Source organism: Rothia sp. P7181 (assembly GCF_048513015.1).
GTDB lineage: Bacteria > Actinomycetota > Actinomycetes > Actinomycetales > Micrococcaceae > Rothia.
Genome location: NZ_JBLXXZ010000010.1, coordinates 1 through 57,671 on the forward strand (window position 1 = coordinate 1; position 57,671 = coordinate 57,671).

The 57,671-nt window shown below is 47.3% G+C and carries 52 protein-coding genes, 3 tRNA genes and 1 other RNA gene (1 of these 56 running past the window's edge); 17 read left to right on the forward strand and 39 right to left on the reverse strand.

Annotated features, from left to right (window positions below):
• Positions 1-40: 40 nt before the first annotated feature.
• Together ettA and ACN08Z_RS06000 are read right to left on the reverse strand one after the other, a co-directional pair.
• Entirely contained in the window at positions 41-1,720 is a 1,680-nt protein-coding gene (gene ettA / locus ACN08Z_RS05995) for an energy-dependent translational throttle protein EttA (protein ID WP_419103659.1), read from the reverse strand.
• Positions 1,721-1,895: 175 nt separating this feature from the next.
• Positions 1,896-2,204 carry an antibiotic biosynthesis monooxygenase family protein gene (locus tag ACN08Z_RS06000; protein WP_419103660.1) on the reverse strand — a complete coding sequence of 103 codons (309 nt, stop codon included), beginning with the start codon at positions 2,202-2,204 and terminating at the stop codon, positions 1,896-1,898.
• Between the two features lie 148 nt (positions 2,205-2,352).
• On the opposite strand from ACN08Z_RS06000, the gene ACN08Z_RS06005 reads away from it, so the two are divergent.
• A tRNA-Arg gene (locus ACN08Z_RS06005) sits at positions 2,353-2,425 on the forward strand.
• A gap of 59 nt (positions 2,426-2,484) precedes the next feature.
• Here the strand turns inward: ACN08Z_RS06005 and mptB are convergent.
• Positions 2,485-4,050 (reverse strand): polyprenol phosphomannose-dependent alpha 1,6 mannosyltransferase MptB, encoded by a 1,566-nt coding sequence (gene mptB / locus ACN08Z_RS06010; RefSeq protein ID WP_419103661.1) that lies wholly within the window; start codon positions 4,048-4,050, stop codon positions 2,485-2,487.
• Positions 4,051-4,201: 151 nt separating this feature from the next.
• Between mptB and orn the strand changes: the two genes are divergently transcribed.
• From orn to def, 3 genes are all read left to right on the forward strand, one after another.
• Positions 4,202-4,813 carry an oligoribonuclease gene (gene orn, locus ACN08Z_RS06015; protein ID WP_419103662.1) on the forward strand — a complete coding sequence of 204 codons (612 nt, stop codon included), beginning with the start codon at positions 4,202-4,204 and terminating at the stop codon, positions 4,811-4,813.
• Between the two features lie 112 nt (positions 4,814-4,925).
• Positions 4,926-4,998 (forward strand) — tRNA-His (locus ACN08Z_RS06020).
• Positions 4,999-5,089: 91 nt separating this feature from the next.
• Complete coding sequence (gene def, locus ACN08Z_RS06025) at positions 5,090-5,662, forward strand: peptide deformylase (RefSeq protein WP_419103663.1); 573 nt, start codon at positions 5,090-5,092, stop codon at positions 5,660-5,662.
• A 43-nt stretch (positions 5,663-5,705) separates the two neighbouring features.
• Here the strand turns inward: def and rnpB are convergent.
• An RNA gene (gene rnpB, locus ACN08Z_RS06030) (RNase P RNA component class A) lies at positions 5,706-6,064 on the reverse strand.
• Positions 6,065-6,094: 30 nt separating this feature from the next.
• Here rnpB and ACN08Z_RS06035 point away from each other — a divergent pair.
• Together ACN08Z_RS06035 and ACN08Z_RS06040 are read left to right on the forward strand one after the other, a co-directional pair.
• The gene (locus ACN08Z_RS06035) at positions 6,095-6,859 is read left to right on the forward strand and encodes a YaaA family protein (RefSeq protein WP_419103664.1); all 765 of its coding nucleotides are present in this window, start codon (positions 6,095-6,097) and stop codon (positions 6,857-6,859) included.
• Between the two features lie 142 nt (positions 6,860-7,001).
• Positions 7,002-9,827, forward strand: coding sequence for an HtaA domain-containing protein (locus ACN08Z_RS06040; RefSeq protein ID WP_419103665.1), 2,826 nt, complete (start codon positions 7,002-7,004; stop codon positions 9,825-9,827).
• 98 nt (positions 9,828-9,925) lie between these two features.
• Here ACN08Z_RS06040 and ACN08Z_RS06045 read toward each other — a convergent pair whose 3' ends face one another.
• Positions 9,926-10,822 carry a Nif3-like dinuclear metal center hexameric protein gene (locus ACN08Z_RS06045; RefSeq protein WP_419103666.1) on the reverse strand — a complete coding sequence of 299 codons (897 nt, stop codon included), beginning with the start codon at positions 10,820-10,822 and terminating at the stop codon, positions 9,926-9,928.
• Between the two features lie 119 nt (positions 10,823-10,941).
• Here ACN08Z_RS06045 and msrA point away from each other — a divergent pair, with 119 nt between their 5' ends.
• The 3 genes from msrA (at position 10,942) to epsC (ending at position 13,261) form a co-directional block, all read left to right on the forward strand.
• Positions 10,942-11,469, forward strand: a complete 528-nt coding sequence (gene msrA / locus ACN08Z_RS06050) for a peptide-methionine (S)-S-oxide reductase MsrA (protein WP_419103667.1) — start codon at positions 10,942-10,944, stop codon at positions 11,467-11,469.
• A gap of 100 nt (positions 11,470-11,569) precedes the next feature.
• Entirely contained in the window at positions 11,570-12,505 is a 936-nt protein-coding gene (gene cysK / locus ACN08Z_RS06055) for a cysteine synthase A (RefSeq protein WP_419103668.1), read from the forward strand.
• A 171-nt stretch (positions 12,506-12,676) separates the two neighbouring features.
• A complete protein-coding gene (gene epsC, locus ACN08Z_RS06060; RefSeq protein ID WP_419103669.1) occupies positions 12,677-13,261 on the forward strand; it encodes a serine O-acetyltransferase EpsC in 585 nt (194 codons plus the stop codon).
• Positions 13,262-13,377: 116 nt separating this feature from the next.
• Here the strand turns inward: epsC and gndA are convergent, their stop codons facing one another.
• From gndA to ACN08Z_RS06075, 3 genes are all read right to left on the reverse strand, one after another.
• Positions 13,378-14,859 carry an NADP-dependent phosphogluconate dehydrogenase gene (gene gndA / locus ACN08Z_RS06065; protein WP_419103670.1) on the reverse strand — a complete coding sequence of 494 codons (1,482 nt, stop codon included), beginning with the start codon at positions 14,857-14,859 and terminating at the stop codon, positions 13,378-13,380.
• A 352-nt stretch (positions 14,860-15,211) separates the two neighbouring features.
• Positions 15,212-15,284: transfer RNA gene (locus ACN08Z_RS06070), tRNA-Val, on the reverse strand.
• 206 nt (positions 15,285-15,490) lie between these two features.
• Complete coding sequence (locus tag ACN08Z_RS06075) at positions 15,491-15,913, reverse strand: DUF3052 domain-containing protein (protein ID WP_419103671.1); 423 nt, start codon at positions 15,911-15,913, stop codon at positions 15,491-15,493.
• Between the two features lie 365 nt (positions 15,914-16,278).
• On the opposite strand from ACN08Z_RS06075, the gene aceE reads away from it, so the two are divergent.
• From aceE to fabF, 5 genes are all read left to right on the forward strand, one after another.
• Positions 16,279-19,011 (forward strand): pyruvate dehydrogenase (acetyl-transferring), homodimeric type, encoded by a 2,733-nt coding sequence (aceE, locus tag ACN08Z_RS06080; protein ID WP_419103672.1) that lies wholly within the window; start codon positions 16,279-16,281, stop codon positions 19,009-19,011.
• A 333-nt stretch (positions 19,012-19,344) separates the two neighbouring features.
• Entirely contained in the window at positions 19,345-20,262 is a 918-nt protein-coding gene (locus ACN08Z_RS06085; RefSeq protein ID WP_419103673.1) for an ACP S-malonyltransferase, read from the forward strand.
• Positions 20,263-20,286: 24 nt separating this feature from the next.
• On the forward strand, positions 20,287-21,312 hold the full coding sequence (locus tag ACN08Z_RS06090) for a beta-ketoacyl-ACP synthase III (RefSeq protein ID WP_419103674.1): 1,026 nt from the start codon (positions 20,287-20,289) through the stop codon (positions 21,310-21,312).
• A 111-nt stretch (positions 21,313-21,423) separates the two neighbouring features.
• On the forward strand, positions 21,424-21,666 hold the full coding sequence (locus tag ACN08Z_RS06095; RefSeq protein ID WP_419101377.1) for an acyl carrier protein: 243 nt from the start codon (positions 21,424-21,426) through the stop codon (positions 21,664-21,666).
• Positions 21,667-21,763: 97 nt separating this feature from the next.
• A complete protein-coding gene (gene fabF / locus ACN08Z_RS06100) occupies positions 21,764-23,035 on the forward strand; it encodes a beta-ketoacyl-ACP synthase II (RefSeq protein WP_419103675.1) in 1,272 nt (423 codons plus the stop codon).
• A gap of 105 nt (positions 23,036-23,140) precedes the next feature.
• Here fabF and ACN08Z_RS06105 read toward each other — a convergent pair whose 3' ends face one another.
• The 24 genes from ACN08Z_RS06105 to smc form a co-directional block, all read right to left on the reverse strand.
• Positions 23,141-23,644: a DUF3145 family protein gene (locus tag ACN08Z_RS06105; RefSeq protein ID WP_419103676.1), complete on the reverse strand. Its 504-nt coding sequence runs from the start codon at positions 23,642-23,644 to the stop codon at positions 23,141-23,143.
• Positions 23,645-23,699: 55 nt separating this feature from the next.
• The gene (locus tag ACN08Z_RS06110) at positions 23,700-24,689 is read right to left on the reverse strand and encodes a tyrosine recombinase XerC (protein WP_419103677.1); all 990 of its coding nucleotides are present in this window, start codon (positions 24,687-24,689) and stop codon (positions 23,700-23,702) included.
• 39 nt (positions 24,690-24,728) lie between these two features.
• Positions 24,729-25,934, reverse strand: coding sequence for a DNA-processing protein DprA (gene dprA / locus ACN08Z_RS06115; protein ID WP_419103678.1), 1,206 nt, complete (start codon positions 25,932-25,934; stop codon positions 24,729-24,731).
• 23 nt (positions 25,935-25,957) lie between these two features.
• The gene (locus ACN08Z_RS06120) at positions 25,958-27,505 is read right to left on the reverse strand and encodes a YifB family Mg chelatase-like AAA ATPase (protein ID WP_419103679.1); all 1,548 of its coding nucleotides are present in this window, start codon (positions 27,503-27,505) and stop codon (positions 25,958-25,960) included.
• Complete coding sequence (locus ACN08Z_RS06125; RefSeq protein ID WP_419103680.1) at positions 27,505-27,888, reverse strand: YraN family protein; 384 nt, start codon at positions 27,886-27,888, stop codon at positions 27,505-27,507. Before ACN08Z_RS06125 ends, ACN08Z_RS06120 begins: the two co-directional genes overlap by 1 nt.
• A gap of 184 nt (positions 27,889-28,072) precedes the next feature.
• Complete coding sequence (locus ACN08Z_RS06130) at positions 28,073-28,402, reverse strand: DUF2469 family protein (RefSeq protein ID WP_419103681.1); 330 nt, start codon at positions 28,400-28,402, stop codon at positions 28,073-28,075.
• Entirely contained in the window at positions 28,399-29,199 is an 801-nt protein-coding gene (locus ACN08Z_RS06135) for a ribonuclease HII (protein WP_419103682.1), read from the reverse strand. The genes ACN08Z_RS06130 and ACN08Z_RS06135 overlap by 4 nt, the downstream gene beginning before the upstream one ends.
• Positions 29,196-29,963 carry a signal peptidase I gene (lepB, locus tag ACN08Z_RS06140; protein WP_419103683.1) on the reverse strand — a complete coding sequence of 256 codons (768 nt, stop codon included), beginning with the start codon at positions 29,961-29,963 and terminating at the stop codon, positions 29,196-29,198. The genes ACN08Z_RS06135 and lepB (ACN08Z_RS06140) overlap by 4 nt, the downstream gene beginning before the upstream one ends.
• Before the next feature lie 113 nt (positions 29,964-30,076).
• Positions 30,077-30,742 carry a signal peptidase I gene (gene lepB, locus ACN08Z_RS06145; protein ID WP_419103684.1) on the reverse strand — a complete coding sequence of 222 codons (666 nt, stop codon included), beginning with the start codon at positions 30,740-30,742 and terminating at the stop codon, positions 30,077-30,079.
• 10 nt (positions 30,743-30,752) lie between these two features.
• Positions 30,753-31,106: a 50S ribosomal protein L19 gene (gene rplS, locus ACN08Z_RS06150; protein ID WP_419103685.1), complete on the reverse strand. Its 354-nt coding sequence runs from the start codon at positions 31,104-31,106 to the stop codon at positions 30,753-30,755.
• A gap of 258 nt (positions 31,107-31,364) precedes the next feature.
• Entirely contained in the window at positions 31,365-32,123 is a 759-nt protein-coding gene (gene trmD / locus ACN08Z_RS06155; protein ID WP_419103686.1) for a tRNA (guanosine(37)-N1)-methyltransferase TrmD, read from the reverse strand.
• A 1-nt stretch (position 32,124) separates the two neighbouring features.
• Positions 32,125-32,706, reverse strand: a complete 582-nt coding sequence (rimM, locus tag ACN08Z_RS06160; RefSeq protein ID WP_419103687.1) for a ribosome maturation factor RimM — start codon at positions 32,704-32,706, stop codon at positions 32,125-32,127.
• Positions 32,707-32,868: 162 nt separating this feature from the next.
• The gene (locus ACN08Z_RS06165; protein WP_419103688.1) at positions 32,869-33,111 is read right to left on the reverse strand and encodes an RNA-binding protein; all 243 of its coding nucleotides are present in this window, start codon (positions 33,109-33,111) and stop codon (positions 32,869-32,871) included.
• A gap of 2 nt (positions 33,112-33,113) precedes the next feature.
• Positions 33,114-33,530 carry a 30S ribosomal protein S16 gene (rpsP, locus tag ACN08Z_RS06170; RefSeq protein ID WP_419103689.1) on the reverse strand — a complete coding sequence of 139 codons (417 nt, stop codon included), beginning with the start codon at positions 33,528-33,530 and terminating at the stop codon, positions 33,114-33,116.
• A 208-nt stretch (positions 33,531-33,738) separates the two neighbouring features.
• Positions 33,739-34,923: an ABC transporter permease gene (locus tag ACN08Z_RS06175; RefSeq protein WP_419103690.1), complete on the reverse strand. Its 1,185-nt coding sequence runs from the start codon at positions 34,921-34,923 to the stop codon at positions 33,739-33,741.
• A complete protein-coding gene (locus tag ACN08Z_RS06180) occupies positions 34,920-35,789 on the reverse strand; it encodes an ABC transporter ATP-binding protein (RefSeq protein WP_419103691.1) in 870 nt (289 codons plus the stop codon). Before ACN08Z_RS06180 ends, ACN08Z_RS06175 begins: the two co-directional genes overlap by 4 nt.
• A 194-nt stretch (positions 35,790-35,983) precedes the next feature.
• Entirely contained in the window at positions 35,984-36,700 is a 717-nt protein-coding gene (locus ACN08Z_RS06185) for a response regulator (protein WP_419103692.1), read from the reverse strand.
• Positions 36,697-38,055: a sensor histidine kinase gene (locus ACN08Z_RS06190; RefSeq protein ID WP_419103693.1), complete on the reverse strand. Its 1,359-nt coding sequence runs from the start codon at positions 38,053-38,055 to the stop codon at positions 36,697-36,699. The genes ACN08Z_RS06185 and ACN08Z_RS06190 overlap by 4 nt, the downstream gene beginning before the upstream one ends.
• Entirely contained in the window at positions 38,055-39,920 is a 1,866-nt protein-coding gene (locus ACN08Z_RS06195) for a hypothetical protein (protein ID WP_419103694.1), read from the reverse strand. Before ACN08Z_RS06195 ends, ACN08Z_RS06190 begins: the two co-directional genes overlap by 1 nt.
• 70 nt (positions 39,921-39,990) lie before the next feature.
• Positions 39,991-40,479, reverse strand: coding sequence for an NUDIX domain-containing protein (locus tag ACN08Z_RS06200; RefSeq protein ID WP_419103722.1), 489 nt, complete (start codon positions 40,477-40,479; stop codon positions 39,991-39,993).
• Positions 40,480-40,782: 303 nt separating this feature from the next.
• Positions 40,783-42,369 carry a signal recognition particle protein gene (gene ffh, locus ACN08Z_RS06205; RefSeq protein WP_419103695.1) on the reverse strand — a complete coding sequence of 529 codons (1,587 nt, stop codon included), beginning with the start codon at positions 42,367-42,369 and terminating at the stop codon, positions 40,783-40,785.
• 200 nt (positions 42,370-42,569) lie between these two features.
• Positions 42,570-43,670 (reverse strand): signal recognition particle-docking protein FtsY, encoded by a 1,101-nt coding sequence (gene ftsY, locus ACN08Z_RS06210; RefSeq protein ID WP_419103696.1) that lies wholly within the window; start codon positions 43,668-43,670, stop codon positions 42,570-42,572.
• A 104-nt stretch (positions 43,671-43,774) separates the two neighbouring features.
• A complete protein-coding gene (locus ACN08Z_RS06215; protein WP_419103697.1) occupies positions 43,775-45,139 on the reverse strand; it encodes an MFS transporter in 1,365 nt (454 codons plus the stop codon).
• A gap of 72 nt (positions 45,140-45,211) precedes the next feature.
• Positions 45,212-48,664, reverse strand: coding sequence for a chromosome segregation protein SMC (gene smc, locus ACN08Z_RS06220; protein ID WP_419103698.1), 3,453 nt, complete (start codon positions 48,662-48,664; stop codon positions 45,212-45,214).
• 250 nt (positions 48,665-48,914) lie between these two features.
• Here smc and ACN08Z_RS06225 point away from each other — a divergent pair, with 250 nt between their 5' ends.
• The 3 genes from ACN08Z_RS06225 to ACN08Z_RS06235 all read left to right on the forward strand — a co-directional run bounded on the left by ACN08Z_RS06225 (position 48,915) and on the right by ACN08Z_RS06235 (position 53,814).
• Positions 48,915-49,946, forward strand: coding sequence for a 3-oxoacyl-ACP synthase III (locus tag ACN08Z_RS06225; protein ID WP_419103699.1), 1,032 nt, complete (start codon positions 48,915-48,917; stop codon positions 49,944-49,946).
• A gap of 119 nt (positions 49,947-50,065) precedes the next feature.
• A complete protein-coding gene (locus ACN08Z_RS06230; protein WP_419103700.1) occupies positions 50,066-52,750 on the forward strand; it encodes an alpha/beta fold hydrolase in 2,685 nt (894 codons plus the stop codon).
• Positions 52,744-53,814: an NAD-dependent epimerase/dehydratase family protein gene (locus tag ACN08Z_RS06235; protein WP_419103701.1), complete on the forward strand. Its 1,071-nt coding sequence runs from the start codon at positions 52,744-52,746 to the stop codon at positions 53,812-53,814. The genes ACN08Z_RS06230 and ACN08Z_RS06235 overlap by 7 nt, the downstream gene beginning before the upstream one ends.
• A 37-nt stretch (positions 53,815-53,851) precedes the next feature.
• On the opposite strand, the gene mutM is transcribed toward ACN08Z_RS06235, so the two are convergent.
• The 7 genes from mutM to ACN08Z_RS06270 all read right to left on the reverse strand — a co-directional run.
• Positions 53,852-54,832 (reverse strand): bifunctional DNA-formamidopyrimidine glycosylase/DNA-(apurinic or apyrimidinic site) lyase, encoded by a 981-nt coding sequence (mutM, locus tag ACN08Z_RS06240; protein ID WP_419103702.1) that lies wholly within the window; start codon positions 54,830-54,832, stop codon positions 53,852-53,854.
• 4 nt (positions 54,833-54,836) lie between these two features.
• Positions 54,837-55,523, reverse strand: coding sequence for a ribonuclease III (rnc, locus tag ACN08Z_RS06245; protein ID WP_419103703.1), 687 nt, complete (start codon positions 55,521-55,523; stop codon positions 54,837-54,839).
• Between the two features lie 7 nt (positions 55,524-55,530).
• Positions 55,531-55,734 carry a 50S ribosomal protein L32 gene (rpmF, locus tag ACN08Z_RS06250; protein WP_419101406.1) on the reverse strand — a complete coding sequence of 68 codons (204 nt, stop codon included), beginning with the start codon at positions 55,732-55,734 and terminating at the stop codon, positions 55,531-55,533.
• A 37-nt stretch (positions 55,735-55,771) separates the two neighbouring features.
• A complete protein-coding gene (locus tag ACN08Z_RS06255) occupies positions 55,772-56,251 on the reverse strand; it encodes a YceD family protein (protein ID WP_419103704.1) in 480 nt (159 codons plus the stop codon).
• A 183-nt stretch (positions 56,252-56,434) separates the two neighbouring features.
• The gene (coaD, locus tag ACN08Z_RS06260; RefSeq protein ID WP_419103705.1) at positions 56,435-56,920 is read right to left on the reverse strand and encodes a pantetheine-phosphate adenylyltransferase; all 486 of its coding nucleotides are present in this window, start codon (positions 56,918-56,920) and stop codon (positions 56,435-56,437) included.
• Positions 56,921-56,971: 51 nt separating this feature from the next.
• Complete coding sequence (gene rsmD, locus ACN08Z_RS06265; protein ID WP_419103706.1) at positions 56,972-57,541, reverse strand: 16S rRNA (guanine(966)-N(2))-methyltransferase RsmD; 570 nt, start codon at positions 57,539-57,541, stop codon at positions 56,972-56,974.
• A gap of 65 nt (positions 57,542-57,606) precedes the next feature.
• On the reverse strand, positions 57,607-57,671 hold the end of the coding sequence (locus ACN08Z_RS06270) for an ATP-dependent DNA helicase RecG (RefSeq protein ID WP_419103707.1). Its footprint extends 2,383 nt past the window's final position; the window shows 65 of its 2,448 coding nt (coding positions 2,384-2,448); its start codon lies beyond the right edge, outside the window; it ends in the stop codon at positions 57,607-57,609.

Sequence of the window (57,671 nt, forward strand, 5' to 3'; positions counted from 1 at the left end):
CGCTCAGGTTCTATCGCTCATCTCCGAGCAGATGATGAACTTATCGAGTCAGTTTACGGTGAATGACACGGTGCGGTTTTGCCGCTTCAGGGCCGAGACGTTCAACTTTATTAGCTTCATACGACTCGAAGTTACCTTCGTACCAATACCAGTTATCTGGGTTTTCGTCGGTGCCTTCCCAAGCAAGGATATGGGTTGCTACTCGGTCGAGGAACCAACGGTCGTGGGATACGACAACGGCACAGCCGGGGAATTCAAGCAACGCATTTTCAAGGGATGCAAGAGTTTCTACGTCGAGGTCGTTTGTTGGTTCGTCCAAGAGCAGAAGGTTTCCGCCTTGTTTAAGGGTTAGTGCCAAGTTGAGTCGGTTACGCTCACCGCCAGATAGCACTCCGGCTTTCTTTTGTTGGTCTGGGCCTTTAAAACCGAAAGCGGAGACGTAGGCGCGAGAAGGCATCTCTACTTGACCTACTTGAATGTAGTCGAGTCCGTCAGAGACAACTTCCCAGAGTGTTTTTTCAGGGTCGATATTTGCACGGTTCTGGTCGACGTATGAGATTTTGACGGTTTCACCAATTTTAAGTTCTCCACCGTCTAGTTCTTCAAGTCCAACGATAGTTTTGAAGAGTGTTGATTTACCCACACCGTTAGGTCCGATAACACCAACGATGCCGTTACGTGGCAAGCTGAAGGACAGTCCATTAATCAAAGAACGTCCATCAAACCCTTTTTGAAGGTTTTCAGCTTCAATGACGACGTTACCAAGACGTGGTCCTGGAGGAATCTGAATCTCTTCGAAATCAAGTTTACGGGTCTTTTCAGCTTCAGCTGCCATCTCCTCGTATCGTGCAAGACGAGCTTTAGACTTTGCTTGACGTCCTTTGGTGTTAGAACGAACCCAGTCGAGTTCATCGTTGAGGCGCTTCGCTAATTTTGCGTCTTTTTTACCCTGAACTTCTAGGCGGGCGCGTTTCTTCTCGAGGTAGGTGGAGTAGTTTCCCTCATACGGGTAGAGGTTTCCACGGTCAACTTCAGCAATCCATTCTGCAACATGGTCGAGGAAGTAGCGGTCGTGTGTTACAGCGATAACGGCACCTTCGTAGGATTGTAGGTGTTGTTCGAGCCAAAGCACAGATTCTGCGTCGAGGTGGTTCGTGGGCTCATCGAGGAGGAGAAGATCGGGTTTTTCTAGTAGCAATTTGCACAATGCGACACGACGACGTTCACCACCGGAGAGTTTTGTTACGGGTGAGTCTGCTGGTGGGCATCGGAGAGCGTCCATCGCTTGTTCAAGTTGGGAGTCGAGATCCCATGCATTTGCCGCGTCGATTGCTTCTTGCAGTTTGCCCATTTCTTCCATGAGCGCATCGAAATCTGCATCGGGGTTTGCCATTTCTTCTGAAATGGCGTTGTATCGGTCAAGTTTTTCTTTAATCTCGCCGACGCCCTCTTCAACGTTACCAAGAACGGTTTTTTCTTCGTTCAGAGGTGGCTCCTGTAGAAGGATTCCTACAGTGTATTCGGGAGATAGGCGGGCTTCACCATTAGATGGTGTGTCCAGCCCTGCCATGATTTTGAGGATGGTTGATTTTCCAGCGCCGTTAGGTCCAACCATACCGATTTTAGCGCCGGGGAAAAATGACATAGAGACGTCATTGAGGATGACTTTGTCGCCCACTGTTTTGCGGGCTTTGCTCATCGTATAAATAAATTCTGCCATGGTCTCTAGGCTACCGTATTCGGGTTTTTCTTGCTGTTCTTTAGTGTCAGTGTGTGGAATGTTGTTGGATTGTTTTATTCCACAACCTTATGATTGGGCGTCAGGTGATGAGTTATTATACGGGACTGCCCCAGATAGAGTGCGTTCTATCTGGGGCAGTTTTAGTGATGTTATTTTAGTAGCCCGATTCTTCAATTTCGGGCAGGTCAACTACTTCAAAGCTCAGTGTTCCTTCAGCTCGTGAGACCGTGGTATTCGGATCTCGTGGAGAACGTTTTGCTGCCCACGCTTGGAAGCTTTCTTCATCGGCCCAGCGAGTAATGACGAAGTAATGTTCTTGACCTTCACCGGTCGGGCGCAACAACTCAAAACCTTCAAAACCGGGCTCTTGGTCTACTGAGTGTTTACGTTGCGCAAACCGTTTTTCGAGTTCAGCAAAGTTTCCGTCTTTAACAGCGAGTTTGTTAATTTTTAGGATGGTCATAAGAGCTCTCTTTCTTCGTTGTTGAGCTACTTCCAGTATATGCTTGGTGACAGATATTACCTACAGGTTTTTTGACTTAAAGGCACTTTCTTTTTGCTCCCTTATGAATCTGGATGTATCATACAGAAAGGTCGTTTTTGACCTTATCGCCTCAGTAGCTCAGTGGATAGAGCAGGAGCCTTCTAATCTCTTGGTCGGGGGTTCGACTCCCTCCTGGGGCACATATAAGAGGCCTTGCAATACTTAGTATTGCAAGGCCTCTTTGTATTATCACACTGTTTTAGGTCACCAGTTGATAAGAGACAGGTTGACATCTCTTTCTCAGAACTCGACGTGTTGCAGGATCAACGAAGACTAAGTAACAGGCGTATCCGAAGGAAACGATAACGGCAAGGAGCCTTCCCATATTTGTGTCAAAATCTTTGAGGTAGGGTGATACATCTAATTGGTCGCTGACGGCATAAATCATAAAAAATAGCGTGGTAATGAAGTAGAAGTCCAATTGCCAATTAGTTTTGATGCCAGTAATGGCGAAAAAGGGTATGACCCACAGCAAGTACCATGATTGAATCATAGGCGAGAAGACTACAACGAGCCCCAACGATATTCCTGCTCGTCGCACAACGTTATTGCTCGCTCCTCGAAACATCACGATAACGGCGCTTCCCATACCGATGTATTTGCTGATACTGCCGATAAGATCTTTGACAAAATCTGCAGCTTCTGAAGAGGAGAAAAAGGCAACAATAGATGAAACAACTACCATGAGGAATCCCATCGGTGAATACCAAATGTATTGACCTCCAGTAGTTGAGAGTGCGCCAATCCAACCAAAGCCAAAGCCGCTCAGTAGCCCCATGACGGTAAGTTCTGCAAGGGAGATAGCACCAACGTAGAACCATGTGGTGAAGATTCTTATCCACGAGGCATCTTTACCAGCCCACAGCAACCCGATAAATGGTAGGAGCACGAGAGCAATAGGTTTAATGGCAATAGCTAAGGTCACTAGTGTTGCCCCAATAATACCGCCACAATAGTTGCGATCTTTTGTGGCGTAGTAGAACCCTGCTAAAGCGATACCTGTCATCAGGGCATCATTATGCGCAGCAGTCACAAACTGGGCAATAAATAATGGGTTTGCAACCACGAGCCATAACGCTCGAGTGGAGTTGAATCCCTGTAAAAACGCAGTTTTAGGCACATAGTAGGCGATTAATCCGACCCCAAAAACCGCGATGAGTCTGAAAAGAATGATACCTAAATCAATATTTGAGCCAGCAATTCTGACAACAAGTTCTTCAATCCATAAGAAGAGCGTTCCATAAGGTGGTGGTGATTGCGCCCAGAGAGGGTCTGCCCCATATTGGAAGAAGTTATTGATAGTTGAGACACCGTTCTCATAGGGGTTCAGTCCAGCAAGCATGACTCGCCCTTGTGCAAAGTACGAAAAAACGTCTCGACTAAAAAGTGGGAAGGCGAATAGTTGTGGTGTTGTCCAGCAGATAATGGCGCTCCATGTCCATCGATTGGTGTTACTACCCCAGCCTCTAAGCTTTTGAGAAAGTCTGAGCCATTCTCTGCACATCATCATTCCACCAATTGCTAACAGCAAGATGCAGGCAACGATGCCTGCAACGTTATATCGCAAGGCAATAATCAGTGGTTCTCGGTTCAGAGGTGAGGCATCACTAATCCACCCAACACCAAACGAGCCTATTGTCATGAGTATGGAACCGATGGTTCCCATGATGATAGTACGCAATGGGTTTCCATAAACATAGAGTTTTTGGAGGTTGTTCCGATGTTGAGTAGGAGTAAGAGAAGGTTTTTCTGCTGTTTGATTCATAAGGTTCCTGATGCAAGGTGCCGATTATTGACGTTAATTTTACCTGTTATTTGCGGTGGGCAGTATGGGCTAGGAGTGGCGTCAGCTAATTCTTGAGAAGTTTTTAGCTAAGGTTTTCTTTTTCTGTGTCCTTGAGAGTAAATTAGAGTTTGTGTCTATTTCTAATGAACGAATTGTATGGATTGATTGTGAGATGACAGGACTGTCGTTGCAGCAGGATGCTCTCATTGAGGTAGCTGTTATTGTTACTGATGCTGAGCTAAATGTTCTTGACGATGGATTAGACGTTCTCATTAAGCCTGAGCCAGAAGCACTTGAGCAAATGAATGATTTTGTGCGGAATATGCACGAAAATTCTGGTCTTCTTGAGGAGTTAGATTCTGGAATTTCTTTGAGCGAAGCTCAGAGTCAGGTGCTTGAATATATTAAAAGATTTGTTCCGGTTGCGGGAAAAGCGCAGCTAGGTGGCAACTCTGTGGGAACAGATAAGGCTTTTTTGGTTCGAGATATGCCAGAGGTAATCGAGCATCTTCATTATCGAGTGATTGATGTGTCTACGATTAAGGAGCTTGCTCGTAGGTGGTTCCCTGCTGCTGCTTATGGTGCCCCGCAGAAGACGGGTAATCATCGCGCCTTAGGTGATATCAGGGATTCTATTAATGAGTTGAAGTATTATCGTCAGGCGGTTTTTGTTCCAGCCCCTGGCCCCGATGCGATGGCAGTTGCCAAGATTGCTCAAGAGTTTTCCTCAGAAAAACCGTAACAGTGTCAAGCATCACATGGTTTCAGTTTTGGTTTTATCGCATTAGTCGGTAAGCTATTACCTGTTGCTAAAACAAAGCACTTTATGGAGTACTTTGTATCAGTAATATATGGTGGTCGTAGCTCAGTTGGCAGAGCGCCTGGTTGTGGTCCAGGAGGTCGCGGGTTCGATCCCCGTCGATCACCCAAAGGAAGGGTCGTTATGGCATTAGCCATAACGACCCTTTTAGTATATATCGCTAATTATTTCTCGAGGATTCCATTTTAAGGAGCTTCTATGACAGTCCTTCCCATCGTTATTCACGGAAACCCTGTCCTGCACCGGAGAGCAGAACCTGTCACGGCTTTTGATGACACTCTCGCCGAACTCATTGAGAACATGTATGAGACGCAGGAGCTATCTCATGGTGTAGGGCTCGCTGCCCCCCAGGTTGGAGTAGGATTAAGACTCTTTACCTATAAATTTGATAATAATGATGGAGTCCCTCCCCTAGGCGTTGTCATCAACCCCGTACTCACTCTTGGAAAAATTTCTTCTGCAGACCCCGACCCTGACGAGGAAGAAGAAGGTTGTCTATCTTTTCCAGGGTACGGTTTCCCACTTAAAAGAGCAGATTGGGTAGGTGTTCGAGGATTAGACGCGCAAGGTCAACCTCTTGAGTTTGAAGCAACTGGATGGTTTGCTCGAGTGATGCAACACGAAACAGACCATTTAGATGGAAAGCTATACGTTAATCGCCTCAATAAAAAATGGACAGCCAGAGCTAAAAAAGTTATTAAACGTGAGGGATGGACTGTCGAGGGGAACTCATGGCTACCAGGAGTAGACCCAGACCCCTTTGGGCATTAAAAGCGCAAACCCTTTGCCTCAGTGAACAACTTGCACAAAGGGGCGAACGGGACACTCGATAAGCCGGGTTTTGTACTTGACATATTGCATGTTCAGTGGCAATTATCCATCTAGACCTAGAATTGCTCCTAGGCTCAAGCAGCTTACCCGAGCACTTCAGCGCACTACTTACTACGTACTCTATTTAGCCTTGCTCCGAATGGGGTTTACCAAGCTGTTATAGTCACCTATAACACTGGTGGTCTCTTACACCACCTTTTCACCCTGACCTAGAATCTAGGCGGTCTATTTTCTGTGGCACTTTCCTGCAAGTTACCTTGAGTCGACGTTATCGACCATTCTGTGCTGTGGAGCCCGGACTTTCCTCGTGATGATTCACCACGCAATTGCCTGAGCATCCCGTTCGTGTTTCGATTCTACTACACTTAGAGCATGCTTATTTTATTTCCACCCTCTGAAGGCAAAACAGCTCAAAGCACACATCAAACTGTCGACTTAGCAGATTTGAGTTTTCCTGAGCTTACTCAGTCACGGGAGGAGTTGATGCATCAGCTCCAGATTGTCAGCGCTGCTGAAGATGCTTTGACTCAGTTAAAGGTGGGAGCTTCTTTAGCCAAAGAGGTCGAGCGTAATACCAGATTATTCCAAGAACCTGCAGCACAAGCCTCTGATGTTTATAGTGGTGTGTTATTCGAGGCCTTTGATTTTGCTTCTCTAGATCAGCAGGCGCAAGAGCGTGCAATTAATTCTGTTGTCATTATTTCGGCGCTTTGGGGCGCTGTTCGACTTTCTGACGTTATTCCTGCATACCGGTTATCTATGGGGGTGAAACTTGGTGAGGTTGGAGACCTTGCAAAGTATTGGAGAGGTGAGCTCTCGCCAGTTTTAGACCGCCATTATTCAGGCGAGTTAGTTATTGATTGTCGTTCTGCTGCATATGCGAAGGCTTACCCAGCACCGTTAGAGCGAACCCTCAGCGTCCGTGTTGAGAAGGTCCTCGAGAATGACGAACGCAAGGTAGTGTCTCATATGGCGAAACATTATCGAGGAGAGTTGGGGCGTTATCTTGTTCAAAAAGGTTTGACTGATATCAATGTCCCAGACGAGCTGATGAATGAATTGTCTAGGGACTGGGAAGTTGAGTTTTGCCCTGCCACAACAAAATCTGCAGGTATTCTGACTCTTGTGATTCGCTAGTTTTCATGGGGGGGTACAACACATCGAAAGAACATATCTGTTTTTACCAGACAATTTTAGTTCGAAACTATAGAATCTCCCCTTTAGTTAAGTGTAAGATAAGGCTGTCCTTATCCGACACATTTCTAAAGGTAGGCCCATTTTGCCTCACTCATTCTCATTCAAAAACTTTCAGCGTCGAGCTTGTGCGCTGAGCCTCGCAGGTGCTCTTCTTATCCCCGCAGCTGCAACAGCTTTCGCACAAGAAAACGCCCCTGCAACGGCCATCGTTGCTAGTGATACGCAAGCACAGCAAGCTGGTGCAATGCATTGGGGTATCCGACCCTCGTTCATTTCTTATGTGGGTGGTCATCACAGCATCAGCGACGATGTTACAGAAGAAAACGGTATCTATAATTTCCCTTTCAACACTGTTGAAGAAAAAGATGGCGTAACAACTATTACAGGAAGCGGCCAAGTACGTTTTGCTTCACACTGTTCTGACGCTAACGACGTAGATACCTGCGAACTAGACCTTTCCCTAGCTGAACCCCAGATTGTTCTCAACCCCGAAGGAACTTCTACTCTCAGCTTCGTCGTTCGAACCCGCAACTATCAATCAAAGCAGATTGAGGGTCCCACTCGCATTGTGATGGCAAACCTCAAACTTGACGGGGCATCTCAGTCTGAGGTTGACGGAGTTGTCACATGGGATAACATTGCAACAGAACTAACAGCAGAAGGTGCTCACGCATTCTCAAACTTCTACAATGCTGGCACTGCTTTGGCTCCCCTCAATTTCTCTTACAAAGGGAAGAGTGTTGAAGTTGCTGCGTCAGATTATTCTATTGGCAAGAGCTGGAACACCGGACTAGACTATAGCGATGTTCACCGCGCCTCACGTATTGGCAAGTACGTGGTTCACGGATATGCAGAGTATTGGGGTAGCTCTACTCCTAAGTTCACGGTGCTTAATCCAGAAACAATGGAACCTGTCTCTACACTAGAAGTTCCAACAACAAAGTCTCTTCCTTTTGCAACAGACGCTGAACGTGGCATTTTCTACGTTGTTAACGCTGAAACTCATGCGGTAGATAAGTACGTTGTTAACGATGCCGGCACCCTCGTCAATGAAGGTGTTGTCGATGGTTTAGTCGCTCCCGAAGATGAACGTGTTGCTGCCCTAGGGTATAACCCATTCAATGATTCTCTTGCGCTACTTACTGTTGATGATGCAGGTAGTGGAACTGTCCAGTTTGTAGATGCTTCTGGCGCTGTTTCCTCACATAAGCTACCTGACCCTTACGAGGTTTCTCCTGCGCTTAAAGGCGTGAAGGCATACTCTGTCAAAGACTATTACGGTGATAAGTGGACCAATAATTCACGTATCCTCGAGCCTCTAGCCGACGGTTCTTTTGTCTTTTCACCTTCAACAAATATCTATGAAGAGACAGGTAACGAATACATTCTTCGCGGGCATGTCTTGCAGTTCTCTAACGAGACAGTTCCTGTTCGAGAAGTAGCTGAAGCTCAACCTGCAGAAGGTTTGGGAACAAGCATGCGTAATATCCGCACCTCTGATGATGGAAAAACTATTTTCCGTTGGAATGGTTTCTGGGGAAGTTCTTCTCGCTGGCAGGTACTTGGTTACGAAAACGGTCAGTTCTCTGTCATTAAGCCTCTAGAAGCACCTCCTGCAGAGATTTCTTCTATCGCTTCAGTCTTCTCCGATGGTGAACGCGTTGTCGTTCTTGATGGTACTCATAGCAAAGTTATTTGGTTTGACGATAACTTTGAGCCAGTTGAAGAGCTAAGCGTTCCCCATATGGAGCGAACAGCCCAAGATAATCCATTGACTGTAGTCATGGAAAATGGCGACATCATCATGCCAACAGTTGTTCGCAATAGCAACTATGATGATGAGCAATTCTTGACTCGTCTTGTTAAGAACCAGGAAGCAGTAACTCCTGCTGAGCCATCTGAACCTGCTGAGCCATCTGAACCTGCTGAGCCTTCAGAACCTGCTGAGCCTTCAGAACCTGCTGAGCCATCTGAACCTGCTGAGCCAGCTGAACCTGCTGAGCCTTCAGAACCAGCTGAGCCATCTGAACCAGCTGAGCCTTCAGAACCAGCTGAGCCTTCAGAACCAGCAGAGCCATCTGAACCTGCAGAGCCATCTGAACCTGCAGAGCCATCTGAACCTGCAGAGCCTTCAGAACCTGCAGAGCCTTCAGAACCAGCTGAGCCTTCAGAACCAGCTGAGCCATCTGAACCTGCTGAGCCATCTGAATCTGCAGAGCCAGCTGAACCTGCTGAGCCTTCAGAACCTGCAGAGCCTTCAGAACCTGCAGAGCCTTCAGAACCTGCAGAGCCTTCAGAACCTGCAGAGCCTTCAGAACCAGCTGAGCCTTCAGAACCAGCTGAGCCTTCAGAACCAGCTGAGCCTTCAGAACCAGCTGAGCCATCAGAACCAGCTGAGCCATCAGAACCAGCTGAGCCATCTGAACCTGCAGAGCCTTCAGAACCAGCTGAGCCATCTGAACCAGCTGAGCCATCTGAACCAGCTGAGCCTTCAGAACCTGCTGAGCCATCTGAACCAGCTGAGCCTTCAGAACCTGCTGAGCCTTCAGAACCTGCTGAGCCTTCAGAACCAGCTGAGCCTTCAGAACCAGCTGAGCCATCTGAACCTGCAGAGCCATCTGAACCTGCAGAGCCTTCAGAACCTGCTGAGCCATCTGAACCTGCAGAGCCTTCAGAACCAGCTGAACCAGCTGAACCAGCTGAACCAGCTGAACCAGCTGAACCAGCTGAACCAGCTGAACCAGCTGAGCCAGCTCAACCTGTACAAACTCATGAAACAGTCCAGCAGTCTCACAAGAAACTTGCTTACACTGGTTCACATGTAACAGGTCTTGCTCTATCAGCCCTCTTTATGACTGCAGCAGGCGGAGTGCTCATTGCTCGCTCACGTCGTCAAACTCGCTCATAAAATCTAAGCGTTAAGGCATAAAAGTAAAGAGCCCTTGTTGTGATGAACATAAATGTTCATCACAACAAGGGCTCTTAAGTATCCGTTATACAGTTCTTCTAAAATGTACTTGCAGAACCAGCAACGTCACCGGTTGAAACCACAAAATCCCACGGATCAGTATTTAGCTCAGAAACATAGAAAGAGATACTATACCCCTGATTAGCTAATCTCTGCTGAAGGAGTTCTCCAGCGCCTTTCAACCAAAGACTCTCACTAGCGTAGTGAGAACAATCAATAAGGTACGGTGTGCCCCCTGATAAAGATGCACCCTCACGGAATTCTGATGCTGGATGATGCCTCAAATCAGCAGTAATGTACACATCAGCCTCATGTTTGAGAACCTCACCTAACAGAGAATCCCCAGCACCAGTACACAACGCAATTTTTTGTACTTGTGCCGTCTTCGGCCCAGCTACACGTAAACCACCTGCCGTTGCAGGAAGAAAATGAGCAATACGACAGGACAGTTCCTCTAAAGTAACAGGTTCTGATAACTCTCCCACACGGCCAATCCCCACTGAATGTTCGTGTCCATCAATATTGATATTTTGAGAGTCGCTCAGTACTTTTGCCTCGTTGATTCCTAGCAATTTCATAAAAACGTCATTCGTTCCCAGCGGAGAAGAATCAACATTTGTATGTGCTCCCAATAAAGCACATTGACCCTCGATAAGAGTCTGTAAGACTTCTCCTTTATACGTATCATCCGCTATAAAATGCACAGGTCGTAACAGCAAAGGATGATGAGTGATCAACACATCTGCTTTACGCTGTACAGCTTCTTGAGCCACAGCAACAGTAGCATCTACAGCAAGCCCAATAGAACGAACCGGTTGTTTCAACCTTCCCGTAATGAGGCCGCTAGCATCCCAACTTTCAGATAGTTGAGGAGGAAAAATCTCATGAAAAGTACGAACCACATGTTCTAGCGAAGGTATTTTTTGCTCTGTCATATCTTCATCGTCTCATGAGTTCCTCTGATGCCGAAATAACGTCCCTAAGAAACCTCAGAATCATATTTCTGTCTCCGGCGCTACACTAGAGTGTAAGCATTCGATTTAAGGTGGTAACTTTGCAAACTCTCGTTCTTGGTGGCGGTTGTTTCTGGTGTTTAGAAGCAGTTTTAAGAAATTTCCGAGGAATTACCGATTGCGTTGTTGGATACACAGGCGGAGAATTGCCTTCTCCCACATATCCTCAAGTATGTGACGGGAATACTGGGCATATTGAAGTAGTCAAAGTACATTTTGACCCTCAGATAATTCCAGCAGATATTATCCTTGATATTTTCATGGCTTCTCATAACCCAACCAGTTGGGATCAGCAAGGAGCAGATGTTGGTTCACAATACCGTTCTGCGCTATTTTATTCGACAGATGAAGAATATCAGCTAATAAGTCAGGCTATCCAACGGGCACAAGGCTTCTGGGATTTACCTATCGTCACAGTTGTTGAACCCTTAGGAGTCTTTTGGGAGGCAGAAGACTACCATCAAAATTATTATGCGAAGAACCCAGAACAAGGGTATTGCTCAGCCGTTATTAATCCAAAAGTATCTAAAGCTCGACAAGCATTTTCCTTATATCTCAAAGACCAATAATAACGTTACGATATGTTTCATAGTTGATATAAATCTATGAGTCACCCCGTAAAGTGATACATACGTGATAGAACTTCTCAAGAAAATCAGAAGAGGACCTATGTCGAAGATATACCAGAACGTTACAGAAATTATTGGTGGCACTCCCCTCATCAAACTTAACCGTCTTGATGCAGATTTACCAGGCAATGTTGCTGTCAAACTCGAATTCTATAACCCTGCAAATTCTGTAAAAGACCGTATCGGCAAAGCAATTATTGATGCTGCAGAAAAATCTGGGCAACTGCAACCTGGCGGTACCATTGTTGAAGGTACTTCTGGTAATACAGGTATTGCTCTGGCAATGGTTGGTGCAGCTCGCGGGTACAAGGTTATCCTCACCATGCCAGAGACCATGTCTAATGAACGCCGCGTTATGCTTCGTGCCTATGGTGCAGAAATTATTTTGACACCTGGTGCTGACGGTATGCGTGGAGCGGTGGAAAAAGCTCAAGAAATTGTTGAACAAACAGAGAACGCAATTCTTGCTTCGCAGTTCTCAAATAGCGCTAATCCTGAAATTCATTACAATACAACCGGCCCTGAAATTTGGGAAGACACCGCAGGAAAAGTCGATATCTTTGTTGCTGGAGTTGGAACAGGAGGAACTGTCTCTGGTACAGGAAAGTTTCTGAAAGAGAAGAACCCCAATATTCAGGTTGTAGCTGTTGAACCAGAAGATTCTGCACTCTTATCCGGTGGTACTGCTGGACCTCATAAGATTCAAGGTCTTGGAGCGAACTTTGTTCCTGATACTCTAAACCGCGATATTTATGACCGAGTTGTTCCGGTAAGCACTCACAATGCAGTTTCTACATCACGAGCGCTTGGAACACAAGAAGGCATTCTTGGTGGTATCTCTGCTGGTGCAGCTGTCTGGGCGGCGTTAGAAGAGGCGAAAAAATCTGAAAACCAAGATAAGCTTATTGTTGCTGTAGTTCCAGACTTTGGTGAACGCTATATCTCCACCATCTTATATGAGGACATCCGTAGCTAATATAAAGCTCCTCTAAAATAGCCTATCTGCAGGGAATCATATGTTTGGCGGTTCCCTCAGGTAGGCTATTTTTGTGGAATATCCTAAAAATATTAGTCTTGGGGAATAACCTGTTATAGTACAACAGTTGTACTGAACGTACATATTTCATCATTTCCAGGAAGACGTTCATTGAGCTTTATCAAACGGCTACAAGAAGATATACAAACAGTGCGCACACATGACCCTGCAGCACGCAATACCTTAGACATTATCCTTAACTATTCAGGGATGCACGCAGTGTGGTTTTATCGTATTGCTCATCGTCTCTGGCAAAAAGAACATACTAAGTTAGTAGCTCGTACACTTTCCCAGTTTGCACGGTTTCTTACCGGTGTTGAGATACACCCTGGTGCTACTATTGGGCGTCGTTTCTTCATTGATCACGGCATGGGCATTGTTATTGGAGAAACAACTGAAATTGGTGACGACGTGATGCTTTATCACCAAGTAACTTTAGGGGGACGTTCGTTAGAGAAGACTAAGCGTCACCCAACGATTGGTCACAGAGTCACTATTGGAGCTGGAGCAAAAGTTCTTGGCCCTATTTATATTGGTGATGATTCTGCTATTGGTGGTAATGCGGTAGTTGTTCACGACCACCCAGCAGATTCCATCATTACGGGTATTCCCGCACGTTCTAAGCCTCGTACTCCAGAGAAGAAGAAACCTTTAGTTGACCCTGTAGAGTACATTGATCCTGCTATGTGGATCTAGATACCTGTTATAGAAAAGTTAAGTTTAAATGTCTGAGGTTCCGCACCATTTGATGGTGCGGAACCTCAGACGTTTTTCAGGTTATATGCCTGAACTTCGTGAAGGTTTGATAATACCTAGTGGGTATGGGAGTCAGCTGCGTTAATCTCAGAACGGTCGCCGCTCCATAGAGTGTGCCACATGCCTTCACTGTCTACTCGGGCGTAAGTATGTGCCCCAAAGAAGTCTCGCTGCCCTTGAATGAGAGCTGCAGGTAGGCGGTCTCGTCGTAGTCCATCATAGTATGAAAGTGATGAGGCAAAGACTGGGACGGGGATGCCTAACGCCGTTGCCTTAGAGACGACCCGACGCCACGATGGAAGCAAGGACTCCATGAGAGATTTGAACCCTGGTGCCAAGAGCATGTTAACGGGCTGTTGTTCTTGAGAGTATGCTTGCATAATCTCACCAAGTAGTTCTGCACGAATAATGCAACCAGCACGCCATAAGCTAGCGATTTTATCGAGTTGAAGATCCCAGCCGTATTCTTTTCCGGCGGCAACAATTTGGTCTAGACCTTGAGCGTAAGATACCAGTTTTGATGCAAAGAGCGCTTTACGAACGTCTTCAATAAATTCAGGGTCTCCAGCAGCGATTCCTGTTGTGCTGATAAGCCCTGCAGGAAGTTCTCTCTGTGCTTCTTGACGTGCTTGAGTGTTAGAAGAAGAAAGTGCACGTGCAAAAACAGATTCTGCGATGCCAGTAACGGGTGAGCCGAGGTCTAGAGCGGCTTGAACAGTCCAACGTCCTGTTCCTTTCTGACCAGCTTCATCAACAATAACGTCAACTAGAGGTTTACCTGTCTTAGCATCAACCTGAGCTAGAACTTCAGAAGTAATTTCAATGAGGTAGGAGTTTAATTCAGTGTTATTCCATGATTTGAAAATTTCTGCTTGTTCTGCAGGTTCTACTCCCGCTACTGAGCGGAGAAGGTCATAGGCCTCTCCGATAACCTGCATATCGGCATATTCGATACCGTTATGAACCATTTTCACAAAGTGGCCGGCACCATCGGTAGAAATCCAAGAACAGCAAGGGGTCCCGTCAGGAGCTTTTGCTGCGATACTTTCAAGTAGCGGGCCGACAGATTCATAGGATTTAGCAGAACCACCAGGCATGATAGAAGGCCCGAGAAGTGCCCCTTCTTCACCGCCAGAGACACCAACACCAACAAAGTGTAGACCTTTTTCAGCAAGTTCTCGTTCACGACGCATAGTATCGGGGAAATGGGAGTTACCGCCATCAATAATAATGTCGTCTTGATCTAGGAGTGGAACAAGTTGGGCGATAACCGCATCAACAGGAGCACCTGCTTTAACCATGATGAGGATGCGACGCGGAGATTCCAAGGAGTCAACGAGTTCTTGCAAGGTTTCTGTTCTGATGAATGAACCCTCGTCACCATGTTCTTGAAGAAGTGCGTCAGTTTTTTCAACAGAGCGGTTGTGCAAAGCCACAGTATATCCGTGGCGAGCAAGGTTTCGAGCAAGATTTGCGCCCATCACAGCAAGACCTGTGACGCCGATTTGTGCCTTCTGTGCAGCATTTTTTTCAGTCATAGCTTAACTCTAAGCTCTCGACGGTGCAGATGGGTACTTATTGACTTCACTTTTTTGCAAGCGAACACTGTTACCCCTATGTCAGCACTCTACATGCACAAATTTTTGAGAGTGTTATCACTCTATCCGGTCGGTCAGTAGCACCCAGAAAGATAAGACGCACCAGAGGGCGGAGAATACTGCAAACATTGACCACATGGCCGTGTAGGTATCTTGAGTAAGAAAGTATAGGGAGATAAGAAGCCACACGAGGCTCATGATAACGGCACTGAGATGACGTGGTTTATAGGAGTTCACAGCATGTTCCTTAAGATACAAAAAAGACCCTGCTATAAGCAGAGTCTTGATTTTGTGGGTCCTACCGGGATCGAACCGATGACATCCACGGTGTAAACGTGGCGCTCTACCAGCTGAGCTAAAGACCCTTATCACTACGATTTCTTATCTCTCGCGGCGACATATAAAACTATACACAGAAAGATCCTTAGGGTGCAACTCAAAACAGCATGTTCTAGCTCACATTTACCAAAGTGTCCTTAAAACACTGTTCCACAAGCCAAAACAATCGATTCTTTAAACAAGAGCGAGGCAGGCGCTTCCTCAGCGCAACTACCTCGCTCACCAATAAAATCTAATGCCGCCTCGCAACCAAGCGCGTAGCAATCCAATCAGGCCCAACCGTAACACTAGACGTCGGGCGCAAACCAGCAATTCCGCTCAAAGGCCGAATCTCCGCCGGATTGAGATGCCCCTCTCTGCCAGGTTTAAGAGTGAGAAGCCAAACGACTCCCCCTTCATCTAGGTTCACTAACGTATCAACGAGGGCGTCACTTAAAGACAAGTCACCGAAGCGTTCTTCGCGCCACCAAACGAGAATCCCATCAACAACATCTTGATCATCCTCATCAAGAAGATCCGAGCCAATATGATCCATCAACGCATCTCGTAGATCAAAGTCCACGTCATCGTCATACCCAAATTCTTGGATGAGATCCCCATCCTTGAAACCAAGTTGGACAACTGCTTGTTCCGCAGCGGTCTTGGTCTCGTTCACTGACATCCTCCTGAAAATAAACCGGACACATATCCGTCATGCACTTATTAGAATCAGCTCAATATAGTCGAAACATATACCACCAATTCCTAAACACAACTGAACACGGCAACGAACAAATAAGCAACTAAACACGCTAATTTTCGCCACATTTCTTAGAATCAAGCAACGATGTGACTTAAACTACCCAGCGTTTTAGTGGAAGTATCCCCCCACAATGGCTAAAAAACGGTGCAGGTGTGACAACATAGAAGAAGAAAGTATCAGACCTTCGAGAACTCGAGAGTCTGTGCCGAGGAAGGCAGGAACTGTGCTAACAGTTCACACGCCACACCCTATAAACATCAACAAAGAGAGGTTGACTAGTGGGACCCTCCAATACAAACGACCATGTCTTAAGCGCACTCACCAATAGCTTCAAAGACACCGACGCCGAAGAGACAGCCGAGTGGCTAGAATCTTTCGACGAACTGGTAGAAACCCAAGGCACTGAACGTGCACAGTTCATCGTTCGCTCTCTATTGCAGCGAGCAGGCAGCCGCAGTGTCGAGGTGCCAATGGTCACTACTACTGACTACATCAACACCATCCCCGTTGACCAAGAGCCTGAATACCCTGGCGACGAACAGATGGAACGCCGATACCGCGCATACCTACGCTGGAACGCAGCAATCATGGTTCAGCGCGCACAAAAATCAACTATCGGCGTTGGCGGACACATTTCATCCTATGCTGGCATCGCAACCCTATACGAAGTTGGTCTTAACAACTTCTTCCGCGGACCAGAACACCCCGGCGGAGGCGACCAAATCTTCTGGCAGGGACACTCATCCCCTGGTAACTACGCGCGAGCATTCCTCGAAGGACGCATCACCGAAGAGCACCTCGACGGATTCCGCCAAGAAAAAACCAAGGGCGATAAAGGTATCCCTTCATACCCACACCCCCGTTGCATGCCAGAATTCTGGCAGTTCCCAACCGTTTCACTCGGTCTAGGCCCTATCAACGCTATCTGGCAGGCACAGTTTAACCACTACCTCCACGACCGCGGCATCAAAGACACCTCAGAACAGCATGTCTGGGCATTCCTCGGTGACGGCGAACTCGACGAAGTTGAATCACGTGGCGCACTACAGGTTGCGGCAAACAACAAGTTGGACAACCTCACCTTCGTTGTCAACTGTAACCTCCAGCGTCTTGACGGCCCTGTGCGCGGTAACGGAAAGATTATCCAAGAGCTTGAGTCCTTCTTCCGTGGCGCAGGCTGGCATGTCATCAAAGTTATTTGGGGTCGTGAGTGGGATTCACTCCTCCAAAAAGATAAGAGTGGTGAACTCGTTCGCATTATGAACGAAACCCTCGACGGTGACTACCAGACCTATAAGGCAGAAGACGGTGGCTTCGTTCGTGAGCACTTCTTCGGCAAGACACCCGAAACCAAAGAACTCGTTGCTGATATGACCGACGATGAGATCTGGGCACTCAAGCGAGGCGCACACGATTATCAGAAGGTCTACTCCGCATACAAGGCCGCTTTGGAGACCAAGGGTAAGCCCACCGTTATTTTGGCTCAGGGCATTAAGGGATACGGTCTCGGTACTCACTTTGAAGGCCGTAACGCAACCCACCAGATGAAGAAGCTCACGATGGAAGATCTCAAAGCTTTCCGTGACCACCTTCGCATCCCCATCTCTGATGAAGAACTTGAAAAAGATCTTTACAACCCTCCTTACTACCACCCTGGTATGGACGCCCCCGAAATTCAGTACATGCTCAAGCGTCGCCAAGAGCTAGGCGGTTTCTTGCCAGCACGTCGCCAGATTCAGCCAGAGATTGAACTCCCTGGTGAAAAGGCATACAAGGGCGCCAAGAAGGGCTCCGGTAAGCAGATGGCTGCTTCCACCATGGCTTTTGTTCGCTTGATGAAAGACCTCATGCGCGAAAAAGACTTTGGTAAGCGCATCGTGCCGATTGTTCCTGATGAGGCACGTACCTTTGGTATGGATTCTTTCTTCCCCTCTGCAAAGATTTACAACCCCTTGGGTCAGAACTATCTTGCAGTAGACCGTGAGCTTATGCTTGCATACAAGGAATCTCCTGCCGGTCAGATTCAGCACGTTGGCATTAACGAAGCCGGCGGCGTTGCTGCATTGACAGCGGCGGGCTCCTCATATGACACCCATGGTGTTCCTATGGTTCCGATTTACATCTACTACTCGATGTTCGGTTTCCAGCGCACTGGTGACGCATTCTGGGCAGCAGCTGACCAGCTTGTTCGTGGCTTTATCGTCGGCGGTACGGCAGGTCGTACGACCCTTACCGGTGAGGGCCTACAGCACATGGACGGACAGTCACCTATCTTGGCGTCACAGAACCCATCTGTGATTCATTATGACCCAGCATATGGCTACGAAATTGCACACATCGTTGAGCGCGGTATCGAGCATATGTACGGTCAAAAAGATGAAGACCATGACGTCATGTACTACCTCACCGTCTACAACGAACCCATTATTCAGCCTGCAGAGCCTGAGAATGTTGACGTTGAAGGCATCATCGGTGGTATCTACCGAGTCAAAGAAAGCCAGCTTGAAGGACCTCGAGCGCAACTACTAGCTTCTGGTGTTGGCGTTCCTTGGGCGATGAAAGCATCTGAGCTTTTGGCTGAAGACTGGGGAGTTTCTGCGGACGTTTGGTCTGTCACTTCTTGGACTAACCTCCGCCGTGATGGTATCGAAGCAGAGCGTGAAGCTTTCCTCAGCGGAAAAGAACCTCGCGTACCATTCGTTGCACAGCAGCTTGATGGTGCGACTGGCCCTATTGTTGCAGTGTCTGACTACAACTCTGATTTGATGGATGGCATTCGCCAGTATGTTCCTAACGACTTTGCAACTCTAGGAACAGACGGCTTCGGTTTCTCTGATACCCGTGCTGGCGCACGTCGTTTCTTCAACGTTGACGCAGAGTCCATTGTTGTACGCACACTACAAATGCTTGCAAAGCGTGGAGAAGTTCCTGCAGAAGCTCCAGCTCAGGCCTTTGCTAAGTATCAGCTCGACGTTAATGCCCCAGCAACGCTGGCACAAAACGCTGAGTAACAGTGAACAGGTGTTAAAGGTTCATTTCTTTGAGACCTTAGTTCATTAGTCAAGGCGGGCTGTTCTCTATCGTGTTCAGGTAGAGAACAGCCCGCCTTTTATCATTTTTATCTCTGACATCGTTCTTTATGAGCTTCCTTCGCCATGACCTTTCAAAGGCTTTAGTTGAACGGTGAGTCTAAAGAGCTTAAAAAATATCCATCAGAATACGAAATATCTTGCTTTTATACAGGTAATAGGCACTCTTTTGTTCATATAACATGGGTAGGATTTTGATGAGAGCGTGTTGAACATTTTCTTGTATCAACACAGATTTTTAGAGGAAGGGACTCCATGATTGCAGTTCTCTGCCCCGGACAGGGCTCACAAAAACCAGGCTTTCTTCAACCATGGCTAGAACTTCCTGGTGTGCAAAACCATCTTGAGAAACTTTCTGACGCTGCAGAACTCGACCTCATCCATTACGGAACGGTCGCTGACGAACAAACCATTAAAGATACTGCTATCGCCCAGCCTCTTATTGTTGCTGCTGGCATTATTGCTGGCACACGTTACCTAGAAGCCACATCTAACCTTCAAAAAAATATCGTTTTTGCAGGTCACTCCGTTGGAGAGATTACAGCTGCAACCCTCAGCGGCGTTCTGACAGAAGAAGAAGCAATGGCTTTTACTCGAGTACGCGCGCAAGGTATGGCTCAGGCTGCCGCCGAAGAAAAAACAGGCATGGCAGCGGTTCTCGGCTCAGACGAGAAAAGCATCACTGAAGCCATTAAGGAAGCATCATTGTATGTTGCTAATATGAACGGTGCCGGACAAATCGTTGCCGCTGGTGCAGAAGAGCATCTGCAAAATTTAGCGCAGAATCCACCAGCAAAGACCCGTGTTATTACGCTCAAGGTCGCCGGAGCATTCCACACCCCCTATATGGAGCCAACACAAACACCGCTCAACGAATACGCACAGACTATTAGCCCGTCAGCCCCACAAGGAATCCTTATCTCAAATTACGATGGGTCAACCTTAGACACCGGAACAGAATGTATCGAGCGTCTTATCAGACAAGTAACAGCTCCTGTTCGGTGGGATTTGTGCATGGAAACCCTTAAAAAGTGTGGTGTTCAAACAGCTGTTGAGCTGTCTCCGGCAGGAACACTTCTTGGTCTAGTACGTAGAACTATTCCTCAGGTTTCTCGCGTAACGTTGAACACCCCAGAAGAATTAAAACTATTCGTAGAGGCTTCACAGTCCTAAAGCAGCATAGGTGCAAAAACTTTTATGACAACTCTTAACCAGTACCAACCACAACAATTTTCGCGCATTCTTGGTTACGGAGCTTTTCGCCCTGACCTATCGGTACCCAATAGTGAACTTGTTGAAGCCATCGACTCTTCAGATGAATGGATTAAACAGCGCACCGGCATCTGCACACGTCAACGAGCCAGCGAAGCAATCTCAGTACAAGACATGGCTTGTGGCGCAGCAGCTGACGCTCTTAAAAATGCACAAGTCGCGGGAGAAGACATTGATACTGTTATTGTTTCAACTATTTCGCATCCTTATGCAACTCCCTCATTAGCAACTCTTGTAGCCGATAGCGTAGGTTCAAAAGCCCCCGCCTATGATATTTCAGCTGCTTGTGCAGGGTTTTGTTATGGTGTTGCACAGGCAGATGCTCTCGTCCGTTCAGGGATGACACGAAACGTCCTCGTCGTTGGTGTCGAAAAATTGACTGACTTTATCGATAACACGGACAGATCTATTTCTTTTCTCTTAGGAGATGGTGCAGGAGCAGCCGTTATCGGCCGTAGCGACATTGCAGGGATTGCGCCCACTATTTGGGGTTCAGATGGTTCCCGATGGGGAACCGTCGGAATGACACATTCCCTACTCGAATTGCGTAACCGAGATTTTGTGAAAAACCCTATACAAGAGGGCGAAAAAATTTGGCCAACCCTCCGACAGGACGGTCCATCAGTCTTCAGATGGGCAGTCTGGGAAATGGCAAAAGTTGCGCAAGAAGCAGTCAAAGCTGCAGGGATTACCCCAGAAGATTTAGGCGCTCTTATCGCTCACCAAGCAAATGAACGCATTCTCGACCAGCTCGCAAAGACTCTTAAACTTCCCGAACACGTCATCGTTGCTAAAGACATTGTCGAAGCAGGAAATACTTCTGCGGCTTCAGTTCCGTTAGCAGCTCATCGGCTTCTCTCCGAACAACCAGAGCTCTCTGGAAAGTTTGCGTTACAGATCGGCTTTGGTGCAGGTTTAGCCTTTGCAGCTCAGGTTGTTATCCTCCCCTAGCCCCCATAGTTTTCGTATGCGCTACGGTGCAGACGATGTTATTCCCTACATCAGGGAGAAAACCGCATTCATGATCACCATGATTGCCTACCAATAGTAAAAGGAGCCACCATGGCTAACACAGAAGAGATTCTCGCAGGTCTTGCAGAAATTGTTAACGAAGAAACCGGTGTTGAGGTCGCTGATGTACAACGTGAAAAGTCCTTCACCGAAGATCTCGATATCGACTCCATCTCTATGATGACCATCGTTGTCAACGCTGAAGAAAAATTCGGTGTTACTATCCCCGATGAAGAAGTACAGAACCTCGTTACCGTAGGCGATGCTGTTGATTTCATCGCGAACGCAAGCTAATTAGCTCATATCAAAAGATGGACGCGGTTCGTCCTCAGGTGATGTTCCGCGTCCGTCTTTTTCTATGAACTATCCAATTCTAGAAGAAAGTATGCACATGTCTCGAAAAATCGTGGTCACCGGTTTAGGTGCGACCACTCCCATCGGCGGAGATGTTAGCACCACTTGGAACAACGCCCTCAATGGGGTTTCGGGTATTAAACAGCTTGATAAAGATTGGGTAGAACGCTATGAACTGCCTGTCTATATTGCTGGACAAGCTGCAACAGCTCCCCTCGATTCAGGACGTTTGACGAAAGTTGAAGCAAAACGTCAAGACCCATCTGCACAATTTGCTCTTGTTGCGGCTCGAGAAGCCTGGGAGGACGCAGGCTTTAGTGCAGAGAACACAGCAGACGCCCCCGAACTTGACCCCGAACGTGTTGGAGTTGCCTTTGGTACCGGAATCGGCGGAGTCTGGACTCTTCTTGATTCTTGGGACACTCTCCGTGAAAAAGGCCCTCGTCGAGTATTGCCGTTAACCGTTCCTATGCTTATGCCTAATAGTTGCGCGGCAGCAGTTTCTATGGCGTTAAACGCTAGAGCAGCAGCACAAACAGTAGTTTCTGCGTGTGCTTCTTCGACCGAAGCGATGAGCCTTGCTATCGAAATGATTCGCAGTGGAAAAGCTGATGTTGTCATTGCCGGCGGTGCAGAAGCAGCTATTCATCCGCTTCCTTTGGCAGCTTTCGCTAAGATGCAGGCTCTTTCCACCCGCAATGATGATCCTGCTGCTGCTTCACGTCCTTATGATGTGGATCGTGATGGTTTTGTGATGGGTGAAGGTGGGGCAGCTCTGATTCTTGAATCAGAAGAACATGCCCGTGCCCGCGGAGCACGTATTTATGCTGAGCTAGCGGGAACCGGTGTTTCTGCTGATTCGTATCATATTACGTCTCCTGATCCGGAGGCTCTGGGCGCAGTCCGAGCGTTGAATCAAGCGTTAACAGACGGCAATATTGCTCCTGAACAAGTCGTTCATGTCAACGCTCATGCAACGTCTACCCCTGTAGGAGACGTTCCGGAGTCTTCTGCTTTACACCAAGTTTTTGGTGAGCATACGCAACGTATCGCAGTCTCTGCAACAAAGTCTATGACAGGGCATCTACTTGGAGCTGCTGGCGCATTAGAAGCTGTTTTGACGGTATTAGCAGTTTTCCACCGTAAGGCACCATGCACTATTAATCTTGAGCGTCAAGACCCTCAGATTAACTTAGATATTGTGACTGATGCACGTGATTTGCCAGCTGGTGAGATTACAGCTCTTTCTAATTCGTTTGGGTTTGGTGGTCATAACGCGGTAGTTGCGTTCCGATCTGTTGAGGCATAAAGTCTTCTCCTCATAAAAGTACGCCGGTTCTTTAGTAGCTGTTCTATGATGAATAGACGCTAAAGAACCGGCGTATTTTTGTACTCTTTTCTTCGACAGAAGAATCTACATATTGATACGTCGTTCTAGGATGATAGGTTGTTGAAGGTCTGCAGTGCTTTCCCGAAGCGGTTCAAGTTCGTTATTCCATGGTTCACCGAGTGCTTGGGAGAAGAGTTGTAAGAGTTCGTCTGGTTCTCCACCACTTTGTTCATAGATAGAACGTACACGGTCTTCGCTAATGAGAAAGTTTCCGGAAGTATCAGTAGGTGCATAGAAAGTTCCGTGTTCGGGAGTGTGCATCCACCAGCTTGGTAATTCTTGCTCATCACCGTAGAAGCTCAGTTCAAACCAGATTTTTTTGAGAGGGATAAGAGCTGAGATGATTTGTGCAGCTCGTTCTTCTGAGCCTTTCCATTCTAGGGTGGCACAGTAGTGCTCGGGTTTTTGAGTTTGTTCGTCCCACGTGACGGATGAGATACCTTCGATAAGGTTTTCTAAAGACCATTTTAGGTGTGGCATAGCCACAGCAGGTACAGCATGGATATAGAGTATTCCCCCGCTTGTCATCGGACACTTCCCATAGACGGTATTTCGTTTAGTAACAGTAGTAGAGTACCTCAGTTTATGAGCGAGGGTGCGCTTTTTCGTAGATTGCTGTAAGTCTTTCCATGGAGACATGCGTATAAATCTGTGTGGTAGCTAAAGAGCTATGCCCTAAAAGTTCTTGCACTGTGCGAATATCAGCTCCAGCATCAACCATATGTGTTGCTGCACTATGGCGAAAAACGTGTGCACCACGAGCATTGGTGTTTTCTAAAAGATCTAAAAGCTGGTTAATGCATTCGCGTAGTTGTCGAGGGTTTGCACGAGCGCCTTGTGGTCCGATGAAGAGAGCTTCTTCTATTGGTCCTTTTGAGTTTTTGAGCCATTGTGGGCGTCCTTTATGTATCCATTGTTCGATGGCTTCTAAAGCGGGTTTTCCAAAAGGGACAGTTCGTTCTTTGTTGCCTTTACCGATAACTCTTAATGTTCGTTGTGCTCTGTCAATGCTTGAGAGGTTGATACTGCATAGTTCGAAAATTCGTAGGCCGCTAGCGTAAAGGAGTTCAACAACGGCGTGGGTTCTTAGCGTATGCGGGTCATGGGGGTTTTGTGCCAGTCGTTCTTCTATTTCGTTGAAGAGTGTTTGAAGGTGTTCTTTGGTGAGGACGGTGGGAAGTCGGTGTTCTTTTTTAGCAGTGGCTATAGCGAGTGTGGGGTTCTGTTGAATGTATTTTTCTTCTTGTGCCCATGAGAAAAATACTCTCAGGGTAGATAATCTTCGGGCAGTAGAGTTACGGGATTGGCTACGTTCGTGTTGGTGAGAGAGCCATGAGCGGAGGAATGTGAGGTCTATGTCGTTGATGTTGTGTAGGCGTTGTTCTTGGGCATATGTGAAGAAGGCTTTGAGGTCGCTTCGGTAAGAGTTGATGGTGTTTTCGGAACGAAATTTTTCGTAGCGTAGGTATCGGGTGAAGTTCTCAATCAGTTGTGAGAAGATTTGTTCTTCTAAATGTGCAGAGTGTTCCAGAGGTAGGGTTTCCGCTGTTTCAATGGGTTTAGTCTTCTCCATGTGCGGGGTTCCTTTCCTGTTGGGTGTCTTCTGTTGATTCTACCGTTTCTTTTTATGCCAGAGTTGATTGGTGTTTTCGGCGAGGTGGTGGTGGCTGAGGTAGCCGAGTGCGCTCATAATATTTCGTGGGTTTGTCCCGATGAGTGTGCTAATTTTTTCGATGTCTATTCCTTGGTGTAGTGGTAGTACATCCCAGATTCGTTGGTGGAGTTCGGTCAGTAGCAGGTTTTCTACCGGTGGTGTTTCGTCGGTGTTGCAGTCGGTGTTGAGGTTTTCTAGGTGTAAGTCATCAATGATGTCTTGGGCGCAGCTGATAGGTTGTGCTAGTCCTTCGCGTAGTAGTCTGTGACAGCCTTGTGAGGTGGGGCTAAAGATTGATCCTGGTACGGCTCGTAGCTCCCGACCTAGTTCTAGGGCATGGTGGGCGGTGTTTAGCGCACCTGAACGCCAGCGTGCTTCGACGATGACGGTGAGTTCGCTAAGTGCAGCAATCATGCGATTCCGCTGAAGAAACCGCCATCGTGTGGGTGGTGTTCCTAGGGATACTTCGCTCAGGAGTAGTCCTCGGTTGATGATGTGTTCAAGAAGTTGTTGATGTTGTTTGGGGTATGGACGGTCTACTCCGCAAGCCATCAATGCGACAGTGGGTAAGTTGCTCGGTGAGGTTTCTAGGGCTGTGCGGTGCGCGATGCCGTCTATTCCTAGTGCTCCCCCAGAGATAATAGGTGTTTGTGTGGGTGCGAGGTCTTGAACGAGGTGGCTAGTTACACTATGCCCGTATTGAGTTGGTTCTCTGGAACCAACGATGGAGATAGCAGGTGTGTGTTGTAGTTCTTGTAGTCGTTCGCGGTCGCCTCGTCCCCATAGTGCGTAGGGACGTGAAGTGTCTAGGTCGTTGAGGGTTTCGGGCCAGTCTTCGTCTTCAGGTATGCATATCCAGCTGTTGAGACTTTGTGCAGAGCGGTGTTCTTGTTCGGGGCTAAGGGTTTCGGCTCGCTGAGACCAGCGCTGAATTCTTTCTTGTAATGCTAGGTATGTTTCTTCGGCGCTTTTGTTGAGTGTTTCACTAATAGATGAGGGATTTGTTCGGAGGGCTTGTTTCCATTCTTTAAAATCTAGCGATTTTTTACCGCTGAGGATGTGTGCTGTTTGAGGAGCTCCTAAGACTTCAAGAGCGTGGTGGATATGGGGGTCTTGTGGTTCTGCAATGCGCAGGATTTGGGCGTAAGCGTAGTGGTATTCCATCAGTAATTTCCTTGGTCGGTATTCTATGCATTGAGGTGTTCTTGGCTGAGGTGTCGGAAGTATAGTGCGGTGTCAATATGGTGTGTTGTGGGGCTGCTGGTGCCGTCAAGGTCTGCTAGAGTCCATGCTGTTCTGAGGATTCGGTCGTATCCGCGAGCGCTCAGATTGCCTTGGTCCATAGCACGGTTAAGTCCGCTGGTGAGTCGGGTATTAAGTTTGAAGGTGCCGCGGAGTAGTTGGCCGTTCATGTCAGCGTTGGTGAGTAGCCCATAAGGTGCTAAGCGTTCTTTTTGAAGGTTGCGTGCTTGTTGTACTCGTGCGCAGATAGTTGCACTGTCTTCAGGTTTTTGGTGGTGGTCTAATTCGTGGGAGAGGACTTTAGGTATGGTGATGTGTATGTCTATTCGGTCAAGTAGTGGTCCCGAGAGTTTTCCGAAGTAGTTTCTTCGTTCTTTAGAGGTACATCTGCACTCTAGTCCTTGTCCAACGTTGTGGCCGCAGGGGCAGGGGTTTGCAGCGAGAATGAGTTGGAAACGTGCGGGGTAGGTTGCTGTTGCTGTTGCACGGTGTAGGGTGATTTCGCCAGATTCTAGTGGTTGTCGGAGGGCATCGAGGACTGTTCTTTTAAATTCGGGGGTTTCGTCGAGGAAGAGCACTCCCCTATGTGCTTTAGAGATACTTCCGGGGCGTGGTATTCCGCTGCCTCCGCCTAGTATTGATGCTGCTGATGCCGTATGGTGTGGTGCTTGGAAAGGTGGTGTTCGGATGAGTTCTTGGCAGGGTTGTTCTCCCATATCTAAAGAATGTATAGCGGTAACTTCCATAGCGCTGATGTCATCTAGTGGAGGCAGGATGGTTGTTAGCCGTTCAGCGAGCATTGTTTTGCCAGAGCCTGGCGGTCCTTTGAGGAGTAGATGGTGTCCACCTGCAGCTGCAATTTCTAAGGCAAGACGGCCTTCTGCTTGTCCTGCGATATCTGCCATATCTGCTGTGAGCTGGGGTTTTTCTGTGGTGTTGGGGCGTTCTTTGGGCGGTGTTGGTGGTGTTTCTTTAAGTGTTGTAGGGTCTGCTCCTAGGAGTGCGAGAACTTGTGCAAGGGAACGGCATGCGGTGATGTGAGCGCCTGGGATAAGTTGGGCTTCTTGGGCATTTTCTTCGGGAACGACGACGTGGGAGAAGCCTGCTTCTATTGCGGCTTTAACAGATGGGAGAACTCCAGGTATCCTTCGGAGCCTACCGTCTAGTCCGAGTTCGCCAAGGAATACAGTATCGGAGATATGACGTATTTTTTGGTCTGCGGTTAGTGCTGCTATGGCCATGGCTAGGTCAAATGCTGATCCACGTTTAGGTAAAGTTGCGGGGCTGAGGTTTACCGTTATCTTTCGTTGTGCTAGTGACATTCCCGAGTTTTTGACAGCAGAGCGTATTCTGTCTTTCGCTTCGTTTAAAGAGCTATCGGGTAAGCCTAAAAGGACGAAGGCAGGCAAGGCTTGGGAAATGTCAGCCTCAACTTCGATGAGGTGTCCGTTGATTCCTACTAATGCAACAGAATAGGTTTTTGCGTATGCCATCAGCTGACCTTTTTGAGGTGTTCGAAGGTGAACTTTTCTGGGGTGCCAGTGATGGCTACGGCGTCTAACTGAATATGTGCGATATCGTGCATTTCGTGGGTGGCGCACCAGTGGTAGGCAAGCTGTTTGAGCTTTTTTGTTTTGCCGTGGTGAATCGCTTCAAAGGGGTGCCCGTAGTGTTGTGTGGTACGGGTTTTTACTTCGAGGAAGATGAGGTTTGTTTCGGGGTCGAGTAGAACGGCGTCTATTTCTCCACGTAGTGGTGGTTCTCCGGGAAGGGGCTGTGGCCGCCAGTTTTTCTCGAGAAGGGTGTAGCCTTGGCAGGTGAGTATTTCAAGGGCAAGACGTTCGCCCCATGCTCCGGTGAGTAGGTGCTGTGTCATGAAGTATCTGGTATCCGTTCATTGCAGGTATGTTTTCTTGGATACCAGCATGCAATAGTAGATACTCTTACAGCGTTAACAACAAGATTTTGGGGATAAGAGAGCCTTCGATAGGGGTTGAGGAGTTTCTCCACAGCCTTATGGTGTGTGGTTTTATCGTAGTTTTAGACCGCGATACGGGGTACTATTCTTCACCAAAACCAGGGATGTGTGGAACAACAAGCTCAGCATCCGCAAGACGCTCTTCAACATTTACGTCTTTGAAAGAATAAACGTGTACATTTTTGACGAAACGTGATGATCGGAAAAAATCCCATACCCATACGTCGTTCATCATCACCTCAAAGTAGACGCTTCCCTGTTGTATATGTGGGGTAACTTCTACGCTATTAGCTAGATAGAAACGACGGTCGGTCTCGACAACATAGCGGAAGAGTTCAAAAACTTTCTGGTATTCCTCATATAAGGCTAGTTGTGCCTGAGTTTCGTATTTTTCGAGATCTTCTGCACTCATAATGTTTCTACCATTCGTTGTATATATGCCTCTTTGAGTTGTTGCGGTTCAAGGCCTAAGTTCCAGCTAAGCCGATGATGAGCACTTGCCCCGTATGCAGCTAATGCTTCACGATGTGCTTTTGAACCATAACCTTTGTTCTTGTCCCAACCATACGAGGTGTTTTCTTGTGCTAGTTTTTCCATGAGATGGTCACGATGAACTTTCGCTATTACTGATGCAGCTGCAATACATGCGCAACGGTAGTCACCTTTAACAATTGTTGTGACCGGTATGTTCCAAGGCTGTTGGTTTGGATATTTTGAGGCGACGTGTTCGTTCCAGTTCTCGTCAGCAAGTTCTTGGTAGAGCTGATGTGCTTCATCTAATGCACTCAGTAAGTCAGGCGGGTGAGGAGTAAACCAGTTATGAGAACCATCTAAAAGAATTTGCGAGGGGAAAGAGCTAACTCGTGGGTCAAGAAGAGCCTGAGATAAAGCTCGTTGTCCCGCTAGGCGTAAGGCCAGCGTCATACCCATCGCATCAATCTCTTGAGCAGAAGAATATCCAAGACCGGTAGCACACCAGTTTTTGATGATAGGTACGAGAGCTTCTCTTTTTTTGGCGCTGAGGGCTTTAGAGTCAGTTAGCCCTTCTACGATATGGTGTTGTTGAGCTGAAAGAAGTGCAACACCAACACCAACCGGCCCAGCTAGAGAACCTCTACCGACTTCGTCCATACCCACGATGAGTTGAACACCTTCAGAGAAATATTCTTGTTCAATATCGAGTGAGGCAGTTTGCTGGATAACACTCACTTTTCTGAAGCTTTATTTCCGGGGACGTCTGCAAAGACATCATGTGCTCCGCCAATAAATTCGAAGCGGTTAAGCGGCCATGCACGCACAAAGACTTTGCCTTCAACGTCGCTATCGCTAATAAATTCATGACCATCTTCGATGTGGTATCGAGAGTCTGCTGAATTATTGCGGTGATCGCCAAGAACAAAATATGAGTTTTCAGGGACGATGACGTCAAATGGAATGTCAGAAGGCTTTGCACCTGGATAAAGGTATGTTTCGTCGATAGCTACACCATTGACCATGATTCTGCCATTTGCAGAGCAACAGACAACATGGTCACCTCCAACACCAATGACACGTTTGACAAGATATTTATCGGAGCTATCAGGAAGGAGACCGACGAAGGATAGTGCATCGGCAATGGGGTTAGAACGATGAGGAGAGGATTCAATCCACCCTTGAGTGTCTTTGAACACGATAATATCGCCTCGTTCAGCTTGGCTAAACATTGAACCAGCAACATTTACAAAGACACGGTCGTTGATTTCGAGGGTATTTTCCATTGATCCAGAAGGAATGTAGAACCCTCGAGTAACGAATGTTTTGAGAATGAAAGCAATCACCAAAGCATAGAGTATAACTGTAGCGAATTCTTTGACTTGTCCGATGAATCCGGTGTGCCCTGCAGGGGGAACATTCTTATGTAAGAGTGATGCATCGACATTACCCTCTGCATTGTTCTGCGGTTGAGATTCTTCATGGTCTGGAGACTGAGACATACCGTTCTTTCTGCCTTCTATAAGATTATTAAAATTAAGGATACGGGAAAACTCTTGGGCAATAGGCCCATATTTAGAAGGATATTTACTGAAAATCCGCTGTATATATTGGGTTAATGAGTTGCTATGTGTTCAAGAGCTCCAAAATGTTGGAGGGGAAGAATACGGTAAATGGGTTTACCGATAATTTTTTCTTCCCGAATCATACCTCCGCCCGGTGCCGCTAACAAAGCACGAGAATCTTCTGATACTGAACGGTGGTCCCCCATCACCCAGATACGCCCCGATGGCACAATAACATCAAAGTTGACGGTGGAAGGGTCATCTCCGGGAAAAAGATAGGGTTCTTCAAGTTCTTGACCGTTAAGCAACAAAGTACCAGTATCTGAACAACAAGTTATTCTATCTCCGGCAACACCCACTACACGTTTAACGTAAATAGTTTGGGAGCCTTTCAAACCAACCCATTGCCCTAAAGTTCCTAGAGGGTCATGTAGCCAAGGATTTGTTCCACGATAGGGGTCGAAAGAGCCTGTTCCATCGAAAACAACGAGGTCTCCTCGTTGGACTGATGTATCGAGTCTGCTGACGAGAATACGATCACCAGGTTCTAGAGTCGGTTCCATCGATGAGGAAGGTATATAAAAAACATCGAAGAGGAAGGCTCTGATAAGAATGACGCAGAGAATCGCTATCGAAAAAATAACAGCGAACAGGCGCCGCCACCCATAACGGATGGGGCGCCTGTTCGTTGGTTGTGACCTTAAAGTATGGTCCATCCGTGAAAGATTACGCGGTCTTTTCGCGCTTTTCGCGGATACGTGCAGCTTTACCGTGGCGATCACGCATGTAGTAGAGCTTTGCACGGCGAACGTCACCGCGGGTAACAACCTCAATTTTGTCGATAACCGGGGAGTGTACTGGGAAGGTACGCTCAACACCAACACCGAAGGATACCTTGCGGACGGTGAAGGTTTCGCGAACGCCAGCACCCTGACGGCCTACAACGAATCCCTTGAAGATCTGAACACGAGAACGGTTACCTTCAACGATGTTCACGTGAACGTTGAGGGTGTCGCCGGGGCCGAATTCGGGGATGTCGTTACGAAGTGACTTGTTGTCAATGAAGTCAAGAGTCTGCATTGAGTTCTCCATGAGCTACCAGCCGTAGGTCTAATAGTCTCGTGATACTTCTGTCTACTATCTACATATCTGAAGTGACAGAGTTCCAAAATACGTAGACACCGTTAGGTGGAGTCTACGGTTCATTTTGTTATGGTCGCTCATCCCCCTACGGCAGGGGCGTACCCAAAATGAACACGAAAAATAATTATGACATAAATACGGCTCTACGACCAGAACTTTAGAGGATTAACATATCAAGAGCTCATAAAAGATTTTTTAGTTTTGCTCTCGTAATTTTTGGAGTAGGGATAAATCCTGTGTATCTAATTGTTCTTCGGACAACGACTCAATCATGTCATATCGGCGGGTAAATGTCCGTCTTAGTTGTTCATCTCTGCGCCACCGAGCGATCATCGCATGATTACCAGATAATAAAACATCTGGAATATCATGCCCACGCCATTGAGCAGGTTTTGTGTACACGGGGTACTCTAGCAATCCGCCTGTATGTGATTCTTCTTCTAACGATTGGGGATTGCCCATTGCCCCAGGGAGCAGACGAGTAATCGCTTCAATCATCGTAAGAACAGCAACTTCTCCCCCATACAGCACATAGTCTCCAAGGGATACTGGCATTACGTCGAAGGAGGTTTTTGCCCAGTCAAAGACTCTCTCATCAATCCCCTCATAACGGGCAGGGGCAAACACTAGGTGCTCACGCTCTGAAAGTTCTTCAGCTAAACGCTGGTTAAAAACTACTCCAGCAGGAGATGGCACTAACAGCAGAGGACGCTCTTGTGACGTTTTTGTTGTTAAAACATCTTCTAAAGCTAATGCCCAAGGTTCTGCTTTCATGACCATCCCGGCACCACCACCGTAAGGGGTATCATCTACAGTTTTGTGGCGATCAAAGGCGTAGTCACGAAGATGGTGAATACGTATATCTACAATTCCCTGTTCTTGAGCCTTGCCCAGAAGTGATAAGCGTAGAGGCTCAAGGTATTCAGGGAAAATGGTGACAACATCATAACGCATTCTATTGATCCTCTGATTCTTCACTGCCTAGGGTTAAAAGACCTTCTGGCGGATCAATCAAAACAAATCCTTCTTCGATATCCACTTCAGGAACAATCTGTTCAACGAAAGGAATCATTGTTTCTTCGCCATTGTGTAATCGTACTAAGAGTAAATCTTGAGCTGGCATTGTTTGTAATCCGGTAACAGTGCCAATGCCTTCGCCTTCGGGAAGTTCCCCCTCAGGAATGTCATGATATAAGTAGACGGGTAAATCTACTACATCATGTTCGTAGTATCCTTCTGAAGAATCTACCTCAGAAGCATCAAAAGTTAACCGTGTATTTCGTAGGGTTTCAGCTTGGTTGCGTGAAGTAACCTCTTCAAAACGAACAACCAGAATTTTCTTATTCCACCGGCTTTGAGCCACCGTCAAAACCCCTTCAGGTGCGATAGCTCCTACGGGAGTTTCAGGCTGATAATTTTCAATACTCAATTGCTCTCCGCGAGCAAAACGTTCTTGAGGAGAATCAGTAAAAAGTTCTACGGTTACTTCTCCGCGGATGCCGTGTGGCTTACCGATACGCGCAACTAAAATTTGCATGAGGTTCTCCTCGAATGGTCTGCTCAATAGCGGTGAGCGTTAAAGTGTCAGTTCTTGGGTTCTAGTCTATCGTGTTTGAGCTATAACAGCTCTACGCAAAGGAGTCCCAAGCCTAGTTCAGGCTTGGGACTCCCCGATAAACATGCTTTGTTTATAAAATTTTTAGCGTTGGCGATCAGTATCGACGACGTCCACACGAATGTGGTCGCCATCGTTGATTGCGTCAATAACGGTGCGAATATTATTCGCGGTGCGTCCTTGACGCCCAATCACACGACCTAGATCATCAGGGTTAACCCGAACCTCTAGGAAGTCACCACGACGACCGCTACGAGAACGAACTTTAACGTCGTCGGGGTTGCTGACTATTCCTCGAACGAGGTGCTCAAGGGCATCGGCCAACATAATTACTCAGCTGCTTCCTCAGTAGCTTCTTCAGCTACCTGAGCTTCTTCTTCCTTAGCTTCAGCCTTGGGGGTGATAGCTTCAGGAAGAATGACGGAGCCCTTTTCAGGGACAACGAACTCAGGCTTAGCGTCTACAGGCTTTACAGCAGATTCTGCTTTTTCACCCTTGAATGCTGCCAGGTCACCGGTGAGCTTGAGCAATGCGCGTACCTGTTCGGTTGGCTGTGCGCCAACAGATAGCCAGTACTGAGCACGCTCAGAATCAATCTGGATAAAGGAAGGGTTCTCGGTCGGATGGTATAGACCGATTTCTTCAATCGCACGACCGTCACGCTTAGTACGTGAGTCCATAACGACAACACGGTAACGAGGATCGCGGATCTTACCCATACGCTTCAGACGAATTTTAACAGCCACTGTAGTGGACTCTCCTGTTTCTTTGTTTCAGGCGAAATTGTATTTCTGCTCCGGTGGGGCCGGCCGTCCATACAATCTCTAAAATGAACACAATACGATGCGGTGAGAGGCCCGCACCTATCGGGTACCTGTGCAAGTATGCCAGAGCTGTGAACGTTAATCCAGAACTTCGCAGGTATTTTCACGATGTTATTGATAAAGTCACAAACTATTTCTGTTCTTTTTTCAAAAGAACTTGCTTCCACGTAGCGGCACTGCCCGAACGCATCACTTGATGACGATAAATCTTGGCACCCCACAACGTCATACCCCACGTCGCTACCAGCGCAAATACCAAAGACAATATTGGCTCCCAGAAAAAGACGTCTTCTCGCAGCATCCTCATGGGCATTGCAATAGAAGAAGCAATAGGAAGATAGGAGACAACAGTTAGGATAACCCCCGAAGAGTAAATACCAGCAAAAAATGCAGCCATCAGAATAATCGTCAAAGGAGAAGCTAACGAACCGATATCTTCCACGCGCGAAGACATTGCACCAACAGCAGCCCATATCGTCGCAACTGCCGCAAAACCGACCACATAGAACACCGCAAACCAACCGGCAGAGGGAAGAATCCACGCATATTCCTGAGCAATACCAAAGATGTTCAGACCCGTTAGAGCAACAACTCCGTAGAGCAGCATTTGCCCAACTGCAAGAATAACGTTACCAAGAACTTTTCCCGCCAAAAGTTGAGAAATAGGAATTGCCGTAGCAATAATCTCAACTATACGATTCTGTTTCTCCTCAACCACGCTCATGGCAATCAGCTGACCAAAAATCAGTGACGACATATAGAAAACCATGGCAAAGATAACGCCAACCAGCAAAGCAATACCGTGATTATCGGATTCCTTAAGCATGGAAACTTTCAGCGAGGTCCCCTGCTGTAACTCTTGCCAAGAGATACCGGCTTGAGCAGCATTCTGTTCTATCTGTTGCGTAAAAACAGTATCTTCAAGAACACGTGTCAACGTATTCTGCGCAGAATCCTTATAGACCAATTCCCATCCCTGTTCAGAGGAAAGCTCTTTGAGGTACGCATCAGCATCATCATCTTCTACCGCATGCTGAGCTAACTGTTCAGAGTCAAAAAGCTGAGCAGTTAAAGAACCGTCAGGGTCTTGATCCTGAATAACTTTCGTAGAACTTTCCACTAGTTGTTGAGCTTTTTGGCTAGTAACAGCAACAGTGTAGTGACTATTTTTCTGCCCTAACCATATGTTAAGACCCATGCTGAGGACAATAATCACGACAGAAAAAAGCGTACTAATGATAAAAGTTTTATCTCGAAGCTTTGTGCTTATTTCACGAACCATAACAATGCGCCACGGCGCAACGGACTTATTCATTGTTCAGTTACTCCTCGATAGATATCCCCTAATGTTGGCAATACACGCGAAAACTCCGTCATCCCTCGTTCTATAGCATGACGAAGCAGCTCAGGACGCACCTGTTCAATAGGATGTATAAACTCTAAAAGGGCCTGAGTTCCTTGGAAATCAAGCACATGGACGCCTTCATAATCTCGAAGCCAGCCCAACTCTGTTGTTGCCTGCATTTTAAAACGTTTCGGGGTGTCTTCACGCAGTTGCTGAGCATCGCCCGCAGCACGAATAGTCCCCTGATGCAAAATCACAACTTCTTCACATAATCTGTCGATCAAATCTAGCTGATGTGAAGAGAACATTACTGGAACACCAGAGCGAGCGATTTTATACAATAGCTGAACCATATTTTCTACGCCCTGCGGGTCAAGGCCAGAGAATGGCTCATCGAGAATTAAAGCCTGCGGATGATGCAGGATGGAGGCAATAATTTGTACACGCTGTTGATTGCCCAATGAAAGAGATTCAAGTTTGCTATTGAGGTGCTCTCCTAATCCCATAAATTCAAGGTAATCGGTAGCTTCGCTCTTTGCCGTGCTAACATCCATTCCGTGCAATTGTCCCAAGTACACCAGCTGAGACAGAAGAGGCTGTTTAGGGTATAGACCACGTTCTTCTGGCATATAACCAAACGTTTTACGGTGCTGGCTGGTCATCTTCTCGCCACGATAAAAAATTTCACCTTGAGAAGGCTCTAGAAGCCCCATGATGATACGCATCGTTGTTGTTTTACCAGAGCCGTTCGCTCCCAAGAAACCGGTAAGAACGCCAGCATTAATCGTGAAATTAATGTCTTCTAGTACTTTTTTCTCTCCAAAACTTTTACTCACATGAGAAATTTCAAGAGATCCATTAGGCGGTATATGAGTGCCTAAATATTCGACCATAGTGAACCTTTCGTTGTGCCATCAGTAGCTTTCACAAGAAGCCACATCTGATGTGACTAATCACTATTAGTCTAAAAACTTCCGTCACGGAAGAACTCCCCCATCAGACTGATTTATTGAGGGGATTTACTGTTGTATTACTCCACGAGACCGGTACGATACGCAAAAATAACCGCGTTAACTCTATCTCGAGAATGAGTTTTTGCCAGAATATTAGACACATGGGTTTTAACGGTGGAGGCCCCTAAAAACATTTGTTCTGCAATCTCTGCATTTGTCATACCTTTTGCTAAATAGTTCAGGGTTTCCCGTTCACGAGTTGTCAAAGACTCAATGCATAATTGGTCTTCTGCAGAACATTCTGGTGACGACACAATAGAACCAGCTACAGCCCCTGAACGCGTACTTGATGTTGAAGGTTCAGCAGCGGCAATAATCTTTTGAATTACCGGTAAAGTCACCTCTGGGCTGAGCAAAGCTAAACCTCCGTGAACTTGTTCAATAGCTTCTATCAGTTTTTCTGCAGTGCAGGTTTTCAGCAAAAAGCCACTCGCCCCAGCATTAAGCGCCCCAAAAAGATAGTCATCACGATCGAAAGTCGTCAAAACAAGGACTTTTGAATCAGTCCGCTGAACAATCTGTGAGGTTGCGCTGATACCGTCAAGGACAGGCATCTGCACATCCATTAACACGACATCAGGTTTGAGCTGAAGGCACAAGTCTAAAGCTTCTTGACCGTTGTGAGCCTCCCCCACCACCTGAATATTCTCTTCGACAGAAAGAATCATCGAAAAACCATTACGGACAAGGTCTTGATCATCTGCTAAAAGCACTCGAATAGTATCTACACTCATGTGTTCTCACTATGTCTTTCTGGTATACGAATGTACACGAACCAACCCTGAGCATTAGTGCGGTGTCCGTAAGTTGCTGAGCCACCTAAGGCTTCAGCGCGTTCTTTAATACCACGTAGCCCATAATGTGAAGAAGGTATATCGGTATGTTCCTTCTTCAAACATCCATCGTCAATGATTTCTATTTCGATCCACACTCGATAATTGACCTCGACAGAACGAACAATGACGTGGACTGTACGAGCAAGAGAGTGACGACGTACGTTGTTTAGAGATTCTTGAATCATCCGGTAGATGGAGCTCTGTGTGCCCTGCGGAATTTTTGTTAAAGACTTTTCCTGATGTTCGGACGTTAAATACTCTACGTGAATCCCCGAGGCTTCAACTTCGATAAAAAGTTGTTGCAATTGTTCTAGCGTCGGTTCATTATAGGTCAGGTTTCCTTCAGCCTGTGAATGTTCCCCATCATGACGTAGGAGACGCACGATAGAGCGCATCTCTGTGATGGCTGTACTGGCGCTTTGTTCAACGTTCTGTAATGCTTCAGTGGCTTTATCAGGATATTTATGGAGCAGGCACCGAGCAGCACCAGATTGAAGTGAAATAACAGATATATGGTGACCTACCGAATCATGAAGTTCGCGTGCTACACGTAAACGTTCACGAACAACTCTATCTTGTGCGAGTTGTTCGCTTTGTTGTTCTAGCTCATGACGCTGATTTTCTAATATTTCACTTTGGTAAGCTCGAATCCATGAGATACGCCCCAAAGCAATACCTGAACCAAAGTACAGCCCATTATTTATGCATAAGGTCAGCAACGTGGCAAGTGAAGTATCGATAGGCCCGTTCTGCGCCATCTCGTTGACGTTAAAAAGTGCAACGCCCTGAAGAGTCCACGCAATAGTAATCCACACAATCGTCAAGAAAATCACGATGTAGACAGACATCCACACAAGTTTTCGGTCTTTTCCCCATGCAATCACCGTATATAGCAGGAATAAGTAGGTTCCTTGAAAAATTAACGTGAAATATATCGGTGGTGAAACCGTTAACGACGGTGGAACAAAGAATATCAACGTTGCAACAGCAAAGGCCGTCAAAGGGTAGCGTCGTCGAACGGTCAAGGGTAGCACCATCAGCTGAGCCAAGATATAAGACCACAAAATTTCTTGATGGTCATCACCAAAAAGACCTAAACTCTGATAGCTAATAGACGACACAAAAGCCAATAATGAGGTAGCAAGGCACAGCCAGATGTCGTAACGTAACGACCGTTGGGACGGAGTGGGACGTTGCCAATCAGGATCAATATCGATGCTCTTTCGAACATACTGAGAAATGCTGTGTTCCATCAGTTCTCCGACGATCGTGAACGTACGGAACGGAATATTTTTTTAATATATTGTTTCGCCCCTGACAGTTGGTTCTGTTTTTTCTCCTGACGCTGTTTTTCGACCTCAAGAGCGTATTCTCGTAGTTCTTCGAGAACAGATTTTTGAGGTTGAGACACCTCATCATCCTGCTTTAACTTCTGCCGGTCTAATTCTTTCTGCTGTAGGTACTTCTGCCCCCAAAGAAGTTCCGCTGTGCCCACCCCAGCACCGGCTAAGGAAGCTAACATTTTCAGAGGTGCAGAGCCCCCATGTTTCTTGTCACGATAAGCTAAAATTCCGAGAATCGCTGAAATGCTCAATGTCAGAGCAGCATCTGCCCGTAGTATCCAAGGGTTCTGTTGAAGTATCTCAAACACATCTTTTTCTTCGATGTCTTCTTCCGGCTCCGAAGAAGATTCAGGTTCAGCTGGCGAATCCTGAATCAAAAGAGAAAGAGACTCAACTATTTTTTGAGTCTCTAACTCATTCATCGGTTCAGCCATCACCAGAATTGCTTGTTGAGAGTCCTCTACCGTTGGTGTTCTCTCATGTTGATGTTCATGAGCACTAAAAAATGTTGCATCAGATATCTCGCGAAAGAACTCTTGCAATTCTGCTGGAGCGCATAAAAGTTGTATCACTGATTCAGCACTCAGCAAAGACCCATAATCTTGTAAATATAGGTGAAGACGGTGCATAAAATTCTCATCGACATGGTATGCCCACATGAATTGTTCAAGATGTTCTAGGATACGTTGTTCTTGAAAAGAATCAGGAAGAACACCAGACAGTCGTTGTACCATCTCCGCTAAGAAAGTACCCCTCGCATACAAAGATTCTGGAAGATGAGGGTTAATAGTTTTCGACGGCCCCCAGAAGAAGTCAACTAAGTGCCCTTCTGTCGTATCAATGAGTGGAAGAGGCATTTTAAAACCGTCACGCAGTTTCTCAATCCACGTATCCCATAGCTGATTATGCCAATCATGGTTTTCCTTTTGTTCAGGAATAAAACACGCCATATGTACCCCATGGGCAGATGAGGTTACCATGATTGCCGGATACTGTAACTGACGTATCAGTTGAGCAATCAGAAAAGAATTTCCCCATACGATAGACCAACCAGATTCGCAATCTTTAACTTCAAGCTGTTCTGTTGCTGAGAGCAGACGTATCTGTTCTTGAAGAATCTCAGAAGATATTGGAAAAGTAGCAGCCGTACCTACCGCAAAAGTGTTAATATCTAGGGTCTCTCCTAAAGAAGTTAGCTCTATGGAATAGTCACGGTCTCGAGGTAAAACGATGCTCATCATATCCGCCTCGATACGTTCTTGGATTTTTTGAGCGTAGTTCTCAAGGGTTTCTCCCCGTAAGAATACCCCATCTTGTTGAGGTACTAGTACACGAAGAACGTCAGTATTTTCAGAATCATCGGGTGTACACAGTACGTGGGCAACTACTGCCGTAACAGTTTTTTCATAGACAATGATTTCTGGCAGGTCCCCCAGAATATTGGTGAGTTGTTGAAGAATTTCTTCATCAGCATAGAAGAGGTCTTCGTCTTCTGTTGTGTTCTCGGCGCCATCTTGCTCACGTTGTTGTTCTATTTCTTGTGATGAAAGCTGTTCAGCGTCAGGAATTTTGACCTCATCACATTTTAAAGAGAAGAGTTCGGTGAGTTCTTCATAGGTTATTCCGGCGTCGATAGGACCGTTTTGGTCGATACCATATTCTCTCTCGCCATCAAGGGCTACACAGTAGCTGAGATGAATTTCTGCCCATATAGCGTTCTCTCGTCCCCAAGGCACGTTTTCTTCTGAATTTTCAGGGAAATTGTTCGACATCATCACGTCCTTTCTACGCACACCTGTGATGGCTAAAGCACCTTCTGATAAGGATACCGTGAGAACGTAGCTTCTACGAATCTTCAGAACTCAGTTCAATCATCTCTCCAGATTCTAAAGCCTCATAACAGGTACGAAGGCGGTCTGCTAAAGAATGTTTAAAATATTGTGAAGCATCTTCTAATGCCACCCAACGGTACCCTAAAAGTTCTTCCGACTGCACGTTGATAGGAGTATCAGAGTCAATGACACCACCATCATAGAAATAATATGAAGAATCACCCCACACACCCATTTGCAGTCCATGAAAAATGACCAGTAAACGCCCTGGCTCAAGTTCTAAACCGACTTCTTCAAGAACTTCACGGAAACAACCTCGTTGAGGGGCTTCTCCCGTTTCAATAGTGCCGCCAGGAAGAGCCCACCCGTCACGGTAATTGGGTTGTACAGCAAGAAACTCATTCTTCTCATTACGAATTAACGCGCCAGCAGCCATACGCCGTGTCGGTAAAGTCGCAATAAATTGGATGAGTTCTTCTTCAGAAAGATAAGTATCAGCCATCATCTTCTCCTGACCCTTAGCCATAAAAACCCTCACATGAGTTTTTATCGGTATCTATGTCTTAGGCATAACACTACAGGGATTCTCCCTAAGCTCTCTTGTTTTATCACAAGAATAACGATTCTTATTTTTCTGGTGTACCCCAAGAAACCAAAGAGTACGATGTCACGCCATACACAGTGTTGAGGCAACAGGAAAAAGCACAGAAGTCTTTAGTGCTTGATAACCACACACAATGATTTTTGAGCACTAAAGACTTCTGTACGAGCTACGTAACCGTAGCTCACATATGGTCAAGAAACTTTATTTATCTGAACCTAAGAACTTCTCAAAACCTTTAGGAAGGTTCAGCTCTGAGGCGTCAAAATCTTGTCCGGTGTTTCCAAAGGCAGAACCAGCAGGTGCACTCTGTTTCTTCTGAGCTGCCGCTAATTGCTGTTCGCGCTTTGCGGGATTACCAGAACGAGCCTTCTTCGCATTCTTGCCCTTCTTCTTATTCGCTTTACGTGCAGCGCCGGCGGCAGCTGCCATTCCAGGCATTTGCATTCCACCGGGCAGACCTGCCATATTGCCGGAGGCAAGTTTCTTCATCATCTTTTGAGCTTGAGCAAAACGCTCCATGAGCTGATTGACTTCAGAAACAGTGACGCCTGCACCGCGAGCAATACGAGCCCGTCGTGAACCGTTAATAATTTTGGGGGCAACACGTTCATGAGGGGTCATCGAACGGACGATTGCCTCGACTCGGTCAATTTCACGTTCGTCAAATGCGTCGAGTTGCTGACGAATCTGAGCAGCACCAGGCATCATCATCAACAGCTTTTTCATAGAACCCATTTTGCGAATCTGCTGCATCTGAGCGAGGAAGTCTTCAAAGGTGAAGTCCTCTTGGTCAGCAAATTTTTGGGCCATGCGGTCAGCTTCAGCCTTATCCCAGCTGGCTTCTGCTTGCTCAATGAGAGTGAGCACATCGCCCATATCCAAGATACGAGACGCCATACGGTCAGGATGGAACTGTTCAAACTCGTCAAGGTTCTCACCAGTTGAAGCAAACATAATGGGTTTGCCCGTTACCGATGCAACAGAAAGTGCCGCACCACCACGTGCGTCACCATCAAGTTTTGAAAGGACAACACCCGTAAAGTCGACACCCTCGTTAAAGGCAAGTGCGGTGTTTACAGCATCTTGACCAATCATCGCATCAATGACAAAAAGAACCTCATCCGGTTCAATCGCGTTGCGGATGTCTCGTGCCTGTTGCATCAATTCAGCATCGACGCCGAGGCGACCTGCGGTATCGACAATGACCACGTCATGCAATTTTGCGCGGGCCTCTGCCACACCATCGCGAGCAACTTGTACAGGGTCGCCAGTGGGTACATCAAATTCAGAAGTGACACCGGGATGTGGAGCATAAACAGGAACTCCAGCGCGTTCACCAACAACTTTTAGCTGGTTAACGGCGTTAGGGCGCTGAAGGTCAGAAGCCACCAACATGGGTGTGTGTCCTTGGCTTTTGAGCCAGTGAGATAGCTTCCCCGAGAGAGTGGTTTTACCAGCACCTTGAAGACCGGCAAGCATAATGATGGTAGGCCCAGACTTTGCCATGTTGATTCGACGAGTCTGACCGCCCAAAATGTTGACGAGTTCTTCGTTAACAATTTTGACGATTTGCTGGCTGGGGTTAAGCGCTTCAGAGACTTCTTGACCCAGTGCACGTTCTTTAACGTGAGCGGTGAACTCTCGTACCACCGGCACTGCAACGTCAGCGTCCAAGAGCGCACGACGGATTTCCCGTACGGTAGCGTCAATATCGGCTTCGGAGAGGCGACCTTTGCCGCGGAGGTTTTTGAAGGTTGCTGTCAACCGGTCAGAGAGTGAATTGAACACGAGTCGTGAACCACTTTCGCTATTTGGGTAGATCGAGGAGGACCTCGTAATTTTTCTGAATCAACTTCTAAGGATAACGCACTTAGAGAAGATGTGCCCTCTCATCATTCATATTCTGGTGAAGAACTTATACCAGATAGCAAAGAATCTTCACTACCTCATACGGTAGTGAAGATTCTTTGTCTCAGATAAACCGAGTTTTAATCTAAGAGTGCGTTGACAAATTCTTGTGCGTCGAAGGGGGCAAGATCGTCGGGTCCTTCGCCCAATCCAACAAGTTTGACAGGAACGCCAAGCTCTTCTTGAATAGCGACCACGATGCCACCTTTAGCGGAGCCATCTAATTTAGTCAGCACAATACCGGTGATATCAACAACGTCGGAGAAGACTTTTGCTTGCATCATACCGTTTTGTCCGGTTGTTGCATCAATAACGAGTAGCACCTCCGTTACGGGTGCTTCTTTTTCGACAACTCGTTTAATTTTACCGAGTTGATCCATCAGTCCAGCTTTATTTTGTAGACGTCCAGCCGTATCAATCATCACGGTATCTACGCCACGAGAAACGCCCTCACGGATTGCTTCATAAGCTACTGAAGCAGGGTCGGCACCATCTTTTTCAGAACGTATCGTCTCGACACCAACTCTATCTCCCCACGTTTGCAGCTGGTCGGCAGCCGCTGCACGGAAAGTATCAGCAGCACCCAATAAGAGTTTTTTCTCTTCAGCGACCATCACACGAGAGAGCTTTCCGACAGTGGTCGTTTTGCCAACACCGTTGACTCCCACCACAAGAACTACACCGGGTTTACCGTTTTCTCCTGTGGTCTGTAGAGAGCGGTCGGTATCAACACCAACAATCTTTAGCAGTTCTTCGTTGAGCATCTGCTTGACCTGTGCAGGGTTTTCGGTACCTTCAATGCGTACTCGCTGCTGCAGGTTTTCAACGAGTCGTCCGGCGGCGTCAGCTCCTAGATCTGCAAGAAGTAAAGTTTCTTCTACTTCATCCCACACGTCTTGATCAATTTTGTCACGTGAAAGAAGAGAAAGAAGACCTTTTCCAAGGAGGTTATTAGAGCGAGCCAGACGGGCACGTAACCGTACGAGACGTCCAGCAACTGGTGCCGGACGGTCAATAGTAGGTTGTCCGCTAGTGTCTGCAGGTTCAAGGTCGTTCACGTCTCGTGTGGAATCATAGCCTTCTGGTGGGGCCTTTGGCCCACGCAGTAATACCGCTAAAACACCGGCGAGGACAAGAACACCGAGGACTATGTACAAGATAAGAGTCAGGGTATCGTTCACCCTTCTAGCTTCTCACATGTGCCCCATCCATCGGAAAACTTCACCATAAGTTTTCATAAAAAATATTGGGAGGGGCATAGCCCTGTCACGGTATTTCACAGTTTTTATCGGCCGGTGTACCCAGTTTCAGCGAGTTCTTTCGGGAAACGTGGAGAACGCCAAGGTAACCATCCAAGCATCATCACCAGCAATAGTGCACCCGAGATACCAAATGCCCAGTTATATCCCCAATGGTCGGCAATCCATCCTGCAAGTAGTGGCCCGACAATTTGTCCAAGGTCGGCGAACATCTGATAGGTTGCAAGGACTGTACCGCCAGAGCGTTCATTACCGACGATATCGGCGACAGCGGCCTGTAACGATGGTCCGAGCACTCCCGTGCCGATACCCGTGGTGATAGAGAAGATGATAAAGAGTACGGGGGAACCAGAAAGTCCCACTAAAATCGTAGAAACTCCGGCAAGAAGTAGACCATAGAAAATGAGGTTTCGGCGGCCGTGTTTATCAGAAAAACGCCCCGAAATATTTTGGGTGATGGCGTTACCGCCAGCATAAAATGCCATAGCCAAACCGGCAAGAACAATTCCGCCATGATCAGGGTCGTAATGTTCTCCCTGATGGTAACTCGTTAAAAGGGCTACAGCAGCAAGAGGCATTAACGCCACCCGCAAACCTAACGCCGCCCACCCGATGGCAAAGTTTGTGCCTAGACCAGCACGAAAGTTCGTGAACTTCCACGCATCTTTGAGAGATAGCTCGGGTTGTGTTTTAGGCGGAATGGAACCAGCATATTGGGCTTCTTTAAGGTAGAAAAACACCAGAATACAGGCGATGAATAGCACGACCGCATAGATAACGAAGGGCAGACGCATTCCTAGTCCGACCATAAGAGAACCTACTACTGGCCCTAAGATGTTACCGATGAGGAAGGCGGTTGCGTAGTAACCAGAAATTTTTCCGCGCAGATGAGCAGGAGAATAACGTACAAGCAGTCCCATGGCAGAGACGGTAAACATGACAGAGCCGATACCGCCCAATGCACGAAATGCCATCAGAACAGGGTAACTCCATGAGATGGCAACGCCCAGTGAGCCTAAGGCAACGATGATAAGACCCGCCATATAGATGGGCCGCTCCCCCCAACGAGAAACAAGTTTTCCAGATGCTGGAGCGAATAATAGACGAGTTGCAGCGAACATGCTCACCACAGCAGAAGCTGCTTGTACACCCACATCAAAGCTTGCCGCGTATCGAGGAAGTACTGGGGCGATGAGTCCAAAACCTAACGCAATCACAAACGCAGCGAGAATAAGAACTTTCAAAGGCCCCGGGATGGGAGTTTTTGAACGTTTCTGAGAAGTGCTAGTTTCAGAAAGATTTTGATATTGGCGAGCTGCTGTCGGGTGCGCCGCCGTGATAGGAATTGCACCAGTATCAAGATGATTATTACGTTGGTAGGAATCAGACATGGTTCTTTATCTTACTCTCCTTAAAAATGTTTAGGACGATGTGAAGTGTATGAGGCGGCAGCTCTTCACTCTCTAGGATTCTAAAGCATTGCGAATCGCTTGAGCATCTTGGCTTATCACATTACTGATGCCTTGGAACATGGTGATACCGTAGAGGGTTTGGGCAATTTCCATGGTACGAGGTTTATGCGTAATAATGAGCAGTTGGCTTTTCTGACCTAGACGTTCAAAAACGGGTAGTACGCGTGAGAGGTTACGGTCATCTAAAGCAGCTTCTACTTCGTCAAGAACGTAAAACGGTGCAGGTCTAGCCTCAAAAATTGCGGTGACTAATGCCAAAGAGGCCAGCGCCCGTTCCCCTCCAGAGAGCAGGGAGAGTCTTTGCACTTTTTTATCGGCAGGGCGTGCATGAATCTCTATTCCACAGTTAAGTAAGTCTTCGTCGTCGGTGAGAGCTAAGGTGCCTTCACCACCGGGGAATAATTCTGCAAAAATCCTTTCAAAGGCGTCTTTTGTTTGTTCGAAGGCTTCGACAAAGGCGGTTTTCATGTGACGGTTTAGCTCTGCAATGAGAGAGCGCATTGCTGCTCTCGACTTTTTCATATCAGTAATTTGTGTGTGCAGGTATTGTTGACGTTCGTCTAAGGCTTGGTATTCTTCCAAAGCCAGAGGGTTGACGGTTCCTAGTGCTTTGAGACGTTGTTGTTCTTGGTGCAGGTTCTTCTCAAGTTCTGAGGTTTCGGGTGCATGATGGGCAAGATAGTCGTGGTGGGTTTCGATGAGTTCTTCAAGGGTGCAGCCGAGTTCTTCTCCGATACGTTGATTGAGATTTTCATAGCGAATACTACTTTGAGCTTGTGTGAGGGTGAGTTTTTGTAAGGTATTGCTCAGCGTTTGATGTTGGTGTGTAATATCTGCTAACTGGTCTTCAACGTTTTGGCAGGTGTGGGTGAGAGCTTTGAGCTCTTCGGTGATAGCACGGTATTTTTGCTCTTGATTGTTGCGTTCTTGGGTGAGTTTTTCTAAGAGTTTTTGGGCACATCGTGCCACGGTACGCGCTCGTTGTTGTTGGAGTAGGCGTTGTTGTTCGTGGTGTTGTTCTTGTGCGGTGTGTTCTTGAAGTGTGTTGAGGTGTGTTTCTAGCTCTTGGCGTTTCTCGCGGTTCAGCAGCAGATACCGTTGAGTGTGGCTGAGTGAGTTTTGAGCAATGGTCCGTTCTTGGGTGAGATGTTCGAGCTCTTCTTTGAGAGTGTTCTGCTCTTCGAGTTGTTGCGGGTTGTCAGTAGGTTGTTGTTTTTGTAGTACAGCAATGTTGTGGTTGAGTTGTTCTAGTAATTGTGCGTGTTCTTGTTCTTCAACACGGTATCGTGCAAGTTTTTTCTGCTGGTATTGGTGTTGTTCTTGTTCGTGCTGGTGTTGTGTGGTGAGCTGAGCCTGTTCTGTTTCTAAACGGTAAATAGTTTTTTGGGTGTTTCCGAGACGTCGTGCAAGCTCGTGTTCTTGCTCTTTGAGTTGAGTAAGTTTTTGGGTGTGGGCGCGGTGTTGTTTTTGGGCTTCTTCTTCTAGTATTTCTGCTTCTTTGAGTTCTTGTGTGAGTGTTGTAACCCGTGCTGCTATTTCGAGGTGATTATCTTCTAGCTCAGCGGTGTTGTAGCTGTAGTTACTGTAGCGTCGCCCACGAATATCGTAGATGGTGATGTGCGGGTGTTCTTCTAGCAGTTCTTGATTTTCTGTGGTGAACTCTTCGGTGAGGTAGATATTAGCTAGTGCTTGTTGGAGTACGTGTTGTGCGGTGGTATTTTCTGTGGTCACGTATTGTATGGCAGGTGTTAGTCCCTTGAGGTTTTTTGTGGGAGGCGTTGGAGAACTGGGGGTAAAGATGGTGTTATGGGCAGTGTTGTAGGTGGGTTTTTCGTAGAGGTAGCTTTGTGCGTAGGCTCCTAAGGCGTGAGCTATTGCTCGTTCTTGCCCGCTTTTAATGTGTATGAGGGTGTGCAAAGGTTTGCCAGTATGTTCAGGTTTGCTCTCGTGGTGTGTTTGTAGGAGCTGTTCAAGGCTGGCAATACTAGCTTGCAGGGTATGTACGGTGATGGAGCGTTGTGTGCAAAGGTTTCTACTCTGTTTGCTTTTGTGAGCGTATTCTTCGCGTTCTACACGGAGCTGTTGCTGTTGTTTTTCCTCATCTTGAAGAGTTTTTGTGTGCTCTTGCAAGGTGTGTGTGAGCTGTTCAAGTTTTTGGGCATAGTCTTGGCGCTGTGTTTGAGCATTGTCGAGTTCTTCTCGGTAGCGTTGATGTTCGGCGCGGATTCTTTCATATTTAGCGCGTAAGCTGGCTCGTTCAGTAATGTTTCGGGTGAGCTGTTCTTGATGCTCTTTTTGACGTTGTTGCTGTTGTTGTATCTGTTCTTGGCACTGTTCTAGTTTTTGGTGTTGTCGTTCGTATCGTTGTGTGAGCTCTTGTAGGGTGTGTTCCAGTTCTTCACAGTGTTGGCGTAATTGCTGTTCTTCTGCTTTTTCGTGGGCGATGGATTCTTCGGTGCGTTGAAGATGTTGCTGGTAGCTTTCAAGGGAGTTATTTTTCTCGGTGGCGCGACTTCTCTCCTGTGCGAGCGCTTTGAGGGATTGTGCTGCTGCCATGATTTTTTCGAGTTCTTGGAGGTTCTCGTAGTGTTCTTGGCGGTGTTGGTCTAGTTCTGTGCGCAGGGTGTGGTGTTGTGTTTTCTTGTTGTGGCAGGTGTTGAGGGTTTCGGTTAGTTTTCGGTGTTGTGTGTGTTTTTTTTGGTAGAGCTCTTCGTGTTGGGTGTGTTCTTGGTGTTGTGTGAAGGCTTGGTGTGCGAGAAGTTTTTCGCGTAGTTCTCGTATCTGTGCTTGGATTTCGTAGGCGGTGCGGGCGTTAGTGGCTTGTTCTCCGAGCGGTTTGAGCTGGTTGGTGAGTTCTTTGTTGAGGTCTTCGAGACGGTTGAGGTCGGCTTTCATCGCGTGGAGTTTGCGTTCTGTTTTTTCTGCTCGGCGACGATAGGTGAGAATTCCGGCTGCTTGTTCGATGAGGGCTCGTCGTTCGGTAGCTGAGGATTGTAGGACTTTGTCGATATGTCCTTGACCGATGATGGAGTGTTCTCCTTTGGCGATGGAGGCGGTGTTGAAGAGTTCTTGGATGTCGCTCAGTCGTACGGTGGCACCGTTAATTTCGTATTCTGAGCCGCCTCCTCGGAAGAGGGTTCGTGATATTTCGACAGTGCTGTGTGGTAGGGGTAGTTCGTGTTCTGAGTTGTCGAGGACGAGGGTAACTTTGGCTCGTCCGAGTGGACTTTTGTGTGTTGTTCCGGCGAAGATGACGTCTTGCATGGCGGAGCCACGGAGGTTTTTGCTGCCTTGTTCTCCTAGTACCCAGAGGAGCGCGTCTACGACGTTGGATTTACCTGAGCCGTTAGGTCCGATGATGGCGTTGATGCCGTCGTTGAAGTTAAAGACCGTTGTTGAGGCGAAGGATTTGAATCCGCGTAAGGTCATAGAGATCAGGCGCACAGGATTCCTTTCTCCAAGGTGCTAGAGGTTGGTAGTGTTCAGAAAATTTCATTCTTTACTAGTACATATAGTGTGAGATTATCCTTTGAGCTAAATATGTACTAGAGGTGTTTTTGACACCTAGAATGTTCTCATAGGTTGCCATCAAGGGTTTCCTCTCCCCTGGTGTTTGTTGTGGGTTTATGAGATGTTCTTTTCATAGATAAGTCTAAGACATACACCCCGAACGTGGACGAAAGCAAGTATCGCATTGACCGCTAACTCTGATATCCGTCATTCTGATGTGGCGTTATTATCCATTGAACATGAGATTCCTTCTGAGGTTGTTACCTCAACCTATTTTGATGAGAAGCTCTCTAAAACGTATCAACGTTTGAAGTTGCCGAAGGGGCTGTTAGAGCGTTTAGCGGGTATTTCTGAGCGTCGTTCATGGGGTGCGCAGATGACCTTTGAAGATGGTGCTGTTTCTGCGGCGCAGAAGGCGTTAGATGCTGCTGGTATTTCTAGCGAGCGTATTGGTTTGATGATTAATGCTTCTGTCACCCGAGACCATTTTGAACCGGCCGTTGCTGTGGGCATTCATGATCGTTTAGGGCTTCCGGCACACGCCTTAGAGTTCGATATGACTAATGCGTGTTTAGGGTTTGTTAACGCGATGACGGTTGCCGCTACCATGATTGATGCTCATGCTATTGATTATGCGTTGGTAGTTGCGGGGGAAGATCCTTCACCGTGGCATGAGACAGCATTACGAATTTTAGATAAGCCTGAGACAACGCGTGAGGACGTACTCGCACAATTTGCGACGTTAACTCTTGGTTCGGGGGCGGCAGCAGCTGTTTTAGGTCGCCATAGTTTGCACCCTCAGGGGCATCGACTGGTAGGTTCTGTTTCTCGTGCTGGTACCCAGCACCGTCATCTTTGTATCGGTGGGAATGCTGCTGAGGGGATGAACACTGACGCAGCTGGACTGTTAAAGCACGGCTTAGAATTGGTTGCTCAAACGTGGGAAGAAGCTCATCATCGTGGGTGGGATTGGACTGATATGGATTCTTATGTGACACATCAGATTTCTAATGCTCACACAAACGCCATTATTGAAGCTGTCGGTATTGATTCGGCAAAGATTCCGATGACGTTCCCGTATTGGGGCAATGTTGCGGCGGCTGCTTTGCCTATGACGTTAGCGCAAGAAGCACCCACTTATCGTGCTGGGGATCGTATTTTATGTATGGGTGTTGGTTCTGGGTTGAATACGTCGTTAATGGAAATTAACTGGTAGTTCTGCCCTGTTCTTGTATCTCAAAAAGAATAATAGTTTTCTATCCTTCTCCCCCGTGAGGAGGCTCCTCTTTCCCTACATAGCTGGGGTGAAGAAACTCCATGAAAGGTTCTGCTACCGTGACTCATTCTCTTTTTCCTTCTGTCGAACAATGGCCCGGTGTTGATCCTCAATGGTTGCATCGTCTTGAGGTGTGCTCTACTGCCCCTGTAGATAGTGGTCAGGTACGTTCTTGGAGTTATCTGGATAATCTTCCAACGTTGGAGAAGAATTCTTTAGAGCCGGTGGGCACAATTCTTGCCGTTCATGGAAACCCCACATGGTCATATCTTTGGAGGGATATCCTTCAAACCGGTGCTCTGCCTGAGAATAGGTGGCGTGTTATTGCTGTTGATCAGCTAGATATGGGCTATTCAGAGCGTACCGGCACGGTGCGCCGTCTTGAAGACAGGGTGCAAGACCTCTCAGATTTTACGAAAACAATCGGATTAGATGATACGACGCAACCGGTAGTGACTCTTGCCCATGACTGGGGTGGTTTAGTCTCTTTGGGGTGGGCTTTAGAACACCAAAATATTTTGAGTGGAATCTTATTAACAAATACTGCGGTCTTTCATGCAGAAGGTTCAGCTATTCCAGCACCATTACAGGTTGCCCTTACTCCAGGTGTACACCGTTGGGGAACACAAAAAAGTACCGCGTTCTTAGATGTGACGTTATCGTTGGCGGGGCAAAACCGATTATCTCAGCAGGTTCGTGCAACGTACCGTTCGCCTTATACGTCGTCGAGTCTTCGTGAGGGTATCCGCAATTTTGTTGCCGATATACCGGCAACACCTCAAAGCCCCTCCTATCTGATGATGCAACGTATTGCAGAGGGTATCCGGCATCTTCACGTACCCGCATTTTTTCAATGGGGTGTTCAGGATCCTGTCTTTACACGTCATTATTTGGCAGATTTGATGCACAGAATGCCGCATGCAGATGTTCATTGTTATGAGAATTCTTCACATTTGGTGATGGAAGACCAAGATGTTGCTACCCCATTTTTTGAATGGCTTCATGAACATTTCGTGCAGGAATACACGTTACGTCAGCAGCATGTTCAACGCCGTGCGGAGCACGTTCATGCTGAAAGTTTTGTTCCCATGGGCGCACAACTGGAACAACGGCGTGAAGAAAAGACGCTAGCTGTTGTCGATATGCACCCTAAAGATTCTACGCGCATAGCACGCCACTATACGTGGGCAGAACTTGCTCAGAATGTAGAACGTGTTGCTAATGGGCTTGAAGATTTAGGTGTTCGACCTCAGTCACGAGTGAATTTGATGATTCCTCCCGGCGCACTACTGACAACCTGCATTTATGCGTGTTTGAAAATTGGGGCTATCGTTGTTGTTGCTGATACTGGTCTTGGGACCAAAGGCCTGACTCGGGCGCTGAAGGGGGCAAGACCAGATTATCTGATTGGTATTCCTCAAGCGTTAGTAGCGGCAAAGACTTTCGGTTGGCCAGGGTTCAGAATCTCGGCGGAGCCACTCACCGGTGTGATGAAAAAAGTTCTTGGTGTTAGAGCGACTCTGGCAGATTTTACCGATACTAGTGTTCGACCTCGACCCGTTCGAGATGCTCAAGAGCATGCAGCAGTGCTATACACTTCGGGTTCAACAGGGCCAGCTAAGGGAGTGCTCTACACTCAACAACAGTTGAGCGCGATGCGAAATGCTATTATGAGCACTTATCATTTGCACCAAAATACGGGACTTGTTGCAGGATTCGCACCCTTTGCCTTATTAGGACCAGCCCTTGGCATTACGAGCGTGACTCCTACGATGGACGTCACCCAACCTAAAACTCTTACCGCCTCAGCATTAGCCCACGCGGTAGAGGCAATTTCAGCGCAAACGGTGTTCCTCTCCCCTGCCGCATTAATGAATGTGGTCAGAACCTCCACCTCATTAGGTGAACAAGAAAAGCATGCCTTAGCTCAGGTACGTACCGTACTTTCTGCTGGTGCCCCATTGAACACCTCGCTCTTAGAAGCTGTTCATGCGATTCTTCCACATGCAAGTATTCACACCCCCTACGGTATGACAGAGGCTCTACCCATCACAGATATATCCTACGAACAGATACAGCAGGCAAATGCCGACGCCCTCTCCAAGAATGTTGTCGGTGCAGGAAATGGTGTCTGTGTTGGTACGCCGATAGCGGGTGCACAGGTGAGTATAGCTCCGCTAGACAAAAACGGTATAGCGGGAGTAGAACATCATCAAGACCCCGGTGTGACCGGTGAGATTCTTGTGCGTGCACCACACGTCAAAGACCGCTACGACAGACTGTGGATCGCAGAAAACCAGTCAATAGCAACACCGGGCTGGCACCATACCGGAGATGTGGGGCATTTAGATGAGCACGGTAGACTATGGGTTGAAGGAAGACTCTCACATATTATGTTGAGTGCTCAAGGGATACTCACCCCTGTAGCTGCTGAGCATGCCGCCGAAAAAATTATGGGCGTACGACGTGCAGCGGTCGTGCCTGTTGGCCCTGCCGGTTGCGCTCAAGCTGTTGCGGTGGTGGAGACAGACCCACAGACCCGTAAAAATGGTCTTGCCAGTGTAAAGCTGACACAAAAAATTCGTAACCGAGTGTTTGAGGAAACCGGAATTAACCTCTGCGCGGTACTTGCCGTGAAAGAGCACCCAACCGATATCCGTCATAACTCAAAAATTGACCGTACATTACTGGCACAGTGGGCAAAGAAAGTTCTCTCTGGAGAGAAAGCGAAAATATTGTGGTAAAAACACCGGTTTCTTTACGTCGCTTACCACACATTGCGCCGGTGAGAGAACGTCAAGAGCGTGTCCTTGTGACCGGCGCTTCAGGGTTGTTAGGTCGAGAAGTTGCCCTCGACTTTTTACGACGCGGATATCAGGTACGCCTGCTTCAACGCCGCGATGCGCAGCTTCAGAAGATATTACCACCGGCTTTAGCTCAAAACCTTTCACAAGTACGCACCGATTTAAGTGATAAGAACCGTTTAGAAGAAGCTATCAACAGTTGTGATGGAGTCGTTCATCTAGCTGCTAAAGTATCCTTTACAGGAACGTGGGAAGAGTTTTATCAGACGAACGTTCAAGGCACACAGAACCTTCTTCAAGCCGCGGCACATCACCCAATCACCCGTTTTTTGTATATTTCTTCGCCCTCCGTAGCTCACACGGGAGTATCTTTTATGGGAGCAGATAATACTGCCGCCGCCCCAGAACACACCAGAGGATATTATGCGCGGTCAAAAGCTATTGCCGAACACCTCGTACTCGCAGAAAATAGTGAACGCTTCCACACGGCAGCGCTACGACCACATATTGTGTGGGGCCCATCCGATACGCAACTTGTTGAACGTGTCTTAGAACGAGCTGCAGCAGGAAGGCTCCCCCTGCTGAACGACGGTACAGCACTCATTGACACCACCTATATTGACAATGCGGTAGACGCTATCGTCACCGGATATGAACGCTTAGAGAATATTCAGGGACAAGCACTCGTGATTACTAACGGACAGCCGCGACCGGTAGCAGAAATCATCCACCACATGTGCACGGCCGTGGGTATTGAACCACCCAAACGCTCTGTACCAGCAACATTAGCCCGCGCCCTCGGTAGCATCATCGAGAAAGTATGGGAAAAATACCCTGGAGAAGACGAACCACCCATGACACGTTTCTTAGCAGAACAGTTATCAACTGCTCATTGGTTTGACCAACGGCGAACCCAAAAACTCCTCGATTGGGCACCCAAAGTATCGTTAGAAGAAGGATACGAACGGTTAGCGCAGTTCTATCAAGACCGATACCGACACTAAAAAGTGCCCTGAAGCGTATCTGCTTCAGGGCACTTCTCTACGATGAAGTTTTCTTTTGACGCGGGGCACGTTGGCATCTCGGGCAACGATAACAGCTCCGTTTCATCATCACCTCACGAATGATGGTGCTCTCTACCCCATTTTCTTGGCACCGGTAGCACAGCTGACCTTCACGTCCATAAGCGTTTAAAGAACGATCAAAATACCCAGATTCCCCATTAACGTTGACATAGAGGGCGTCAAAACTGGTTCCTCCAGCTTCTAAAGCCTGTGAGAAGACCTCTTGTATTGAGTGAACGAGTTCTCGGGTCTTTGCCATGCTCATAGTTTTCGCTGGTTTCGCGTAGTGAAGACGCGCTCGCCATAGCGCTTCGTCAGCGTAAATATTGCCAACTCCTGAAATAGTTGATTGGTCCAGTAGTAGACGTTTGATGGCGGTAGATGTTTTGAGCATTTTCTGTCGCAGCTCGTCAATATCAAAATTCGTGTCTAAAGGATCTCGTGCAATATGGTTCAGACTTCGCGGAATATACGGTAACGATAATGTGCTTGCGCTGGATGCGGATACAGGGTGTTGTTGTGTATCCGATACGGGTACGAGCGTATCAAGATACATTCCGCCAAAAATTCTTTGATCCACAAAACGTAGCTGTTCAGTAGCAGGTTCTGCTATGGAGTGATGGTCTTGATTCCCTAGAGTTACCGTGATTTTGAGGTGTTTTTCTGGCGGGAATTCTGAGGTTTTAAAAAGGACTTGACCGCTCATCCCTAGATGTATGACAAGAGCTGTTTGAAGACGGATACCATCAGCGTTTTCGAGGATAATCCAGAGGTATTTTCCGCGTCGCACGACGTCAGTAATGATGGTGTCTTTGAGCGTGCCCGTAAATTCTTCAGCGGTATGCTCACTACGGCGAATAGAGCGGGTGTCATGAATACGGACGTCTGTAATACGTTTGCCGAGGGCGTGTGTGAGCATTCCACAGCGTACGACTTCAACTTCGGGTAGTTCAGGCATCCTGCTAGTTTGGTCGTAGTTCTTTACAGGTTTTTTGTGCAGCTAGACGTTCTGATTCTTTTTTGGAGCTTGCGACACCTTGATCGTAGGTGGTGCCACCAATGTGAACGGTAGCAGTATATTCGGGTGCGTGTTCTGGACCGGATACAGACACTTCGTAGCGGATGTCCCCGAGTTTTTGGGATTGTACAATTTCTTGAAGTTCGGTTTTCCAGTCTCGTCCGGCGTCAAGAATTTCTTGGTCATCGAGCATGGGTGCGATGAGTTCAAGGACGAGGTCGCGGGCACGGTCACGACCGAGGGTGATATAGCACATTCCAAAGATGGCTTCGAGGGTATCGGCGAGAATGGAGTCTTTATCTGCTCCGCCAGTTTTTTCTTCGCCTTTTCCTAACCAGAGGTAAGACCCGAGGTTCAGGGTTCGTGCAACTTTTGCTAGTGCCCACGATGAGACAACAACATGGTGTCGGCGTACAAGTTCCCCTTCGGGTTCGTTAGGGAAACGACGATAAACATCTTCGGCAATAGCCAGTGAAAGGACGGAGTCGCCAAGGAACTCTAGTCTTTCGTTGTGGGGTGTTCCAGGGTTCTCAAAAGAGTAGGAACGGTGTACGAGTGCTTGCTGAAACGTCTCGGTATCAATATTGAGACCGAGACGTTTCAACAATTCTGATGAATCAGAGTTATTCATACTAACTTTACGCGTCAGCTACCTTGCGACCCTTGTACTCGTAGAACAAGGCGTTACCTGCAGAGTCAGTAACTAGCTTTGCCTGGTGAGGCAAAGAATAGGTTACGCGACCGTTTTCAACGGTCTTAACCAGCTGAGGTACGGACGCCTTCCACTGGGAACGGCGTGCGCGGGTGTTAGCACGGGACATTTTCCGCTTGGGAACAGCCACAGCTATCTCTCTTCTCTAGAAAATACGGTTATTAAGTTTATTTATCCTCGTTGAACATGCCTGTTAAAGCACTCCAGCGCGGATCAAGCACCTCATGGTGATGCCCCGGCTCTTCTTCCAGGCGGATTCCGCATTCGGAACACAATCCCTGACAAGAGTCCTTACAAAGGGGCTGGAACGGCAGTTGTAAAATGACTGCGTCCCGTAGAGCCGGTTCAAGGTCGATATAATCGCCCTCTACCGTGTACTGCTCATCTTCTTCATCTTCTGGGCCACCAGCGGGTGCCTTCTCAAAGACGAAGAGCTCTTGAATATCTGCTGACACGGTTTCAGAAACCGGATCAAGGCATAAACTGCAGTCACCGCTCATGTCGGCGGTTGCAGTGCCACTAACCAGAATACCATCTACAACGGATTCTAGTCGGAGATTGAGCTCAATGTCCGAACCTTCTTCCGCTCCGATCAGAGCATTGCCAAAATCCTTTGGCGCTGGTATCACTTTATCGAGGGTTTCCATGGTCCCAGGTTGATGACTCAGGTTCCGAACAGAAACCTTTAGGGGCGATGAATCTTTTCGTGAAATGACGAACTCCCTTATGATAAGTTTTGACCAACTACAAACTCTAGTTGCAGTTCGGCTACATAGCAACTATTCCAGCTTCACAGATTCTATTCAAGCACCATTAATGTGCTGTTAAGCTCACTTTTCTTGTGATATTTTCTGTGTTAAAGCACGCTGCACCGGCACAGGCACAAAAGAATCGAGCTGTCCCCCATAACGGGCAACATCACGAACAAGCGTCGACGACAGCTGAGAATACCGCGAATCCGAGACCAAAAAACTTGTCTCCACACCACTTAGATGACGATTCATCACAGCCATCTGAGACTCATACTGCCAATCTAAAGAATTACGGACACCTTTAACGATTAAATGCGCGCCACGAGACTTCGCATAATCAGCAAGGAGCATAGAAGGCATCAACTCCACACTCACGCCGTCCAAAAAACCAAAAGTCTCTTGAACCAGCGCCACACGCTCCTCATCGCTAAAAAGATACGACTTCGCAGAGTTACGGGCAACAGCAACAATCACGTTGCCATAGATTTTAGCGGCACGAGTAATCACATCAACATGCCCGTTATGAATAGGGTCGTAAGAGCCGGGACAAATAACTAGTTGCATACCCTATAGCCTAACAGTGAGAGCACCCATGAACAGTATCGAGAAAACTCTCTACGATACTAACTGCACGTAGTACAGAATAGTCTCACCATATTTTTTCTGGCGGAACTCCTCTAACCCAGCAGGAACCTCTACCGGCTCCATACGTGAAGAACGCTCAACCACAACAACCGCATCATCACTTAGATGCTCTTTGATGAGAGATAAAAGTGTGTGCACCTGCTCATTAGGCATATCATAAGGCGGATCCACAAAAACAACATCCCACGGCTCCCCCTGATAACGCTCCAAAAAACGTTGGGCATCCGATGTATAAATCATGGTGGACGCAGCAGAATTCAACCCTTGAGAAACACGCGCCACATTTTCACGAATCGTCGCAATAGCCGTTGAAGACGAATCTACAAAATCTACATGGCGAGCACCACGACTTAGGGATTCACACCCTAAAGCACCAGAGCCACCAAATAAATCAAGTACACGCCCCTGCGATAAAACTTCGTACCCCTCTAAACGAGAAAATAAAGACTCTTTCACACGGTCTGTTGTCGGACGCGTCTTATTCCCTGGTACGTGTGCCAACGTCAAACTACCGCATTGACCAGCAATAATTCTGCTCATGATCTTCTGCCCTCCATAACTTAAACCGTAAACGTACATCAACCATCATATAAAACCCTCTTGAGTTATCCTCGTGAGAGGAATTGTTCATGTTCCGCACCCACAAAACGTTCAATCCATCGAGCAACAT

Bases quoted from the DNA above. Each gene is read 5' to 3' on its own strand.
- ettA (WP_419103659.1), bottom strand. From the start codon at position 1,720: ATGGCAGAATTTATTTATACGATGAGCAAAGCCCGCAAAACAGTGGGC.
- ACN08Z_RS06000 (WP_419103660.1), bottom strand. From the start codon at position 2,204: ATGACCATCCTAAAAATTAACAAACTCGCTGTTAAAGACGGAAACTTT.
- mptB (WP_419103661.1), bottom strand. From the start codon at position 4,050: ATGAATCAAACAGCAGAAAAACCTTCTCTTACTCCTACTCAACATCGG.
- def (WP_419103663.1), top strand. From the start codon at position 5,090: ATGACAGTCCTTCCCATCGTTATTCACGGAAACCCTGTCCTGCACCGG.
- ACN08Z_RS06035 (WP_419103664.1), top strand. From the start codon at position 6,095: ATGCTTATTTTATTTCCACCCTCTGAAGGCAAAACAGCTCAAAGCACA.
- ACN08Z_RS06045 (WP_419103666.1), bottom strand. From the start codon at position 10,822: ATGACAGAGCAAAAAATACCTTCGCTAGAACATGTGGTTCGTACTTTT.
- cysK (WP_419103668.1), top strand. From the start codon at position 11,570: ATGTCGAAGATATACCAGAACGTTACAGAAATTATTGGTGGCACTCCC.
- gndA (WP_419103670.1), bottom strand. From the start codon at position 14,859: ATGACTGAAAAAAATGCTGCACAGAAGGCACAAATCGGCGTCACAGGT.
- ACN08Z_RS06085 (WP_419103673.1), top strand. From the start codon at position 19,345: ATGATTGCAGTTCTCTGCCCCGGACAGGGCTCACAAAAACCAGGCTTT.
- ACN08Z_RS06090 (WP_419103674.1), top strand. From the start codon at position 20,287: ATGACAACTCTTAACCAGTACCAACCACAACAATTTTCGCGCATTCTT.
- ACN08Z_RS06095 (WP_419101377.1), top strand. From the start codon at position 21,424: ATGGCTAACACAGAAGAGATTCTCGCAGGTCTTGCAGAAATTGTTAAC.
- fabF (WP_419103675.1), top strand. From the start codon at position 21,764: ATGTCTCGAAAAATCGTGGTCACCGGTTTAGGTGCGACCACTCCCATC.
- ACN08Z_RS06105 (WP_419103676.1), bottom strand. From the start codon at position 23,644: ATGACAAGCGGGGGAATACTCTATATCCATGCTGTACCTGCTGTGGCT.
- ACN08Z_RS06110 (WP_419103677.1), bottom strand. From the start codon at position 24,689: ATGGAGAAGACTAAACCCATTGAAACAGCGGAAACCCTACCTCTGGAA.
- dprA (WP_419103678.1), bottom strand. From the start codon at position 25,934: ATGGAATACCACTACGCTTACGCCCAAATCCTGCGCATTGCAGAACCA.
- ACN08Z_RS06120 (WP_419103679.1), bottom strand. From the start codon at position 27,505: ATGGCATACGCAAAAACCTATTCTGTTGCATTAGTAGGAATCAACGGA.
- ACN08Z_RS06125 (WP_419103680.1), bottom strand. From the start codon at position 27,888: ATGACACAGCACCTACTCACCGGAGCATGGGGCGAACGTCTTGCCCTT.
- ACN08Z_RS06130 (WP_419103681.1), bottom strand. From the start codon at position 28,402: ATGAGTGCAGAAGATCTCGAAAAATACGAAACTCAGGCACAACTAGCC.
- lepB (WP_419103683.1), bottom strand. From the start codon at position 29,963: ATGTCTCAGTCTCCAGACCATGAAGAATCTCAACCGCAGAACAATGCA.
- lepB (WP_419103684.1), bottom strand. From the start codon at position 30,742: ATGGACCATACTTTAAGGTCACAACCAACGAACAGGCGCCCCATCCGT.
- rplS (WP_419103685.1), bottom strand. From the start codon at position 31,106: ATGCAGACTCTTGACTTCATTGACAACAAGTCACTTCGTAACGACATC.
- trmD (WP_419103686.1), bottom strand. From the start codon at position 32,123: ATGCGTTATGATGTTGTCACCATTTTCCCTGAATACCTTGAGCCTCTA.
- rimM (WP_419103687.1), bottom strand. From the start codon at position 32,706: ATGCAAATTTTAGTTGCGCGTATCGGTAAGCCACACGGCATCCGCGGA.
- ACN08Z_RS06165 (WP_419103688.1), bottom strand. From the start codon at position 33,111: ATGTTGGCCGATGCCCTTGAGCACCTCGTTCGAGGAATAGTCAGCAAC.
- ACN08Z_RS06175 (WP_419103690.1), bottom strand. From the start codon at position 34,923: ATGAATAAGTCCGTTGCGCCGTGGCGCATTGTTATGGTTCGTGAAATA.
- ACN08Z_RS06185 (WP_419103692.1), bottom strand. From the start codon at position 36,700: ATGAGTGTAGATACTATTCGAGTGCTTTTAGCAGATGATCAAGACCTT.
- ACN08Z_RS06190 (WP_419103693.1), bottom strand. From the start codon at position 38,055: ATGGAACACAGCATTTCTCAGTATGTTCGAAAGAGCATCGATATTGAT.
- ACN08Z_RS06195 (WP_419103694.1), bottom strand. From the start codon at position 39,920: ATGATGTCGAACAATTTCCCTGAAAATTCAGAAGAAAACGTGCCTTGG.
- ACN08Z_RS06200 (WP_419103722.1), bottom strand. From the start codon at position 40,479: ATGGCTGATACTTATCTTTCTGAAGAAGAACTCATCCAATTTATTGCG.
- ACN08Z_RS06215 (WP_419103697.1), bottom strand. From the start codon at position 45,139: ATGTCTGATTCCTACCAACGTAATAATCATCTTGATACTGGTGCAATT.
- mutM (WP_419103702.1), bottom strand. From the start codon at position 54,832: ATGCCTGAACTACCCGAAGTTGAAGTCGTACGCTGTGGAATGCTCACA.
- rnc (WP_419103703.1), bottom strand. From the start codon at position 55,523: ATGAATAACTCTGATTCATCAGAATTGTTGAAACGTCTCGGTCTCAAT.
- ACN08Z_RS06255 (WP_419103704.1), bottom strand. From the start codon at position 56,251: ATGGAAACCCTCGATAAAGTGATACCAGCGCCAAAGGATTTTGGCAAT.
- coaD (WP_419103705.1), bottom strand. From the start codon at position 56,920: ATGCAACTAGTTATTTGTCCCGGCTCTTACGACCCTATTCATAACGGG.
- rsmD (WP_419103706.1), bottom strand. From the start codon at position 57,541: ATGAGCAGAATTATTGCTGGTCAATGCGGTAGTTTGACGTTGGCACAC.